The organism is Methylobacterium sp. Leaf108 (assembly GCF_001423265.1).
GTDB lineage: Bacteria > Pseudomonadota > Alphaproteobacteria > Rhizobiales > Beijerinckiaceae > Methylobacterium.
The window spans coordinates 54,310-109,012 of record NZ_LMND01000032.1 but is presented as its reverse complement, the minus strand read 5'-3'; the positions used below and the strand labels follow the sequence as shown (position 1 = coordinate 109,012).

Genomic DNA, 54,703 nt, shown 5'->3' with positions numbered 1-54,703 from the left:
GCACGCACCAGATCGACTAGAGGCCCGGCTTCGTGGAACGGTCGGCAGAACGGTAGCGGTCCTTCCGGCCGGGTATCGGGCGCGGCCGCAAGGTCGGTGGCGTCCGCGTTGGCGAAGAAGCGGCGGTTGCCACAATCGAGGTAGGTCTCGGCCGGCAGGCCTTCGGCCAAGAGGATGTCGTGACTGTCGAGTTCGACATGCCAGTAGGTGACCTCTTCCCGATCCACCTGCGTGACCGTAGTGCCGTTGATGAGCCTGCAAGCCGGGATCAGTACCTCGCCAAGCACGTCAACGGCGATGGCATGGGCGGGCGAGACGTAGAGGTCGCGGGCGGGGCGCCCCTCGCCGAAGGCATGCGCGGCGATGCGCACTGGGAGGAGGTCCGAGCGGCCCTGGCAGGTCACCTTCCGGTGACCAATCCAGCAGATGGGGCGCAGATCACCAGAGGATGTTACGATGAGGTCTGCGATTGCCAAATTCTCGACTGAAATGTTTCCGCGGGAGGTTTTGATCAGCGTTCCAGATACAAAGCAAACACTGTAATCCGTCACCGATGCTTCTGTATTAGTAAATGAGTCGCCAACGTTAAATTCGTCGGGTTGACCGCGATTATAGATTTCTACGTATTCGTCGTTTGATAAAATAATATAAAGGCCGTTTGTATCTAGACCGTTATTGAATCCGGGCCCAGAGCCAACCGTGCTTGGTATGTCTGGGTTGAGGCTTTTGATTGTCAAGCCGTCATACGTGCCAGAGATCGAGAGCACCGGGGTTCCAGTCGAGCCTCCGTCCCCATCGCTTGTAACAGTAAAATCGGCCGTTCCCGTTCCGCCTGGGCGACCCGATGCGAAGCTTAGAGAATATGTGCGAGTAAAATATGCCATATGCGCCTCAACCTCTCTGATTAGTTAAAGGTGCAGCACTGTAATTGCCGCGAATCAGTGGCGGCCAGCATAAATGCGTTTCTTTGCGTTTTGGTCAGATGGACGGGGCAAGCCGCGCCTTTTTCCAATAGTGTTGTGTTTATGCAACTTATGAATAAGAAAGATGACGATCACTAAGGTGATCTTCCCAGGAAATCTTTCCTCGCCCAGAGGCGTCGTTTCATAACGGGTGGAACAGCTTAGCTATTGGGTGAGCGGTGAGAATCGTGGGTGTTGGGAGGGTGCCTGACGCTCACCCCGGACCCACGGACGGATCGCCCAAGCCTTATAGACAGGATCTAAGCATGCGCCGTCGGCAATTCGGCCACCTGTGTCGTGTAACGCGGGCTCCGCATCTCGAACTTCGTCGACCACTTTCGCTTCTCCACCAGCCCGGCCCGCGCCGGCACGACGCTCCCGCGGCCGAAGCGGGCATTGCAGGCGTCCATGGCCGCCATCAGCGGACCACTGCGCTCGCGGTCGAGCTGGCCGATCAGCGCCCGCGGGCTGGCGTCGAGTAGCATCAGGTCGGTGGTGACGACGCCGGCCTTGGAGTAGCGCCAGGGGCGGCCCTCCGGCGCCTCGCGCCAGGTGCGATCGACGCCGTGCCGGGCCGCGGCGATCAGCGCGAGCGTGTCGTTGGTCGCCTCCGGCAGCGTCACGGTGGTGGAGACGGAACGCATCGGGTCGCCGCGGTCGTGGGTGCTGGTGTGGTAGAAGACGGTGACGTGGGACGTGCCGAGGCCGCCGCGCCGGAGCTTCTCGCCGAGGCGGGTCGCGTGCGCCGCCACCGCCTGCTCCAGCACGGCGCGCTCGGTGACGCGGCGGGAGAACGAGCGGGTCACCGCGCAGCCCTTTCGCTGGGCCGGCATCAGTTCGAGCGGCAGGCAGGACAGCCCGCGCAGCTCGTGGATGATGCGCTCGCCCACCACCGTCATCGCCTTGCGCACCGGCCGGGGGTCGAGGTCGCGTAGGTCGGCCACCGAGTCGACGCCCATGGCCTCGAGCTTGGCGAGCGACGCCCGGCCGATGCCCCAGACCTCGCCGACGTGGATGCGGCAGAGCCAGGCCGCGCGCTCTTCCTCGTCGGACAGGTCGCAGACGCCGTCGAGGTCGGGAATGGACTTGGCGATGTGGTTGGCCAGCTTGGCCAGGGTCTTCGTCGGTCCGATCCCGACGCACGTCGGAATGCCGGTCCAAGCCCGGACGGTCGCGCGCAGATCGCGGGCGAACTCGACGCGCCGGTCGGGATGCACGTCGGACAGCTCGAGGAAGCTCTCGTCGATGGAGTAGATCTCCACCGCCGGCGCGAAGTCGCGGTACACCGCGTTCGTCCGGGCGCTCATGTCGCCGTAGAGGGTGTAGTTCGAGGAGAACACGCGCACCCCGTCGCGCCGGCACTGCTCGCGGATCTTGAAGAACGGATCGCCCATCTTGATCCCGAGCGCCTTGGCCTCGGCCGTCCGGGCGATGGCGCAGCCATCGTTGTTGGACAGCACGATCACCGGCACTCGGGCGAGCTTGGGGTCGAATACGCGTTCGCAGGAGCAGTAGAAGCTGTTGCCGTCGATCAGCGCGATGGCGCGGCTCATCGCACCAGCCCAGCGCGCGCGACGTGCCAGCGGATGGTGAAGCGGACCACCCCCCAGATTTCGCCCTCGGCCGCCTCTTGGACCGCAAAAGCCGGGAGATCCGGGTTGTCGAAAGCCAGCCGCGCGACGTTCCCCTCGATGCGCAGACGCTTGATCGACATCTCACCGTCGATCGCCGCCACGACCACGCTGCCGTTGCCGGCCTTCAGGCTGCGGTCCACCACCGCGAGGTCCCGGTCGAAGATGCCGGCAGCCCGCATCGAATCGCCCGAGATGTTCCAGGCGAAGGTGGCCGGCGGGTTGGGGGCGAGCCAGCGTGGCAGCTCCAATGCCCCTTCTAGGAAGTCGTCGGCCGGCGAAGGGAAGCCGGCGCATAGCGCAGGTCCCATGATCGGGATGGGGATAAGCCCGGCCGGGTCGAGGTCCGCGATCCGATATAGGCCCACATCGCGCTCCGATCCGTGGTAGAACGGAAAGAGAACAAACAGGCGGGGCCAGCCGGGTCAAGCGGCCCGCTCGCCTGTGGATAACGGGGACAGCGCGGGGCTGTCAGGAGCGGAGACCGGCCATGACGATCAAGACCACTTTCCTCGTCCAGACGTTCACAATCAAGCGCAAGCGCCTGGTCCCGGGCGACCGCGAGATCTCGCCGACCGAGAGCGGCGCGCTGAAGAAGGCGGAGGCGATGGCGGGCCGGATGCCGGGCACGGCAGCGCTCAAGGTCATGGCCGACGACGAGACCGGCGAACTCGAAGGCGTCACGATCCTGGGCCGCTTCGGCGAGATCCCGGAGGATTTCGCCGAGAGCTTGCAGGGCGGGTAAGGCAAATCAGAACTCGGCGCTGATCAAAACCGCCGCGTCGTAGCCTTTCACCCACGCAGCTCGCGTGCGCCATCATCGTCGGGTCCAGCACCGAGCGCCCGGTGATGCGTCGGATTGAGCAGTCCTCCAGGGATTCCTGCTCAGGAACCGACGATTCGAAAGGTAGGTTTATCAACGTAATTAGCGCGCTGCGAGGAAGCGATGCGAGTTTGGTTCCGCCCACCTGCCTTGGCCTCGTACAGCGCCCTATCAGCGCGTTGGTAGAGGTCCCCGGCATCTGTGATACCTGTGGCTGACCCGATGCTCACCGTGACCTTGCCCGCACCGATCCCGGACGATCCGACCGTCAACGCCGCAACTTGAGCATGCACCTCCTCGGCAACCTTGACCGCTCCAGCCGCGTCGGTGTCGGGTAGCAGGAGAACAAACTCTTCGCCGCCTACCCGGCATACGAGGTCTGATGGTCGGTGCACGCTTGCCAGGAGGCAACGCGCCAAACCCTTCAGCACTTCGTCTCCGACCGCGTGGCCGTAGCGGTCGTTGAAGCGCTTGAAGTGATCGGCATCGACCACGAGAAGAGAAAGCGGCTTGCCAGAACGGCCAGCCTCCAAGGAGGTCCGTTTGTAAACATCCTCGAACTGTCGTCGGTTCGCTAACTCGGTCAATGCGTCCGTTTGCGAAAGACGGGCTAACTCAAGCTGGATTCGAGTACGCTTACGCAACTCATGACCAAACAGGAGCAACAACAAGATAGTCAGTCCCGATAGTATAAGCACAATAGTGCCGATCACGATAGCCTTACCACGCCACTCGGCCTCGATTTCATCAACCGCAAGTGCCACATTTATTATTAATGGAAGCTCGCCGACACGAGTAAATGTGTAGAGTCGTCTAACTCCGTCACGGACTGAGGTCTCGACGAAGGCGCCTGTGCCTACGCGCGCAAAGCCCTCGAAGGTCTTCGAGCCAGCGATATTCACTCCGACGTCCGCTTCCAGGTACGGATGCCGGGTGATGCGCGTGCCATCGCGCAGGTACAGATTTATCGCGCCCTCGCTCCCGAGCCCGATCTGGTCGAAGAGGCGTGCAAAGTAGGAGAACTTCAGGCTTCCCAGGACCAACCCAGCAAAGGAGCCGTCGGCTTTGTTAATCCTACGGCTAAAGTTGACCATACGCTCGCCGGTGAGGCGCGAAATAATGGGCTTTCCGATGTACAATCCAAGGTAAGGATTGGCCTTATGTGCCTGATAGTAGTCACGGTCGACGTAATTGCCCTTGCGTGGCACGGAGGAGGCCGCATCCTCGGCAATATCACCGTTCTCATTGAGGACGAACATGACACCGAGATCGCGAGCAGTAGCTACGCGGTCGAATAAGACGAGTCGGCGCATGTCCGGCTCAAGCTGTGCGAGCCCCGGAGCATTCAAATTCTCTTGTACAGACTGAAGTGTAAGATCGATTATCTCAACATTTCGAGCAATATCGCGTTCGATTACTTGCAAAAGGTTGCGCGATGTTATCTCGGCTTTATTCCAGGCATCGCGACGCATGTCTAGCAGCATGAAAGTCGAGACAAGTAGCATCCCGATCGGCGCAATAATGCTTAGGCCAATCCACGTACGGCCGGACCGAAATACAGGCGGAAACCGTCTTACTAGGTTCACGGAATTTATCCACAGGCGCCTTTTGTTCTTGCTTCAACTGCCACGACAATCCCTAACAGGCCCCTGCTCCGACCAAGACACTACGTCTCATCCTGAGCAGGCCGCAGGAAGCCGCCCGGCACATGCTTAAGATAAGTGCCGTCAGTAGGATCTTTCAGGTCGACGCAGTAGAGATCGAACACGCTTGAAAGATGTGTCCAGAAATCCGGGTCATTGATCAGCGGTTCGGTCACGATCCTTGGCCAATTCAACGAAATCCCGGAAGACTGTGCCGAAAGTCTGCAGGGTGGCTGACGAGCCTGGCTCGAACGAAAAAAGCGCCCGAGGCCGAAGCCCCGGGCGATCAACGTGCGCTGTGGATTGCGGAGATCAGTCGCCCAGCCGTCGGTTCATCAGCGCCTTGAGCATCTGCTCCCTGGTCTCGCGCATCTCGTCGCGCACCGACAGCATCATCTCGTCGATCCGGCGTTCCAGCCGCGTGATCACGTCGCCGGTAACGTAGGTCCGCGCGACCTCGATCTTGAAGGCGTTGAGCTGGTCCTTCACGCTGGAGACCTCGATCTTGACCGCCGCCATGTCGATGGTGAGCGGCGAGACGGCCGCCGTGGTGCCGGCCTTCGATCGGGCCTGGAGCCAGTCGATCCCCTTCACGATCGCCACGACGGCCAGCATGCAGCCGATGAGGCTTGCCCAGGTGATCGGACCAGGTGCGAGAAACGATGTGTCCATGATCCGAGCCCCCATGGGCATGGTGGCGCGCCGGCGGGGCCAGACGCGCGGGGAGCGTTACCGGCCGGCCTTGGGGGCAATCGCGGAGATGCCCTTCTCGACGGTGCGGGCGAGGATGAAGCCGCCGATCCCGATCGAGATCAGGTTCCAGAGGTTGTCCGGAGTCGCGGCCAGGGCGGCGACCACCTCTTTCTGCAGCCCGATCATCGGAGCGATCACGCCGACGTAGGTCACCATGAACAGGCCCCACACGACGACCATCGGCCGGGCGTTGCGGGTGAGCCAGCCCTCGGAGGCCGCGTCGCCCTTCATGACCTCGGCCATCGCCTGGTTCAGGGCCGACTGGTTCTCGAGCACCGCCTTCTGGAAGTCGGCCTGGACCTGCGCACGCTGGCCGGCGTCGGGAATGACCCTCTCCAGGGCGGGGCCGAGGAACTGCATGAGCATCGGAATGAGGGGGATCAGCGCGCCCATGGCTCAGGCTCCCTTCGTCATGTTGGTGCGGATGGTGGAGAGGAAGCGCGACCAGAAACCGGGCGCGGCCGCCGGCGTGGGCGCAGAAGAAAGCCCGCCGGTGGGGGCGGGCTTGGTGGCCGGCGGATTGTCACGAACCGGCGGTTTGGTATCACCCGCTGACACGGGGGCATCAGCGGGTGCAGTCATGCCCAGCGCCCCGGGCATCCGCGCACCGAGTAGCGGCATGCCGCCGGCGACGAGCGCGGCCTCGAACCGCCCGGCATAGCCGGCGATGGTCGCGGCCTTGTCGGTGCCGTTCACCGTGCGGCGGGCCCCTACGTAATCGCAGCGGTCTCCGGCGATATAGTCCTCGAGCGCCTTGCCGGTGAAGTCGCCCTTGATCGAGACGCCGCGCGTCACGCCCTCGACGAGTATGCGGCCCGAGACCGCCGGGTCGAGGGCGAGGTCGGGGTTGCCGGCCAGGTCGATGCCGAGGATTCGGCCCATCCGCAGATAGTTGTCCTCGTGCGTGAGCTGGACGTCGCCGCGGCCGTAGAACGACAGGCCGCGGGCGTTCGGGAGCGCGTAGTTCCGACTGATCCTGCCCTTGGCGTAGAGCGAGGCCACGGCGCGGCGGGCCGCGGCATCTGAGAGCGCGAAGCCTTCGCGGACCGGCTGCATCCGCTTCCCGGTCTCATGGAACGAGGTCGCCAGGATGTAGGCGAGATGCCGACGATCCAAGAGCAGGGCGTAGGCGAGGAAGGCGTCGAGCAGCCGCTCGATGCCGACGACCTGCGCCACCGAGAGCGAGCCGAACAGGGGGCGGATCGCGGCGAAGAACTTGGCGCGGTCGAGACGTGCGAACGCGCCCGGGTCCAACGGGGTCATGGCGGAGATCCTTGCGGGCATGAAAAAACCGCCCGGAGGCGGCGCGGATGGCGAACGGGTCGGGCGTCAGGTCGATCCGATCACACGCTGCGCAGGGTCAGATATTCGTCGAGGTTGGCGAGCATCGGCGCGTTACCGGTTGCGAGAAGGTCGATGTTGTACTTGCCCAGAAGATCGAGCTTGCCCCCGAGCGTGATGACGGAGCCGCCCATCTGGAACAGGTTGATCGACGCCGGAGCCGGCGCGTTGGCCGGCGCGACGCCGATGATGGGTGCCGCGTTGCCGATCCTGATCTTGGGCTTGAGGTCGACGCCCAGCGAGACGATGACGCGAACCCAGGCGCCGGCGGTGATCGGTCCCTGGACGGCGGCGTCGCCGTAGAGGTGACGCATCGTGTTGGTGCCGGTCTGCATCTGCACGCGGTTGGGCGTGCTGATGTACTGACCGCAGACCTGGTTGAACGCGGCGAAGTCGTCGATCCAGACGACCGCCACCCAGGAGTAGACCGCGGCCGGATTGAAGACGTAGCCCGACGCCGTGTAGAACGACGTGTCGGCGCGGACGAAGCGCCCGACGTTGCGCTTGAGCACGTCGTCGTAGACGACCGGTGCGCGCCGCGCCGCCGCCGCCTGGACCATCGGCACGCCACCGACCTTCCAGTTGGCGATCTCCTCGACGCGGCCGTCGGTCAGCTTGAGCGCCGCCGGGTTGTCGAAGCGCCAGAAGCCCACGCATTCGGGGCCCGTGAGAAGGGACTGGAAGTCCTTGATCTGATCGAGGCCATCGGCGTCCTCGAAAGCAAAGGCGATCTCATTGTAGTTCATCTGACGACCCTCAAACGACGAGTGTGGATTTGTAAGCGCACAGCCAAGTATCGACCGTCTCGCCGGCGAAGTAGCTGGAAGGCGGGCCGACGCGCTTGATGTTGCCCCAGGCGCCGGCATGGGTGCCGGGCGGGATGTCGAGGCGGCCGTAGAAGGCGTAGGAGACCTCGACCGTCGCACCGGAGGCCGGCATCGCGACGGGGATGATCCGCACGAGGTTCGCGCTGACGGTGACGCTGGCGATCGGCACGATCACGCCGTTGACCTTGAGCACGAAGCCCTTGTCGGGCGCGGCTTCGATCATGGCGGTGTCGACGGCCAGATCACCGAAGCCCGGCGGCCGGGTCACGGCCAGCGTGAAGCCACCGTTCTCGACCGCGATGGCGCTGATGCGGGCGCAGTCCCAGGCTTCGCCGAGGTCCAACACCTTGCGCTTGACCAGCCCCTCGAGCTCGCCGATCCGCGTGTAGCCGAGCCCGGTGTGATGGATGTTGTCGCGGAACGGGTACGGGTAACGCGGCCCGATCAGGTGGACGCGCGCCGCGTTGGTGACGGCGAACCGGACCTGGTCGAGGTAGGAGAGCTGCGCCTGCCCCTGCCCGATGCTGGCCGCCGTCTGATCGGTGAAGAAGTGCAGCGGCGTGCCGCCGGCGCCGTTGAGCGCGAGCGCGTCGTAGCCGGCGACCATCTCGGTCAGGCTCTGGAAATAGTCCTCGCCGCCGCCATCGACCGCGCCGCCGTGGGTGAAGCTCGTAGCCTCGAAGAACGGCGTCTTGCCGTAGCGGGCCGCCTGGATGCGGGCCGCCGCGTGCATGAGGATGCCCTGGGCCCAGGGGTCGGTGCCGGGCTTGAGCTGCTCCCAGGTGTAGCCGGGATAGCCGTGGCAGTATTCCAGCACCGGCATCTGCCGGGCGTTGTCGCGCCGGCGGAACCGGGCGAGCGCCTGCGCCGCCGCATAGCCGATGTTCGCCCCTCGCGACATGCTTAGGCCAGCGAGGTCGATGATTGCCGAGGTCTGGAACGCCGTGCCGATGGTCTGAATCGGCTCGATCTTCTGAGACGACCCGCCCATCCGACCGAGCGACATGGCCATGCGGGGCTCGCCGATATCGGCGACGGCCGCCGGGATGTCATCGGTGAGGGTCTCGGTGCGCCAGGACTGCCCGTAGCTGATGTGGATCGCCAGCCGCGAGGTCGTGTCGAGCAGGCTCGGCGAACCCGCGTACGCCGGCCGCATCACGTAGGGCATCGTGACGCCATCGGGCGTGGACTTGTAGCGGTAGAACTCCTTGTCCTTGACCACGTCCTGAACGGTGCCGGCGGCACCCAGGGCAATGACGGTGGTCTCCGGGAGGGTGGCCTCGCGCTGCGACGCGACCCAGCTCGGGGGGTCGATGCGGGCCTGCAGGCGCCCGCGATAGTTGATCGCGAGACCGACCCGGCCGTTCTTGTCGACAACCGTCCAGAGATGGCGCAGTCCGTACCGCTCCCAGAGCAGGGACGAGACCAGGAGGTTGGTGCGCGAGAAGGCGATGGCGCCGCGTTTGGTGATGCCGAGGGCGACGCGGCCGGCGCGGTCGCCCCAGACCTCGATGTAGTTCGTCATCGAGAGGCCGCGGACGAAATTCCGGCGGATCGTGACGGCGCCCCGCTTGCTGATACCGAGTGCGATGCGGCCGGCGCGGTCGCCCCAGACCTCGACGTAATCCGACAGGGCCAGGCCCCGGACCAGGTTGCGGCGGATCGCGACGGCGCCGGTCTTGGTGACGCCGAGCGGCACGCGCCCGAGCGAGTCCCGAGCCGCTGCCCACACAAACCCCTGCAGGCCGTTGAAGCGCCCGAGGATCCCCTGCATGTAGCGAGTGATGTCGTCGGTGATCGACTTGGTGAGGAGGACGTCCTTTGTCCGCTCGTCGAGCCCCGGCACCGTCGCCTTCGTCTTCAGGACCCACGCGCCGGCGCCCGAGGCTCCGGTCTTCGCGTAGTATCCGGCGTCCGGACCGAACATCACTTCGCCGACGGCGCCATCGGGGAAGTTGAGCGACGAGCCGAGCCCGCTGCCAACGACGCCGTCAACGTCGACGAGCGTGTCTCGTGTCACTCGGCCGATCGCGACGGCGTTCTGGGCCTGCGTGGCGGACGCGGCGGCGCTGTTGGCCCGCGCGGTCGCATCGCCGGCTTTCGTCGTGGCGATGGCGGCGGCGGCAACCGCGGTCCCGGCCTGCGCCACCGAAGTGGCGGCTTGCGCGGCTGCATCCGCGGCCTTCGTCGTCGCCGTGGCGGCGGCGAGTGTCGCTTCGTCGGACCGCGCCTGCGCCGAGGTCGCAGCGGCGATCGCGGCGGCCGTCTTGTCGAGGGTGACCTCGGCGGCCTCGACGACATCCTGGCGCAGATCGATCAGCCCGGGGATCTCGTCCAGGGTCGATGCGCCGGCCTGGACGCGCCAGGCGACGGTCGACCCATCGGCGAGCGTATCGAGGATGGTGTCGTAGTACCGCCCCTTGATCAGCCGACCGGGCTGGAGCGGCACGCCGCCGGCATCGACCCACGGCAGCGGTCCGAGCCCGTCGACGTTGAGCGTCGCGACAGCGGTGTTGTCGCGGTCGACCTGGATCATGAGGCGGAGGCCACGGCGCAGTTCCGTCAGGCCGCTCCCCGTCTGGACCACGTAGGCGTTAAGGGTGCCCGACGTGACGAGCACACCACTCAGGTCGTCGGCCAGGCGGCGCACGGCCGCCATGACCTCGCGCGTCGTGCCCGGGAATGAGCGCGCGGATGCGCCGTCCAACGCCGCGATGGCGGTCGCGATCGCACCGTTCTGCGCAGGCGTGCGCGACCAGCCGGGGACACCCATCGGCAGTACTCCAGAGTTCGATTGTCGAAGGGGGGTCGGGGCCGCTCAGGCCTTGATCGCGAAGACGACGACGAGGCCGGGGGGCATGTTCGGGTGGGCGGCGTTCTCGCCAGCCGCGGCGACGTTCACGCCGTGCGCGTGGTCGCCGACCGCCGTGATTACATGGGCATGCGTGCCCGATCCGGGGATCCCGTGGGCGTGATCGCCGCCGTTGTTGACCTGTACGCCGTGACCGTGTCCGCCCGAGGCTCCGATCGTGACGTCATGCCCATGGGCGGGGGAGTCGGTGCTCGTCGGGATAAACTGGGAGCCAGCCCCGGCCCTGACGCCGAAGGTGAGATTGGTCCCGTTGCCAAGGGCGAAGTTCACGCCCTCAACCGGGACGGAGTGGGCGTGACTAGTCCCAGGCGCTCCGGTCGTTCCAGTGTGAGGATGCGCGCCATCGGTGGTCGTCGAAGCGGTATGGTCGTGCGTTCCGGCGTTTTGGGTTGCCCCGCCGTGATTGTGCTCGCCGCCGCTTTGTGTTGCGCCGCCGTGGTCGTGCCCGCCGGCTCCGGTGGTAGAGGAGCCGTTGTGATTATGGCTCGGCAGTTGGGCCACGCTCAGAGCGACCGTCTCCGACCCGCCGGCGCTGCCGACCGCGCCGCCGAGGCCGCCTGCCCCACTAAGGCCGGGGCCGAACATCGCCCGGCCGTTGAGGTTCGGGACGTTGAACGTCGTCGTACCGTCGCCGGCGCCGTAGGTCGTGCCGATGACGGCGAACAGGGACGCATACGCGGTGCGAGACAGGGCCGCGCCGTCGCAGATGATCCACCCGAGCGGGATCGCGGCATAAGCCCCGAAGGGCGAGATGCGCCCCGACGGCTCAAAACCGGGCGTGAGAACGAAGTAGGCCTCCGAGTACGGAGAGCGCGCGATCCGATACATGATGTTCGGAGCGAGATCGCCCGGCGCGAGCTCGACGCCGCCCTGGCGCCTGAGGGGCTTGGCCACGCCGTCGATCGAGAGCGTGGCGGGCCCGTCGTTGGGCACGTCGACGCTGAACGCGAGGGTGAAGCCTCGGAGCAGGGAAGCGGCCGTCGCGCCCTGAAACGTGGACATCGCGTAGGCGTTGTTCGCTCCACGAAATGCGACGGAGACGCCGACCGTATCAAGATGCCAGCGCGCCAGAGCTCCCATCATCTCGCGCGCGGAGGCGTTGACGGACCCGGCCGCCTGGCCTTCCTGCCAATTGATCGGTGGCGCGGCCAGGTCGTTCGAGGTTGCGTCGATCGAGAAGTCCCACAGGCCGGTCATGGGCGAGCTCCGGAAGCGCGCAGGCCTCCGGCTCCGATGACGCCAGGGCGTCCGGATCGGGTCGTGCCGACGGCGATGGTGGTGCGGTTAAGGCGTCAGCGCCGGGCGGTCGGCAGCAGGCCGAAGAACTTCGAGGCGTCGAAGGCGGTGCGGCGCGGCGGTGATGCGGTGATGGGTGCTGGTGCGGCCTGTGCCGGCGCCGCCGGGGCACCGACCTGCGTCGCCAGCAGCCCCTTCAGGATGCCAGCATAGTCCGTGTCATCGGGGCGTTCCGGCGCCGGCGCGGCCGCCTCGAGCGCGGGCATCGAGGGCTCGATGGCCGTGTCGGACGCCACCGGCCCCGAAAGGCCGAAGCCCGCCCGCCCGATCCCGCCCTTGGCTGCGTCGGGCATCGCGGCGACGAACTCGCCGCCGAGGAAGGCCGCGGCCTTCGCTCGATGGCCGGACATCTGGTTGTTGACCTTGTCGGCCACGGTGCCGGGCGCGCCACCGTTGTTCGCGTCGCTGGCGTTGTAGCGCCCCACCCGACCGGCGTTCACGGCCGAGTAGAGGTCGATCAACCCCATGCCGGGCTTGAAGCCGGCGTCGACGAGATAATTGCCGGCCGCCTCGACCTGCGCCGCGACCGGCATGTCCTGGGTCACGCCGTATTTCTGGCGCTGCGGCTCGCCCCATTGGATGAGGCCGCGGTGCTCGCCCCACTGCGTCGTCGGCCCCTTTTTCCAGGGATCGAACGTGCCGCCGGTCTCGTAGGAGATCGTCGTGCCGAGATCGAGCGGACTGGCGCCGATCCGGCCGGCCGTCGCGAGGATGGCCGCGCGCATCTCGTCGGTCATCGCGTGCTCCGGACATGCAAAAGGCCGCCCTTGCGGAGCGGCCCTGAAGGTCCCGGCGCACGTCGCGGGACGTTGGTCTTGTGCGGCGGTTCGCCCGTCGGGTCAAGCGGCAGACGGCATAGGCGTGTTTCAGTTTGTAGTCTGCCCCCGCTTAAGCGGCGGTTATCGACACTTTGCGGAAGCTCAGAACGTCAGCTTCGGACTGCCAGGATGGCCGAGACGAATGGCACCGTCGGGTGGACTGGTGACGGACTGCATCTGAATGGCCGCCCGATTAAAGCGGATACCGCCGTCACGCCCCCCTTTCGATACAGCTTCGTCACAGCCGCTCGCACCATACCGCATGCGAGCCAAGGGAGTGGTATTCCTTCATTTGCGATGCGCGTAACCGGAGAACATAAGAATTCCTTCATGACTGAGTGGCGATACATGACAGAGCAGTAATAAAAGAAAAACAAGTTTTGGTTGTAGTGGTGGTTCATTGAGCGAAATGACCGAAGCTTCTACAATTTCTGATCTGTTTGGGGTAAGGTTCAGGACGCGGGCGACGAACCGCATCCTCGCCCTCTGCTTCATCGTTTTGTGTGGGCTTGGCCCTGTCGGTCTGTCGCTCAGCCCGCGGCAAGATGAGCCCGTCGCGATCCTGCGACTGAGACCGATCGAACTGCTGCCCACAGCGGTCGCGAACGCCGATGCTCGGATCGTGTGGATGTCGGCCCGGGGACATCTCCTAATTCTCGACTCCGCCCCGCCGGGCCTCGTGCGTGCGCTCTACCAAGAGGGCGCAACCCTGGTTGTTGCAGCCAACGCAGTGAGTAGCTGCTTGCCCCGCGCTTCCGCCAAACCGTCCATAACCGGGACCCTCCAACTATGACACCGCTCAGCAACCTCTCGGACCTGCGCCGCGCGTTCATGCCCGTACTGCTCGGCAGCCTGTGTCTACTGTATGCTGTTGCCGTTCTTACCGCGTGGGCTGCAGGCGCCAACCTTGTAGGCGTGGCCGTTTTCGGAGGCGCTCTGATCATCATTATTGGAGTGGTTGCACGTGTGAATGGGCCGGCTGCCATCACGCGTCAAATGTCGTCGGCAGCAGCCATGTCCCTCGTCGCCCTAGTGGTGTTCAGTGCCGCGGGCACGGACCTGCAGATCGACATGCACATGCTTTTCTTCGCCGCTCTCGCATTGGTGGCGGGCTGGGGCTGCTGGTCCTCGATCCTGGTGGCGACGGGCGTCGTCGCAGTCCACCACCTCGCGCTGAACGTCCTCTACCCGGCGGCTGTGTTCCCAGGCGGTGCCGACTACACCCGCGTCCTGATCCACGCCGTGATCCTCCTCGTCGAGGCTGGTGCGCTTATGCTGGCGGCCCATCAACTGGTTAAGGCGATGAACGCCTCCGAGGATGCGACGGCGGAAGCCATTCGTAGCGCCAACCTCGCCCGGAAGCTTGCTGCCGAACAGACGGCTGAGAGCGATTTCAAATTGCACAGGGCAGGCGCGCTGGCAGGATTGATGTCGGAGTTCGAGCTCAACGTCTCCGCACTTGTCCAAGGGCTCGCAGGCGCGGCCACCAAGATGGAGGCCACTGCGAACACCATGGCGGCTACGGCTACCGAGACCACACAGCAAACGGTCACCGCCGCGGACTCGGCACTCCAGACCTCCGCCAACGTGCAAACGGTTGCCGCTGCCAGCGAGGAAATGTCCGCATCCGTGCAGGAGATTGTCCAGCAGGTCGGCCGGTCAGCCGCGGTCGCCCAGCAGGGCGCCGATAAGGCGAAGCAAACGGACCTCACAGTCCAGAAATTAGCAATCAGCGCCGAGCGCATAAGCTCAGTCGTATCAGTGATCTCCGATATCGCGTCGCAGACCAATCTGTTGGCGCTCAACGCGACAATCGAGGCGGCGCGGGCCGGAGAGGCTGGACGGGGCTTTGCCATCGTAGCCGCGGAGGTAAAGAACTTGGCTGGTCAAACCACGAAGGCTACGGGCGAGATCGGTGAGCAGATCGCCGAGATCCAAGCTGCGACGCTGCAGGCAGTCTCGGACATCCGAGAAATGGAACGCGTAATCGGTGAGATCTCGAATACGTCCGTCGGGATTGCAGCCGCGATGGAGGAGCAGGGCGCCACGACACAGGAGATCGCGCGGAACGTGGCCCACGCCGCGCAAGGGACAGGCGCGGTCACGTCCGCGATCAGCAATGTGCGTAAAGGGGCAGGTCAGACGAGCGCGGCGGCGACACAGGTGCTTGGCGCGGCCAGGGAGCTTGCCCACCATGCTGAGAACCTGACCCAGGAGGTGTCGCGCTTCCTGGAGGGCGTGAAAGCCGCCTAGACCAAGGCAACTTCGGGTAGGTTGTGCCGCGACCTCGGAGGTTCGGGATTAACGCGAAGTTGCAGGCGAGATTACGGGAAGGACTGCTGCTTCTGAAGCAGACCGCCGGCAAATCTCAAACTGAGACACGACCACTGCGGGAGGTGTCTCGACCGCATCTTTCGCTGGGGCAGATCGCCATGTAGCTTCCGCATATGCACGACCGCTCCACCGTCATCCTCGCTTGGCTCGCCTTCACCGTCGTCATGCTGGTGATCGGATGGGTGCTGAAGCTCGTCGTGCCGCCCGCCCATGATTGGGCTGTGGCCAGCATCGGCCGCACCGGTGCGTGGGCGGTCTTCCTGGCCGTCATCCTGGCCTGCGCCGTGTTCGGCTACTGGCCACGCGACGCCGCCGGCCGCATGCGGCGCCTACCTACGCTCCGTTGACGGCTCGCGGACCGGTCCACCGCCACCGTTCGCCAGGGCGAGCAGGCGCCGGGTGAACAGCTCGGCGTTCTTGCTCCCGGCAGGGGAGCGCGAAAGCGCTCGCAGGTCCGGAAGGGCGCGCGGGTCGAACATCAACCGCGCGATCGCCTCGCCGTTGCCCAACATGCGGACGCGCAGCGCAGCGTCCCCGGCCCCACGCTTCAGGCCGACGATGGCGCCGCCGGCCGCTCCGCCGAACCCGCCGACCGTGGCCCCAGCCGCCGCGCCCGTCGCGACGTCCGAGACGGCCTGACCGATCGGGGTGCTGCCACTCGCGAACTGCTTTTTGATCGCCTCGTTGAAGGCGGTGTCCGACCCCTTCTGCGGGCGATAGCCGGTCGCCTCGAGGGTGGTCATCAGACGGTCGAGCCCGCCCCAGAGGGTGTCGCCCTCCGGTAGGGCCCGGATCGCGGCTTCGAGGTTATGGCGCTGCTGGCTGTTGCCCCGCACCGCCGACGCGAACCCCGCACCACCGTACTGCGCCGCCACGCCCTTCGACTGCTGCGTCGCTTCGTTGAAGACGGATTCGAGGTGGATGCGGGCGAGATCACGTGCGGCCGCCGGTCGGTTGCGGGCCAGGGCCGTCATCGCCGCCGAGACCTCGGCGTGGCTCCCGGGCTTCGGGTTGGGCGTGAAGACGGCCTGTATCGCGGCGTCGACGTCGGGCCGGGCGGCGATTCGCCCGAGCGGGGAGGCCTCCACCTTGGCGAGGGCGTCGCGCGTCCGGACCACGCCGTCGAGCCGGTGATAGACGTCCGGCATGTTCTCCAGGACGTCGGTGCTCTCGCGCAAGAGAGCACTGAGCTTGTCGGCATCCACGTTCCCGCGCCGGTCGGTGGCGGCGTCGAGGATGCGGGTGGCGACGTTGGCCTCGTAGGCCTGCCGCGCGGCCGGGGTGGCGTTGGCCAGGAACTCGCGCGCGGCGCTGGCGCCCTGCAGGTGGCTCGGAACCTGCTCGGTCGGGGTGGCCATGCGGCCGGTGGCCGGATCTTGCTGGACGACGCGGGCGAGCGGAGAGTTGCCCTCGAACGGTTCCAGCGAGCGCGAGTTCGCCGCGAAGTTCGCGTCGGCGGTGGCCACCTCCGGCACCGTCTTGAGCTGCCCATCGAGGGCCGAGCGCGCCGTCTGGAGATCGCGGACCTTGGTGCCGTCACCATCCCGCAGCGCGAGCTTGATGCCGGTGTCCAGGCGCTCGCGGGCGTGCAGCAGCCCTTCGACGGAGAGGTCGGTCTGCCCGTCCGGCCCGTAAAGGTCGCGGCGCGCCCGGGCGAGGGCATTCCTCACGTCGCCCTTGGCGGTGCGCATCTGGGCGCCGATGGCGTCGAGCGCCGCCTGCGGGTTCACCTGGCCGAACCGGACGTCCGGGATCTCCTCGCGGATCGTCGTGCCCTTCACCGTGGGCGGCGGCGCATCGCGCATCGCCATCACGACCTTCTCGTAGACGTCGAGCGAGTCGGCGCGGGGGTCGCGCATCATCTCGCCGAGGACGCGCGAGCGAATGTCGGGGTGGACGGTCTCCGGCCGGATGCCGGCATTGATCAGGTCGCGGTCGAGGAAGCCTTCCGCCGCCTCCGTGCTGCCGCGGTACTCGTCGGCCTGGCGCGTTGCCCGGACCCGCGCGGCCGAGGGCTCCTTGCCGATCTGGTACGACGGCACGCCCCGCTGTTCGTTTGTCAGCTTGCGCAACAGCTCGTCGCGGATGTCCCGGGCCGCGCCGCCATCGATGTCCGGCTTCAGGTAGCCGGCGCCGATCAGCTCCTCGCGCCAGAAATTGTCGATGCTCCTGCCGTCCGCGCGGGCGACATTGCCGACGCCGGGGATGTTCCAGCGCTGGAAGTCGTTGGCGCGTGCCTCGCCGCCGTCGAAGTTGATACCGCCCTTGCGCGCGATGTACCGGGCGAGGCTTTCGACCGGACCGTCCGCGGACGGGGCCGACGCGTTCATGCCGCCGAGGGGGCGAGGCGCGTCGGGGGTGAACTGCGGACGCTCCCAGGCCGTCGGGGTCACGATCGGCTCGCCGGGGCGCTCGACGGCGATGGTGCGCTCGATCCCGATGTTCTCCGGGGCCGCGCGCGCCGCCGCATAATCCGGATCGGCCTGCGCCTTGCGGGCGGCCTCGCGTGCATCTGCGACGCCGCGCATCTCGGGCTGGATCACGCGGCCGGCCTGGTCCGCCGTGAGACGCGGGCCGACCGCCTCACGTGCCTGCGCCAGCGCGATGCCCTCGGGCGTCTGCCTCACGCCAGCGCGCGCCGCGGACTGCAGGTCAATGCCGACGCCGGAGGGCGCCTGGTTCTGCGGTCCGATGCTGTCGAATGCCGAGCGGGCGACGTTGTCCACCGCCGCCGGCCGCGCCGCATAGAACTCGGCCGCGATGCGACCGCCCTCCCCGCCCGAGTTGGCGGCCACGCGCTCGAGCTGCAAGGCGCGAGTGGCCCTGCCGCCAGTCGCGGCGTTCAGGGCCTCGCCCACGGACAGCTCCGCCCCGCCGCCCGGTAGCGCCCTGCCCTGCTCGCGCAGGAACTGCGCCGAGACGAGGTCCTGCTCGGACATGCCGTGCGCCATCTCGCGCACTAGCCCCATGCCGGGGGCCTCGCCGCGCACCGCGGTGATCGCCTTGCCGATTAGGCGACCGGCGACTGGGCCGGCCGCGCCCAGGCCGGCGCCCATACCAGCCCCCCACCCTGTCGCATTGGCATCGGCATCGCTGCGCACCGCCGCGTCGGCACCGCCGAGGACAGCTCCGCTTGCCGTCGACGCTGCGGTGCGGGCGAGCAACGAGCCAGCGCCCGCCCCGAACGCGGCTGGCGCGGCCATGACGAGCGGGATCGTCCCGGCCACGCCGCCGGCGATCTCGCCGCCCGTCGTCGCCCAAGGGTTGGCCTTGGCCGTGGCCTCGCCGAACCGCTCCACCTTGCCCAGCTCATCCGAGAACGTCGTGTCGTTCTTGAGCGCGCGCACGGCGGCGGCCGCACGGTTCACGCCGGCGAGCAGGTACGGCCCGGCGACGGGTACGCCGTTGATGATGCCGCGGCCGATCGCGGCCGTGCCGTCGCCGGGCAACCCTGCCGTCGGCAGATCGCTCACCGTCGCGGGATCGGCGAACGGGTCGTGATCCACGGGCACCAGGCGCGGGCCAGCCGAGGCCGGTGCAGCATCCGCGAACGGGTCGTGATCGACCGGGACGAGCTTCATCAGCGCACCATGAGGAACTTGCCCGGCCGGGCGGGGTCGGGCGAGTACCAGTTGCCGTCCGGAGCCTGCCGAGCGCCCTGCGGCGGCTCTTTCGGGGGAGAGGCCGAGGCAGCAGACTGTGCCGCAGGGAACAATGGGTTGGACTCTGCAAACTGCGCCAGTTCATCGTCAAAGCCAGCGTCGAGCCGCCCGCCATTTCGTGCGGCATAGTCGCGAGACATCTTCGCGATCTGCTGCTGCCGCTGGGCGGCCGAGCGAAAGATGCCGATGAGCTGCCTATTACCCTCAGGGCTTTTCGCTAGGCCGGGACCTACGGTGGTGATGAAGCTCAAGTCGGCATTCGAGACACCGGCACCCAACGATCCACCGAGCTGATCGAGCAGATTTTGGTTTCCGAGAGACGAGAATACTTCAGCACCAGATGCCGCTTTTGCATCCTTGACGCCTAGAGCACCAAGGAATTGATTGGCGCGTTTTACGCTTTCCGCTCCAATGCCGGAGTAAAAATCGGGCGCTGACATTGCCTGTTCCATCAGAGCAAGCGAATTAAGCCTCGCTCCCGCACTTCTTCCGCCGCTCTGATAGTCGACAAATTGCTTTCCGTAGGCTTTTCCAATTTCGACGTCCTGAGCCTTTTCGGGGGCGCCGACGTTGACCTGCGTGTTGCCGCCGCCGATCGCCTCGGGGCCCTTGGCCGTCATCTTTGCCGGCGCGTTGGGGGCGAGGCCGTATTCGAGCCGCTCCGGCGCAGTGACCGGACGAACGGGCACACCAGCCGCGACGATCTTGACGTCGGTCGGGTCGGTCCGGCTGACCGCCGCCTTCGAGCCGTCGGGCAGGTCGGTGAGGGTGTACCGCTCCGCCTCGCTGGGGTCCTTCGCCGGCCCCAGCAGGTTGCCGGCCCCAGGCTTCTCTCCGGGCTTGAGCTCGTAGATGTTGCCGCCGATCGTGACCCGGCTCGCATCCTGTTTCATCTGGTTCAGGACGCTCTGCAGGACCGCCGGGCTCGACATGGCAGCGGTGGCCAGGTTCTCGTCGAGCCCCCTGCCGGTGAGCCAGGCCTTCGTCGCGTTCTGGCCCTGCGCTTCCTTCGCGAGCTTCGCCCGCTCGAGCCCAAGCTTCGTCTTGGCGAGATCCGTGGTCGCCCGCGTGGCGTCCGCGACCTGCGCGTTCTTCAGCCCGGCGGAGAGGCCGGCGCCGAACCCCGGCGTCGACATCAGGCCGGTCCCGATCCCGACGAGGAGGTCGCCGCCGCCGCGATCGGTGAAGCGCTGAAACGCATCCCCGAAGTTGAACCCGCTGTCGGCCGGATCGCCGCCCCCTCCCCCCGGTGCGGTGGAGGGTGTCGGAGTCATGGCCGGGGCTGGCATCGCGCCGGCGGCCGGCGCGCCCAAGCCGAGACCGAGCGGGCGGCGCGGCGGCATCGGCACGCTCATCGGCGCCGGCGGCGCCGTCGCGGCAGGCGCGACCGGGTCCGGCACGGGCTCGGCGCTCGCCACCGGCGCTTCCACGACGGCGCCGGACGTGCCCGCGAACCCTTGCGGCGCGCCCATGGGCATCCGGCCGAACAGGCGCATCAGGTCGTTGGGGTCGACCTGCGGCACCGCGCCGGAGCGGTTCAGGATTCCTGCGCTCATCGGGTGATCCTCAGGCCTACTTCATGAACTTCGACGCGGTCCCCGCGATGGCGAGGCCGCCGCCGAGCAGCTGCTGCAGGAGCGAGGGCTGCGGGATCTTCGTCTGCGACGTGCCGGTCGATGTGCTGCCGGCGCCGGCGACCGGGAGCGCGAGCTGCGCCAGGAGGCCGGCCTGGTTCCAGGGCTCCGCCTGCTGTTCGTTGAACACGTCCTGGTCCGCCGCGATCTCTTTCTGCCGCTCCTCGTCCTCGACGGCGCCGATGCCGGCGAGGGTCTGGCCCGGAGCCATGATGTCGGCCTGGACGCCGGCGATCTGGCCGAGGCCGGTCTGCGCCGCGGCGCGGTCGCCCTGCGCCGTCGAGAGCGCGGTGCCGAACTGCGAAAGGATCTGTCGGTTGTTGTCGCCCTCGAGCCCCGCCAGCGTCGTCGCGCCGGTGAGAGCCGCCGCAGCCGCGCCCGAGGCCAGCCCGGCGCCGGTGACGGCCTGGTTCGCGTTGCCGGTGCGCACGCCGTTGATCTCGCCCAGGAGACCGGAGCGGATGCCGGTCAGCGCATTGCCCGCCGCATCGATGGAGGTGGCCGCGTTGGCGATGCGCGCGCGCTCGGCGTCATAGTCGGAGTAGCGCAGGTCGAGCTCGGCGTTCGAGGCCGCCTCCGCCGTCGCGCCTGCGAACCGGCCCGAGCCGTACCGCCCCGAGGCCGCGAACTTCTGGCCCACCGAAGAGGTCGCCTTGGCCGTAGCCAGGTCGATCATGTCCTGGAGGTAGGGATTCGAACCGCCGAGGAACTTGCCGTCGGCGGTGTCCTGCAGCGAGCGTTCGGTCTGCGTGGTCCTGCCGACGTCGCCTAGCAGCCCCTGGTACCCGGTCTCGTCGAGGGCATAGTCGCCGCCCGTCAGCGCCTTGCCGACCGTGGCGGCCGCGCCGTTGGGGTCGCCCATACGGGCCGCGGCCGAGGCCACGCCGGACGTATCGACGCCCGGGACCTTCATGAGACCTGTGAGGGCGCCCTGCGTCGCGACGGTGGAGCCACCGTTCGAGAGGAGGTTCGACAGGAAGCCCGCGCCTGCCTGTGCCGTGCCGGCGGTGGCGCCTGCGGTGGCCTTCATCGCATCGAGGCCGGCCTTCGTCGTGTCGCCGAGCCCGGCGACGCGATCGCCGCCGTAGACCTGCGAGCCCACCCCGGAGTCGAAGGCCGCGGTTCCACGGTCAACGATCTTCTGCAGCGCCGGAACCGCCGGCGCGTAGGGGTCGGTCTTGGTGTTCGAGGTGGTGGTCTGCGTCTTCGATCCGCCGCCGCTCATGCCGCCACCTCAAGATGCTTCACGTAGTAGGCGTCGACCCGGTAGTCGGGGAGCAGAGCCGCCCAGCCGACACGACCGACGAACTCGACGCGGCTGCAGCCTGCGCGCACGGCGCCGGCCTCGATCTCCCGCATGATCTCTCGCCAGCGACGAACGCCCGTCCCTCCGGCCGCCAGGACGCAACAGGATCGGCCGCCGTCGGCGCGCTCGCGCACCTGCGTTACGCCGGCGCCGATCGGCGCGCCGGTGGCGTCGAGGATCAGCACCAGGAGGGCTTCCTCCCGGTCGACCAGGCCGCGCAGGTCGGCCAGGGAGAGGTCGCAGCCCGGCCGGGCGCAGGCGCGGGCGAGCCATGGGGCCGCGATCGCCCAGGCCGGAGCCAGGTCGACGTGATCGATCGAGCGCAGCTGCATCAGGGTCGCCGGATCTCGTAGCGGAACAGGCGGTCGGTCGCCGGCGAAGCGTCGTGCCCCCAGGTGAACGACCCGCGCGCGGTGGACTTCAGCCAGACGCGGGCGTCGGCCGCGCTCTGGGTCGTCGGGATCGGCGCGACGAGGGCGCCTTCGGTGCACAGCGAGTCGGCGACGGTCGTCTCGGTCACGTCGGAAGCCAGGGCGACGAGGGAGGCGCCGAGTGCGTTGGTGCCGCCGCGGGCGAGGTCGGAGAGGGCCTGGACGACCTTCTCCGGGTTGCTCTCGTTCTTGCCGGGGACGATCATCGCCTGCCCTCCGGCGTCGCATCCGGCTCGACGCCGGTCACGTAGCTCCACGCGGTACCGGCCGGGATGCGGGCCCGGACGCGGTGATACCGGGCCGAGGCGCGGCAGGGCGCGAACCGTTCGACGGTGGGCGCGGTCTCGGGCTTGAACCGGACCGGGTCGGCGGCGCGCAGCGTCTCGCGCACGCCGATCGCGACGCGCCAGTCGTCGGCGTCGGTATCGAGCCGCAATCCGCGCACGAAGGCCCTGTCCGGCCGCGCGATCATGGCGTCGGGCGTTTCGAGGATCGCCTCGAGCGCCGGGCCCTTCAGCAGCGCCAGCCGGTTGTCGGCGGTGACGAGGCCGAACGCGGGCGCGCCGCCGGCATAGGAGGGATCGTCGAGCGAGATCTGGCCCGGATCGTCGAGCGAGCCCGGGATGCTGTCGATCGACGTCGCCGGCGTCGCCGCCACGAGACCGAAGCGGATCGGCAGCTTCAGGAACGACCACCGGTCGAGGAGCCAGTCGTAGAGCAGGACCTCGTCGAGCAGGGTTCGGTCCGTGGTCGGAGCCGACCTGCTGCGATAGGCGAACATCACCCGTGGGCCGGTCACGTCCCGGATCGCGACGACGGAGGCCACCGCGTTCGGGTCGACCCGTTCGGCGAAGAACCGGTTGACTCGCTCGGCGCCGATCGCCGTCGAGCCGCCACCGGCGAAGACGTAGAAGCCATCGCGGTCGAGGAAGAACACCTTGGCGCCGACCTTGGCCAGCGACCAGGGCGCCACCGCGCCGCGGTTCTCCTCGTAGACGTCGAAATCGAAGACCTCGGCCGAACCCGGCACGAAGACCATGCGCCGGATGGTGCGTTCCTGGAACACGATCCCGAACTCGCCGCCGGCAAAGCCCGTGACCGCTCCGCCGTCGGGGAAGGGCTGTATGTCGCCCTCGCGGCCGTTGCTCAGGCCGAGCGGCCATGAATCGATGTTGCCGAGGTCCGACCACTGCACGGCGTTCGGGTCGGAGGCGAGACCGGCCAGCACCAGGAACTCGCCGACCACGCCGCAATGGCGGGCGCGGGGCGGCATGCCGCCGAGATCCGCGAATACCCGCCCGGAATCGACGTCGATCGCCTGCGCCCGCGTGCCGAGGCAGACCGCGACGAGGCGCGAGCCGTAGAGCGCGAACGACCAATAGTCGCCCGGCGGCACGGAGTAGACCGTGCCGGGCTTGGACACGTCGTCCCAGCCCGAGGTGCCGCCGTTGAACTTGTAGAGCTTGGTCTGCGTCGCGGCGAAGTAGATCGGGAACCCGAACGCCGGGCTGTTGACCTGGACGCCGCCCCGGCAGTCGGCCGGGAGCGGCAGCGAGATCGGCAGAGGCGAGAGCACCGGGCCATAGCCGTCGGCGCGCGGCGTCACGTTCGTGGCGACGCTCGAGACCGAGGCGTCCACCGACGCGACGTCGGGCGCGAAGGGAGCGAGCTTGACCAGCGCCGCCATCGGATCAGGTCATGTTCTTGGCGGCGGCCATGTCGGCGGCATCGTTGGCCGCGCGGGCCTGGCGCGTCCCGACCTTCTGAGAATCGGTCTGCCCGAAGATCGCGGCCAGACGCGAGTTCAGCAGGACCGACCACTGCGCCGACCGAACCTCGTCCTTCTGGAAGAGCATCGCCTCCCAGAGCGCGGCGTAGAGGTAGACCTCCGGCGCCTTGGTGATGAGCCAGTTGACCGGGGAGGCCACCGTCAGCGGCGGGATGCGCTCGTAATAGAACACCTCGAGCGACCCGGGCACGGCCGCGGCGATCCGCACCTTGCCCCCGAGCAGGGTGTAGAAGGACGGGACGCCGTTCGGCCGGTGGCGGTGGCGGAACTCGGGGCTATCGGGCTCGCGATAGTTCAGGAAGAGCGGTCGCTGGGTCGACGGAGCGACCGGGTACCAGCGCACCGAGATCCAGTCGATGAAATCGGCCGGCAGGGCGACGCCGCCGCTCGCGTCCAGGACGGTCGGGCCGACCGAGGCGTGCATGTCCACGACCTTGAGGTCGGTGTTGAACCGCCCCTCCGCCTGCTGAACGAACAGCGGCGCGAAAGCCTGAAGATCGTCGCGGGCGAGATAGGCCTCGAGCGCGGCGAGCAGGCTGGGATAGTCGGTGATCGGGGCGAGGTCGGCCATCGGGGTGGGCTCCGGGTCAGACGGTGTAGGCCATGACCTGGCCAGAGGAAGCGATGACGTTGGACCGGCCGCGCAGCGCGTTGCGCTCGTCGGTCACGATGCTCGCCTGCATCGTGGCGAAGGCCGGGTCGCGCAGGGCGTTGAGGGCGAGATGCCACTTGGCGCGCGCCGCGATCAGCCCGGAGGCCTCGTCGACCCAGGCGTTGGTGGCGTCGCGGTCCTGCAGCGGCGGAAGGCGGATGTGCGCGGAAAGGCGGACCGTCCATTCTCCGGACGGGATCGGCCACAGCCGCAGCGAGCGGTCGAAGTAGGAGTACGCGCAGGGGCGCGAGCCCGAGGCCGGATCGTCCCAGGCTTCGACCTGCGCCTCGGCGATGCGCTGGAGGGTGGTGACCTGGTCGCCCTCGAGGAGCACGGCACTGTCGATCGCCATGAGCTCGGGGATCTCGGCCGTGTCGCCGGCCCCGTAGACGTCGACGCCCGGCAGGGTCTGGAACGTCAGGATCCGCTCGTTGAAGAAGAACCGCTCGGTCTCGAAATGGCGGATCGCGCGCTGGACCGCCGTCGCGACCTGCGCCGAGAGGTCGGCGCGCGCGATATCGTCCTCGATCTCGTCGAGGAGGTCGCCGAGCGTCGGCGCGCCTTGGGCGTTCGGCATGGATCGGGGCCCTCGGCTCGTCGTATCGGCAGGGACGAAGGCCCGGAAAGTTTCCGGACCCTCGCTGTCGTGCGACGGATCAGCCGTCGTTATTGGGCACGTAGAGGAAGACGATCGTGGCGACGCCGGCGACCGGGCCGCCGGTGATGTTACCGTAGAGCACGGTGTCGCCGGCGAGGCGGCCCTTGAGGGTCGCGGTATCCGGACGCTTGGCGCCGGCGGCGGTGGCAGCCGAATCCGCGGCGGCGACGAGGTCGGTACCGGCCGGCGTGGTGCCGACGGTCAGGGTGGCGCCGGCCGAGAAGGCGGTCTCGATCAGCACCAGGGTGCTGACGATGAGACTGCCCTCGGGGAGCGAGGCCGTGAAGGCGAAGGCGCCCTCGGCGAAGGTGACGGTCCGGCGGACGGTGTGCGCCATCTGCTCACGGACTTCGCGAGTCGACGGCCGCACGGGGGCGACGTTGGTGGCCATGTCGGGCCCTTTCAGGATCAGGATGAGGAACGGACGAAGCGCGGGACCGGCTCGGCCCCGCGCGGAGGTTCAGGTCAGATCGCGTCAGGCGACCGGGGCGGCGTAGGTCGGCACCACGATCGTGCCGAAGTCGTCGCCGTTGAAGGTCGTCTTCTTCAGGCCCCAGATTGCCCAGGCCGAGACCTCGAGGTTGCGCTTGTGGTCGAGGAGCTCCTCGTTCCAGCGGTAGCGGGTCTCGCCGCCGGCCTTGCCGTAGGCGATGGTCGCGGCCTGGGCACCGAGCAGCACGGCGCGGCGGGTGTTGGGCACCGCGGTCTTGCCGTCGGCGGACACGCCCTGGGTCACGTCCTGCGCCTCGCGGAGCACGACGCCGTTGTACTCGCCGAGCGCGCCCGAGAAGATCGGGGACTTGCTCGATTCCATGCCGGCCATGGCGGCCTTCTGGATGTCGAGCCACTGGCCGGACGCGGTGTTGGTGCGCAGCGAGGTGACCTGCGTCGAATGCAGGTACATCACGTAGACCTTGCGGCCGCCGACCACGATGGGGCGGATCATGATCTTGCCGGTGGAGCCGCCGGTCTTGGCCAGCTCGACGGCCTTGTCGATCAGGTCCAGGGTCATGAAGTCGCCCGTGACCAGCGCCGTGTCGTTGGCGCGGGCGTTGGGGCGGAAGATGCGGCCGGCCGAGGGCGCGGTGACGGCGTTGTTGGCGCTGTACTTCTTCGCGTTGGTCCCGAGCGCGTTCACGGGGGTGAAGCCGCACACGTGGGCGAAGAAGGATTTCGTCTTGCGGGTCTGGAACCAGTCGGCGAGGCCGCCGCGGGCCTGTTCGCGCAGGTTGAACGGCACCCGCTGCTGGTCGATCGTGTTCTCGGACTTGACGCCGACGACGTGCCCGAGCTCGTCGATGGTGACCTTGTCGGAGTTGGTGCCGAGCTGCTCGCCGTTGCCCTCGGCGACATCCGAGGAGCTGAAGCCGTCGCCGACGAGCTGCATGCGCAGGCCGAAGGTGACCTGGTCGCCGTTGCCCTTCTTGGTCTCGGTCTTCTCCTGGATGATCGCGCCGTCGCCCTCGCCGATCAGGGGATCGATATCGATGGATTTGTTGGCTTCGACCGCGAGCTTCTTCGACCACAGCTTGATGGCCATGGCATCGTTGGCGCCATATGCGGTGTAGGACATGGGGTGCCTCTGGGGCTTGGGATTCCGTGGGGAGGGTTCGTGCCGCGTGCGTCGCGGGCGGACGGAAGCCGGGCCCCATGTGCCGTTGGGGACGGTGGTCGGACGGGATCCGTGACGGGGATCGGGCGAGGGCTCTGACGCGGCTGCGCGGATCGCGTGACGGGCGATCAGGCGGACGGACATGCGCGGGTGCGCCATGGACCGCGGGAGGCGGATGGCGTGTCGAGCAGGTCCGGAAGACTGGGATGGGCGCGGACGGGGCCGATCGGCCCGCACGTCTCGCGACGCGTAGTCAATGCAGGAGGTTGGCCCGTCGGGTCAAGGGGGAGCGCGAGCTAGTAGTGATTTAATTCGGAAGCGAACCGCAAGCTGCATAAAGCTTGAAATGTGCCGCTCGGATGACCTGGGGAAAATGGCCCGTCTTCAGACTCTCTTCGGCAGGATCTCTGAGCCGAATTAATCTGCGATAATTATATCGGCAGTGCTCCGGTTACAGGTGCGGATTGCCGGGAGAGCCTCGCGCTTCGGCATGTAATCCAAGGCGGAGCCATCATGGCATCAGACGTCGAGCACCCCCTGCTGCCACTCATCCGCAAGTTGGAGAGCCTTACCACCCTCTCGGACGAGGAGCGGGCTGCCATCGAAAGTCTACCCGTCAAGGTGCAAGCGCTGCGGGCACAATGGGACATCGTGCGCGATGGCGACGCTTCTTCTCATTGCTGCCTCATCCTCGAAGGGTGGCTCTGTCGCTACAAGATCATCAGCGAAGGCAAACGGCAGATCTTCTCGTTCCACATCGCCGGCGATATTCCTGACCTGCAGAGCCTGCACATCCCGGTCATGGACCACAACCTCGCCACGCTGACGGCCGCCACCGTCGCCTTCATCCCGCACGCGGCCATGCACGACCTCACGACCCGCTTTCCAAGCATCGCTGCGAAGTTCTGGCGTGACACCCTCGTGGACGCGGCCATCTTCCGCGAGTGGCTGGTATGCATGGGCCGGCGCTCGGCCTTCGATCACTTGGCGCACCTATTCTGTGAACTGTACTTCAAGCAGGAAGCCATTGGTCTTGCCGATGACTATTGCTGCCCCTTACCGATTACGCAAGTCGATCTCGCCGATGCAACCGGCCTGTCTAACGTACATGTCAATCGCGTACTGATGACAATGCGCGGCATGGGTATGATCACCTTACGAAGCAACACACTGATCATCAAGGCCTGGGATGAGCTTCTCCAGGCTGCAGAATTCGACGCTTCTTATCTACACCTGCGAAAGCGCATTGCGAAATGAGCCTGCATTTCCAGCCGATCCACCTCTCCGACACGGAGCGCCAGATCCTGTTCGTCGACGGCGGTGTCGTTGCGGTATTGGTCCGCCTGTCGGACGCGCATGGAGACGAGGCCGGAAGGTGGTCTCTGGAAGCGGGCTTCGGCCGTGTCGGCGACCCCAACCCACCGACGTTCGAAAGTCTTGACGAAGCACAGGCTTGGATCAAAGGACAGATTGGATAGCGCTGGCGGCGCGTTGGCGTCGTGGACGATCTAGGCCGTGATCATCGGCCCCAACACGGTCTTAGCCTCCCATGAGAGCACGCACGCCGAGTTGGCGGTCGCGTACCGCTCGAACTCGGCCTCGCTCATGCTGGCCAGCATATCGAGGGTAACCTCGCTAGCCGGGGTACCGCCGGCGGCCTAACTGGAAAACTCGGATGGGCGGGGACGGGGCCGACCGGCCCGCACGTCTCGCGACGCGTAGTCAATGCAGGAGGTTCGCCCGTCGGGTCAAGGGAGTCAGGCGCGGCGGCAATGACTTAACTCAAAAGCTGGATGCAATCTATAATTGCTATATATAAAAAGATATTCGGTCGATCGCATTTTAAATTAGGAATATTTCATAAAGCTGCTTTATGACGGCTTTTATCGTCAGCGGTCCCGTCACAGGTGCTGATGCCTGGGAGAGCCGCGCGCTTCCGCCTGCAACACAAGGCGAAGCCATCATGGCGTCGAACATCACTCATCCCCTGTTGCCGCTCATCCGCAAGTTGGAGAGCATCACCACCATCTCGGACGAGGAGCGGGCAGCCATCGAGAGCCTGCCTGTTAGAATGCAGGCGTTTCAGCCACGCCAGGACGTCGTAAGCGAAGGCGACAAGCCCTCACACTGCTGCCTCGTCCTCGAAGGCTGGCTCTGCAGATACAAAATCATCAGCGCAGGCAAGCGCCAGATTTTTTCGTTCCACATTGCCGGCGATATCCCCGACCTGCAGAGCTTGCACATCCCGGTCATGGATCACAGCCTCGCCACGCTCACGGCCGCCACCGTCGCTTTCATCCCGCATGCGGCCATGCACGATCTCACGACCCGCTTTCCCAACATCGCAGCGAAGTTCTGGCGGGACACCCTCGTGGAGGCGGGCATCTTTCGCGAGTGGATACTCTGCATGGGCCGTCGCTCGGCCTTCGATCACTTGGCGCACCTATTTTGCGAGCTGTACTTCAAGCAAGAAGCCGTTGGTCTTGCTGATAGCTATCGCTGTCCCTTGCCGGTCACGCAGCTCGACCTTGGCGATGCGACCGGCCTGTCAAATGTGCACGTCAACCGCGTCATTCAGGAGATGCGCGCTAAAGGCATGATTACCCTGCGCAAAAACACCCTGGTCATCGAGGCCTGGGACGAGCTTCTTCAGGCTGCAGAGTTCGATGCTTCTTATCTGCACCTGCGAAAGCGAATTGCGTTGTGAGCCTGCACATTCTGTCGCCGATCTTGATTGCTTTGCTAGGAGGATTTGGACGTCGCTCAAGCGCCACCCGGGCTTGGTTAGACCCCGTTTCATAACCCGCGTAGCGAGGCTTTGGGCCACATGCGTCGCCCTCTTCGCAGCTCCGACGAATGTGCCCGAGCCGCCGCCCTTCTTGGCCCTCACGCCGGGAGGCAGCGAGTTATGAAACGGGGTCTTATACAGTTCCCGCCTGGATACGGCAAAAAAGAATTATTAAGTGTCTCTAAATTTAAACAAAAGTTCCAGTAGGCATATTTTGCGGTATCGCTACAATTCATTCAGAGAAATTTGAGATTCAGCGCTTAGAAAGCGAGGGCTCGTATAACTTTAGACCACGTAGAGCGGCTCCTTTAAAGAGGCCGATCACATATGAGGGCCGAACAGGCCGGGAACTAGATCCTAATGTTGGCGCTGGTACTCGACGATTCTGAAATGAATAACCTCCTAATGGTTGCGGCCTTGCAGCCACTTGCGGAATGCTGGCCTCGTGATTTTACCTTACCAATGGAAGCGCTCGCGTTCGCAAAAGAGAATGCAGCCGATATTGGGATCGTGATAACCGACTATGAGATGCCGGGCATGAATGGCATCGAGTTCATCCAGGCGGTTCGGTGCATTCCCAGCCTTGCGAACGTTCCTGCTGTCATGGTTACTGCATTTGATCAACGCGGACTACGCCGTGAAGCACTGGAGGCAGGCGCGACGGATTTCCTGGGCAAGCCTGTGGACCCGTTCGAAATTCGTGCTCGGGTTACGAATTTACTTGCTCTTTCCAACGCGCTTAGGGTTCAGCAAGAACATGCCGTTCAACTCGTTCGCGATGTCGCCGCTGCTGTAGCCTTGGTTGAGGAGCGAGAGCGTGAGATTATCTCAACGCTGATGCGTGCAGCGGAGAATCGGGATACAGAGACTGGCGATCATATCGCCAGGGTCTCAGCGTACACCGGGATGATTGCCCAGGCGCTAGGCTTTACCTCTGATGAATGCCGGCTGTTGAGTCTGTCTGCCGCTATGCATGATGTTGGTAAAATCGCTCTTCCAGATGCCATACTACTTAAACCGGGGCCCCTTACGCCTGAGGAGCGCCTGCTTATGGAACAACATGCTGAAAGAGGTAAGCGCATTCTGGGTGGGAGTGCATCACCTGTTATGCAGCTCGCGGCCGAAATTGCTGCAAGCCACCACGAACGGTGGGACGGCAACGGATACCCGTACGGTTTAAAAGGTATTGCTATACCATTGTCCGGGCGGATAGTAGCTGTAGCAGACGTTTTCGATGCACTTACGACCGAGCGACCCTATAAGCAGGCTTGGTTGCCTGAAAGAGCTCACGCACATTTAGTGGCTAACGCAGGGACACATTTTGATCCGACGGTTGTAAATGCTTTCCTGAGCCGCTGGTCTCAAGTGCAGGCTTCACTTCTATTACCGAAGCATAGTTCGCCCGAGTGCGCCGCAGCTTAGGCTCTCCAGTGAACTGCCTATGTAATGATTCCTGGCGAAATGGAACAGCGACTTATTTAGCCGCCACGCCAACGATACCATTTCGCCAAAATACAGTCGACTGTTGGCAGTATTTTTAACGAGAGGCGCTGGCTCATACTGAGCGCCGTTCCTCATCCATTCCTAAGGACCGAGCCAAGAGATCTCTTGCCCGGCTGACCCGGCTTTTCATTGTACCAACCTGACAGCCTACAAGGTTGGCTGCATCTTCGTAAGTCATGCCTTGAGCTGCCACGAGAACAAGGGCCTCACGCTGACGAGGTGGTAGCTTATCTATATAATTCCATACTATCTGCAAATCGACACAGTACTCTTGGTCTGCCAGCGCAGTCATCTGGTTTGCTTTCTCTCCCTCTACGTCCTCGAATTCACGCCTGCGCTTCCGGCATTCGGTATAAAAATGGTTGCGTAGGATCGTGTAAAGCCAGGCTTTAAAGTTGGTGCCAACTTGAAAGCGATGTTGGTTCGCCCAGGCTTTAACCATTGTCTCCTGTACAAGATCGTCAGCTAATGCCGAACTGTTGGCTAGCGACATCGCAAAGGCTCGTAATCCGGAAATCTCGGCCAGCAAATCATTTCGAAATGTTTCAGCACTAAAGTTATCCCGCGAACTCAACACGGATTCGAGCTGCGCTATGAGATCAAGCAGTTGAGTTGGTGGTCGCTCTGCCAAGACATAGTTGTAAAATGTTCGCATCTCAGAACCGAGATGTTCACGGATATTTGAAGGCAGCTCAACCTGGGAGTTTAATGCGCGAAGTGATGCTAGAACTACTGCCTGCAGAGGTGCTGGCATAGTGGAGCTGCTGTCTTCAATCATGTGCCTGTCCTGCTTCCTCCCGCGTCCGCTGAGTTAAGAGCGGCCTGGAGAACAGCGCGGGATCCTAAAACGGACAGATGCTGAACGCGAGCTAACAAACGTTTGCGACGTTCTCAGAAACAAACCTGTAAGCACAGGATGCAAATTCTACGCTGGCGTGTTAAAGCATTAGCAGAACAACTTTTTTGCCGTCGACTGCGTTCAACCGAAGGAAAACCGTATCGCCGCCGTTGGTTGTCTCACTGCTCATGAAGGTAGCCATCGACAGCACGACTGGGCTGGTAAATCCCGACACTCACAGCTCCGAATGACGCCCTTCCGCGCGCCTCAGATATGCTTCAAAGCCTTTAACCTAGGATTTGGCGCGGCTTGGTTTAGCCTCCCATCAGCGCGCGCACCCGCGCCGGGTTGGCGGTCGCGTACTTCTCGAATTCGGCCTCGCTCATGCTGGCCAGCATATCCATGGTGACCTCGCTAGCCGGGGCGCCACCGGCGGCCGAGAGCGACTTCGCCGCGGTCTGGCCGGCCGAGATGCGCGCCATCCTCTCGGCCTGGGTCTCGGCGGGCGCGGCGGGCTTGGCCGGTTCCGCCGCCTTCGGCATGAAGCCGCGCGCCTGGGCGATCTTGTAGATGTGCTCGGCCGGCGACTTGCCCGCCTTGATCGCCGCCTTCACCAGCCCGGCCTCCTCGGCCGCGACCTCGCGCATCGCGGTCGCTTCGTCGACGCCGTAGAGCTTGAGCTCGGCGACGCGCGAGCCGATCAGGTGGTTGTAGGCGTCCGCGAAGGCCGGCTCGGTCGCCATGTAGCGCTGCGCATCGCTGGCGTAGCTCGTCATCGCCGAGGCGTGCTCTTCACGCTCCTGCGCCTGCGCCCGTTCGGCCTTCTGCGCCTCGGTGAGCTGGGTCTGGCTGGTGCGCAGCGCCTCGACCTCGGACTTCAGCTGCTCGTAGGCGCCGAAGATGTCCTCGTTCGGGTCGATCACCTTGGGCGGCTCGGCGGCGGCCGGCGTCGCGGCTGGGCGCTGCATCGCCTCGCTCAGGAGCTTCAGGCGCTCGTCACCGCGCGCGAACTTCTCGCGCAGTTCGGTGAGCGCGGCCTCCGCAGCGGTGGCGCGGGCGGCCTCGGCCTTGCGGCGCTCGCGCTCCTGGTGGAACGCGCCATGGCGTACGAACCGGCCCTTGTTCGCCTCCGCATCGTCGACGTCGGCAGCATCGGGATCTACCACCTCGCCCGGTGCGGCAGGTTCGCCAGCAGGCGCAGCAGCGGCCGGGGCGGCGGAAACGGTGCTCGCCTCGCCCGCGGGGGGCTCGACGCCGCCTGTGCCCGCGTCAACGCCATCGTCGGCGGCATAGGCGTCGAAGGCGGCCTGCTCTTCGGCCGTGAAGGCGTCGCCGCCCGACGAGAGATCGTGGTCGTCCATGCTGTCCTCGTGACGTGAAGGATACGGATGCCGGCGTGCGCCGCCGGCGGGCGGAAGGGGTTCAGGCGGCCGCGCTCATCGGCGGGCCGGCCTGCATCGTCAGCTGCGCGATCGCCGCCTCGACGCCGTCGCGCTCGGCCCCGGCGCCTTCACGGGCGGCCTTGGCGTTCTTCAGGTTGGCGCCGGCGGTCAGGTCCTGGATCTTGGCCATCGCGGTCTGCATCGCGACGCCGGCCTGTGCCTGCGCCTCCGGGCTTGACCCGCCGGCCTGGGAGAGCAGGTCGCGCATCTTGGCGACGAAGCTGTCGGGGAACGGCGAGTAGGGCAGGATCTCGAAGAGGACCTGCGGGGTAATCATGTCCTTGATGACCGGGAAGACGCTGGTGAACGTCGACCAGATCACTTCCTTCTGGTTCGGGCTCGCCGGCGCGTCGTCGATGATGACGTCGTACTCGCCCATGGTGCTGTCGCGCAGCAGCGGCACAACCCGCTTGGCGCCATCGCCGGCGATGCGCACCAGGCGGCCGTCCGAGAGGTAGGTCTGGATGAAGTAGAGCCGGACCCGGCCGATGTGCTTGCGCGCGCGGCGGAGCGCATCGAACAGGGTGGCGAGGATCGTCATCGCGGCCTGCTTGCGCTGGTACTCCAGCACGCCGGCCTGCTCCTGCTGCTTCTGGCCGAGCAGCTCGAGGTTCACGCCCGAGGAATCGCGGATCGACATGATCGCGAACTCCATGAGCTGGTAGTGCCCGGCCGGGAGCTGCGGCAGGGGCTTTTCCTTCATGCGCCCGCCCATCAGGGCGCCGTCGTTGACCCAGGAAATGCCGCCGGGCTTGGCGTAGCTGCGCTCGAACGCGGCTTGGTCCGGAACGGCACCCTTCTCCATCATCATGCCGCCCTTGGCCTGGCGGTTGAGCATGTCGAGGGTCTGCGACAGCCATTTGTTGGCGTACCGCTGCGGGTCCTTCATGGCCCGGATGATGCCGAACCAGGTGCCCTTGTTGTGGTCGCGGTCGCCAGTCAGGCAGGCGTAGGAGAACTGGTCGCCGGCCGGGGCCGGCCCGACTTCGAGGACGGTGGCGCCGATGAAGGCCCGGCGATAGACGCGCTTGGTCACCCGGTACGTCTGCATCGTGATGCCGACCGTCGCGGCGCGGGAGAGCAGGGTCGCGGCCTTGGCCTCGTCCATCTCCGTCGGCTCGCGCGTCGTCGGGTCGATGACCATCACGACGCGCTTGCGCTCCCACCACTGGCATTCGACGATCGTGACCTTGCCCGAGCCGGCATCGCGATCGAGACCGCGATCGGCGCGGGACTCGCCCGGTGCGATCTTGTCGTGGGCGTCGTCGTCGCGGTTCTCGGCCCAGGCCGCGTCGAGCTCGGTCGGTTCTGCGTCGGGGAACAGCCCCTCGGCCTCGACCCGGTCCATCGTCTTGGCCCGGAACAGGCGGCGGCCGTCGGCGAGGTTGCGCTTGCGGGCGCTCGAGTCCCAGATCATCTCGAGGGGGTCGACCCGGTCCTCGACGTAGGCGCCGTCCGGGTTGGTCTCGTAGTCGAGACGCATCTCGACCCAGCCCATCCCGGTGATCGCGCAGTCGACGAAGGCGTCGCTCTCCTCGTCCTCGGCCTGCGCCTCGTCGGCGAGGTAGCGGCCGGCCTCGGTCAGCAGCTCGTTCTTGGCTGCGTCGCCGATCTCGCGGGGCAGATACTGGATGTCCTGGCGGCTGTTGACCTCCGAGCCGGCCACGGCCTTGATCACCGGCAGCATGCGATTGAACGTGATCGGCGGCCGGCCCTGCTCCTTGAGCACGGCCTCGTCCTCGGTCGACCACTGCCGACCGGCGACCATGTCGTAGTCCTCGCGCGCCTCCTTGCGCCAGATCGCCGATGCGTCCCGGTCGATGCGGTACCAGGCCTTCAGCCTGCGGACCAAGGCATCGCGGTCCATGGCCTCGCGCTTGTCGGCGCCGGGCGCGCCGGCATCGTCGTCGATGTCGTTCATGCCGGTTCCGTGATGTGCGAGGGGTAAAGCCGAACGGGGTCGGGCCGAGATGTGCATGGGTGCCGTCAGACGGGTCAGGTCGACCATCCCGACCCGGACGGCTCGTGGCGCTCGCGGCGGCGGCGGGCGTAGACGTCGTTGGGGCCGGACGGCGGCGGGGCGTCCTCGCGCGGCTCGGCGATCCCGACCGCGAAGTAGCGGAAGGCGTCGGCGCCGTGGCTGGCCCAATCGTGGAGCGGGGTCTTCGAGAACCGCTGCGTGTCGGGGTCAACCTCGTAGCGATAGTTCCGCAGCGCCTGCAGGCCGTCGGCACAGCGGTCCTCGTCGAACCAGCAGCGGTCGAAGATCTGGCGCGCCGCATCGATGCCGGCGGCGACCGGCAGCTTCGGTGTGATCCGGACGTTGTGCCCGGCGGCCCACATCTGTTGCTCGATGGTCCGCTCGGAGGCGAGCAACTCGTTCCGGGCGTCGTGCGGGAGCCAGTGCTCCCCGTAGACGTAGCCCGGAGCCTCACCCTCCGGCTCGGAGCGAGCCTTCAGGACGTCGAGATAGTGCGTCAGCGCGTGGCCGCGGTTCTCGTAGTAATCGATCAGCCGGAACTCGAAGCCGACGATCTGGGCGAACCAGATCGAGGTCTTGTCCGCCCGGCCCAGATCCCAGAACGTGTGCACGGGCTTCGACGGGTCGTAATGGACCTTCGTGAAGCGCCCGACCCGCGTTGCCGCCAGGATCTCGTTGGCGTAGATCGCGCCGTCGAGGACCTGCTTGCAGTTGCCACCCCAGACCGTCTCGTAGGCGATCGGGTCGCGTTCCTTCAGGTCGAGTGCTTCCTGACGCAGGACCTCCGGGAACCACGGATTGTCCTCCCATCCGATCTTGACGACCTGCGCGCCAGTCGGCGGGCGCTTCACGAACCGCTGATAGGTCTCGTCGCCCTCGAGCTCGGTGTTGAAGCTGACCCAGATCTCCGAGCCGGGCTTGCGGATCGTCGGGATCAGCACGTCCCAGGACGATTTCGAGACGGTACGGGCCTCCTCGACCCAGCATACGTCGACGCCTTCGGTCGACTTCACCGACGCCACGTTGTGCCGGAGCCCCTTGAAGATGAACTCGGTCCCCGTGGTCCCGTAGATGCGCTTTTCCTGGATCTCGTAGAAGCGCGAGAGCCCGAGGAGGTCGATCTGCTGCGCCAGGAGGGCGTGAGCCGATTCCGCGATCGAGTTCTGGAACTCGCGGGCGCACAGCACGCGGAGTGGACGCTGTGCCCCGAGGATCAGGAGGGCTCGCCCGAAGCCCCAGGACTTGGCGCCGCCGCGGCCGCCGTAGGCAATCTTGTACCGAGCCGGCTCGAACAGGAACGCGAGCTTCTCGGGGAACTCGATCGTCATCAGGGGATGGCGGGCGGCCGGATGAACTTCACGGTCAGACCGACCGGGATCTCGCCGCCCTCGCCGTCGCCGTCGACCGGCTGGCTGGGCTTGCCGTAGCCACGATCGAGGATCGCCGAGGCGGCCGAGACCCTGGCGGCCTCGCTCGTACCGCCGACCGCGATGTCGATCAGGACCTGCAAGGCGGCTTCGGTGTGCTCCCGCGCGGCGTCACGGACGCGTGCGGAGGCCTTCGGGCGGCCGCCGGGGTTGCCGCTCTGGCCGGGCTGGAAAGGCATTGCTTGGGGTCCTGATCTCAGCTGGGCTTGCGCCGCTCGCAGCGGACCATGACGTAGCGGCGATCCTCGCGGCGCACGTCGAGGGCAGAGGCGCCGACGAGCTCACCCGCCTTGATGCATTCCATCGGCAGGGCGGCGGGCTGCATGACGACGTCGAGCGCCGTGTCGCGCGTGCAGTCGGCCGGGCTGATCGTTGACGCACAGACCAGGATTACGGCGAGGAGCTGCATCACGTAGCTCCCTGTTCGACGCCGAAGCACCGGCGGGCCTCGTCGGCCGAGAGCTTCGCGGGGTCCGGTCCCGTGACACCGAGCGAGTCCTCGCCGGCGCTGATCTCGCCGCCCAAGACGTTGACGCGCATCCGTCGCCTGGCCGTTGGACTGGCGACGATCGCCGAGCCCGGGACCGGCCGCAGAACGCTCTCCGGGCAGCGGTAGACCGCTTCGTCATCGTGATCGGTCAAAGCGCGCATCCTGTGAGACCGGGCCAAGAAGGGCGGCGGCTCGGGCACATTCGTCGGAGCTGCGAAGAGGGCGACGCATGGCCCAAAGCCTCGCTACGCGGGTTATGAAACGGGGTCTGAGGCGGAACTCGTCGGTGCGCACCGCACCGCCGCGAAGGAAGGTGATCTGCAGGTCGCGCGGGTCGGCGATGTTTCGGCGGACGCTAGCCAGCGTCGCCAGGACCTGGACCCACTGCACCGCGGTGGGGCGACCATCAGCGACATGGACCGCGAACTCGCGGAGCCAGCGCATGAAGGCGGGGGGCGACATCACAGGAACCCCTTGCCGGCGTTGTCGCGGAACAGCTCGCCGTCCTCGATGTAGCCGAGGGTGGTCTCGAGCTTGGCGTGCCGCATGTGGCCGGCGATGTGCCGGAGGTCGGCGCCGACATCCCCGGCCGTCGTCGCGAATCCGCGCCGGGCCGAGTGTCCGCTGAAGCCCTCCGGATCGAGGCCGACGGCGGCGCACCGTGCCTTGACGATGCGGGCGAACTGGCCGGCCGTAAGACGGTCGTGCGAGAGGCGGCCGCGGTCGGCGCCGCGGAAGATCGGGCCGTCGGCGATGCCCGAGGCGGCGAGCCACGTGGCCAACGCCGCCGGGACCTTGAGCTTGCCGTCGGGCACAGCGACCGTGCGGCCCCTGCCCTGCTGGTCGGTCTTGGACCGTCCGATACGGACGAGCAGCCCCTTGCGATGCGTCTCCACGTCGACGACGTCGAGCGCGACGAGCTCGGAGCGGCGCAGCGCGGCGCCGAAGCACAGCAGGATCAGCGCGCGGTCGCGATGCCCGGCCAGGTCTGGCCTGATCTTTCGCACCACCTTGGCGACGAGATCGGCGGTCAGCGCCTGTTTCTTGACAGGGCGGCGGCCGAGCGTGTTGCGGATGCCGGCCAGGATCGACCGGACCTCCTCGAGCGCCGTCGGGGCGGTGTGGCCGGCGGCGCGGTGGACCGCAGCGATGGCGGCGGCCCGGCGGTCGATCGTCGAGACGGACCGGCCGAGCCCGGCGAGGTGGGTCAGGTAGCGGCCGACCGTACGGCCCGAAGCCGGGAGCGTGTCGGCGCCCTGGTCGGCGCACCAGCCGGTGAAGTCGCGCCAGTCCGCGGCGTAGGCCCGGCGGGTAGCGTCGGATTTCGAGGCCGCGGCAAATCCGGCGGCGGCGGCATCGAGGGCGTCGGCCGAGGTCGAGACGTCCGTCGTCGGACGCACGATAAGGGCGCCCTCCAACATGCCGAAAACCCCGGTTTGGAGGCCCGAGAAGGGCGATTATCGTGCGCCCAGGCTCATCGTAGGCGGAGACCGATCGGGGCCGAACGACGAAGCTCACTCGAAAGCCGCGTTGAGAGTGGTTTCGAGCGAGGATCAGGCCCGCGCGGCGAGCGCCTTCGGCCGGGCTCGGAACGCGACGGTCGCGCGGGTGCCGGGGATCGAGCCGGGCTGGAAGGATGCGGCGACCGAACGGCGCGGAACCGCCTCGCGGGGAAGGTCGGCGCCGGTCAGATCGCGGTAGAGGCGGCGCAACCCAAGACGCAGGTCGCCGATCTCGCCGAGAAACGTCTCGACGGTATGCCGATGGCCCGGAACCCGGAGCCGGTCGGCCTGGCGGAGCAGGTCGTGGACCTGTTCGGCTCGCTCGCGATCCGTCATCGTGGTCCGATCTTGGCAGAAAAGCCCGCGCGCGTCAGCCGCCGCAACGCCTTGGCGATTGAGCAGTTTCGCAGTTGGCTGAAAGCTGGCGGGGACGGCAGGGGTCGAACCTGCGACCTTCTGGTTCGAAGCCAGACACTCTATCCAGCTGAGCTACGTCCCCAGGTCCGGACATGCGAAGGGCCGTCAACCCTTCGGCTGCGGCCCCACGTCTCGCGACGCTGTCTTTCTGCAATGGTTCGCCCGTCGGGTCAAGGAAGGGCTCTCGTTCGCGATGGGTGGAAAGCGACCGCGCCACCTTTGCGGCAGAAAAGCAGCTAACCCTTCCCCGTAGACAGCACATAGGCGACGACGGCGTTGGCATGACCGTGGCCCATCCCATGCTCACTTTTCAGCATCGACACCAGATCCATGTGCTTTGCGGGTAGTCGGTCCCGGACAAGCTGCTGCCATTCGCTAATTGGGCGTCCGTACTTCTTCTCGATCGAAGGAAAGTACGACGTTGGTCCCTTAGTGGGCTCAGTCAACATGGGGCACCTTTCGCGCGAGTTTGACGATGTTAGCCTCGCTGTAAGCAGTGCAGGCTGCAACTTGTTCGCATAAGCCGGTGCGCCAGGACTAGCGGAAGTTCGCTAAGGGTGGAAGCGGACCCTGACCCTTCGGCCTGAAGCGGACGTTCCGCCTAGGAGCCATAGCGGACCATCAGCCTCGACGTTGCAGCCCTGCCTCCCGCGCTGCCTCAATCATCGAGCGGATACGCGCTGCCATCGTGTCGATGGCGAATGGCTTGGTCAGCACCGCCATGCCAGGCGCGAGTTGCCCATTACCGAGAATGGCGTTCTCCGCGTAGCCGGTGATGAACAGCACCTTGAGGTCGGGTCGATGGACCCGCGCGGCGTCAGTCATCTGCCGCCCGTTCATACCGCCGGGGAGCCCGACATCAGTCACGAGGAGGTCTATGCGCACGTCCGATTGCAGCACCTTCAGGCCTGTCGCACTGTCGCCCGCCTCGATTGCCGCGTAGCCAAGGTCTTCAAGGATGTCGGTCACTAACATGCGGACAGTTGGCTCATCGTCCACGACCAGCACCGTCTCGCCCTGCTCGGAACGCGGAAGGTCGGAGGCTCTCATGGAGACGTCATCGTCCGCGACCTCTCCGTAATGGCGAGGCAGGTAGATGCACACCGTGGTGCCTTGTCCAACCTCCGAGTAGATGCGGACCTGCCCACCCGACTGCTGGGCAAAGCCGTAGATCATCGAAAGCCCAAGGCCGGTCCCCTCGCCGATCGGCTTGGTGGTGAAGAACGGCTCGAAGGCTCGCGCGATCACCTCGGGCGACATCCCAACGCCTGTATCGGTGACACACAGCGAGAGGTACTGCCCCTCGGGAATGGCCTGCTTGATGGCCGCTTGCTCATCGAGCCACTTGTTGGCGGTCTCAATGGTGATGCGCCCGCCGTCCGGCAACGCGTCACGAGCATTGATGCACAGGTTCAACAGTGCGTTCTCAAGTTGCGAGGGATCGACCAGAGCCGGCCAGAGCCCGGACGCGCCAACGACCTCGACCTGTATGTTCGGGCCAACTGTACGCTGGATCAACTCCTGCATGCCGGCCGCGAGCCGGTTCACATTTGTCGGTTTTGGATCGAGCGTCTGGCGGCGCGAGAACGCGAGCAGCCGATGCGTCAGGGCAGCCGCGCGCTTCGCCGCCCCCTGAGCCGCCGTCATGTAGCGGTCCACATCGGTAAGGCGGCCCTGCTGTATCCGGGTCTGCATCAGCTCCAGGGAGCCGGAGATGCCTGCGAGCAAGTTGTTGAAGTCGTGGGCCAGCCCACCGGTAAGTTGCCCAACGGCTTCCATCTTCTGCGCTTGACGAAGGGCCTCCTCGGTCCTGCTCAAGGTCTCAGCCTGCTCCTTCTCCGCCGTGATGTGCCGTCCGCTGGCGTAGATCAGTTCAGCCTCGGGGGCAGCAACCCACGAGATCCAACGGAAGCCTCCGTCTTTGTGGCGGTAGCGATTCTCAACGACCGGCAGGTTCTCGACACGCGCAAGCTCTAGCGCACGGTTGGTCAACGCCTCATCTTCCGGAAGCACAAAGTCGAACACCGACCTGCCGTTCACATCTTCAAGTGTCCAGCCGAGGATCGCGGTAAAGGCAGGGTTGACGGCTTGAAACACGCCCGCACCGTTGATGATGACCTGAATGTCTTGTGTGTTACGCCAGAGTCGATCCCGTTCGCGAGATCGTTCAGCCACCTGCCTTTCGAGGTCAAGATTCAGATCCGCGAGATCAGCTTGTGACTGAACGCCTGCTGTCGTTTCCATGCAGCAGCAGAACATTCCTGCTACGCGGCCATCTTCGTCGCGGATTGGTGAGTAGGAGAACGTGAACCATGTGTCTTCATATTGCCCTCGACGCATCATGTGCAAAGGTAGATCTGCTGAGAACGTGGCCTCACCGGCCATGGCACGCTGAATTAGCGGATTGATGTCAGGCCAGATCTCAGACCAAATTACCTCAAATGGACAGCCAAGCGCTGCCGGGTGTTTATTGCCAAGGATTTCTGCGTAGGCATCATTATATATAAATCCGAGCTCCTGGCCCCAAGCGATAAACATCGGGAATGCAGAGTTCAGCATGAGGCTCGCCGTCATACGCAATGGTGCAGGCCAGGCGTCGAGAGGACCTAACGGGGAACGGGACCAATCATGAGCCCGCATCCGCGCGCCCATCTCACCGCCATTTAGGAACGCAGCCTCCCAGCCCACCGAATTAGCCACGGTTCGCCTAGCCATGCGCAGCCGGGCTCCTAATCGCCGCGAGGGTTGACGCTTCGTCCCGCTCCAGCAGGCGAAGCGCGGAGCGCAGAACCTCGCTGATGCTGCGGTAGCGGCCCGAGGCGAGGAAGGCGCGAAGGAGCGCGTCCTGTTCCGGAGTGATCGAGACGGTAACGGTGCGGCGCACGGACATAGGCGAGCCATGCCTGATGAGGTTTGTTCTTACAAGCACGTCACGGATACACAGGCGCAGCTCTGAGTGCTTCTGGTTGTGGGTCTAGGCGCAATGCCGAACGTCCGCTTCCCAAATACCCGGACGTAGGTCATCCTCCATCAAGCTGATGCGAATCGGACCTGCCGAGGGTCCGCAAAAGGTCGGAAGCGGGCCTTAGGCGGTGGGTACCAAGGGTCAGATTTCGACCATTAGATGGCTTCCGCCTCCTACGCCGCTGCCATTGCTGCCGACCTTTTCAGGCGATCACCGACATCGGCAGCCTGGGTCGCGTACTCGTCCCGGATCAGCGTCGCCGCCGGCGCTGTCGCCGTGTGCTGGGCTTCGGTCAGGCCTTCGAGCAGGAACCGGAAGTGCGCCGCGACCTGGGCCACGGCCTTGTCGCCCGACTTGCCGCGCTGGGCCGCGTAGGCCGCGAAAGTGACGCGCTCGGCCAGGATCTGGCGCAGGAACTGGGCCCCCACCGTGCCGATCGCAAGTTCGATGCGGGCCGTGAACTTCCGGACCTTCTGGGCGTCCTCGATCGACAGGATGATCGCCAGCTCGTGCGCGACGGTCTGGTCCCGCGAACCGCCCTCCCCCCAGCCGGCCGATCCGAGGCGGGCGCCAGAGCCGCGCTCGTAGACGACCTGGATCATCCGGCCCACGAGGAGCTGGGCTTGCGTGATGCGGCCCGAGGCGCGCTCGGCCGCCAGGACGTCGGTGCGGCGGTTGATCGGCGCTGAGTGGTAGCAGCCGGGCCGTTCCGCATCCGGGAACAGGCCTTCGCCCATCTCGACCTCGACGTCCCGCGCCAGCAACGGCAGGACGAGGCGTGCCTGCCGGCGTGCGGCCGAGGCGATGCGCTTCTTGGCGGTGCGGGTGGTGCTGGACGACGGATTGGCCGACGCGGTCACGGTGGTGCCCCTGTGCTCAAACTGTCAGCATGGCGTCCGATGCCGACTTTACGGGTGTCAAGTCGCTGTCGCGGGCTGAGATTGCGGCATCCGCGCTGTTCTTGGCGTCGGCGATCCGCTGGCAGGCGCGGCGGCGGCGGTCCTCGAAGGTCGACCGGCGCCATCCCGTCTCGATGCAGAACTGCGCGATCGATCCGCCGACCAAGCCCTTCGTCGCCTTGCACCGCGCCCAGATCAGCAGTGCCCGGCGTTCGTTGGATCTGTCGCCGAGCACGGTGCCTGAGAACGAGACGATGTCGAAGGTGGCGCTCGGCACGTCGGGACCGATCGCCATCAGGGTGTTGCCGCGCGGCGCGTAGATCGCCGTCGTCGGCATGGCCCGGAAGGCCGCCAGCAGCCACAGCTCGACATCCGCGCAGGTCCATCGCCGAGAAGACAAGGGAGGATCGGCGCCACCCTGTCGTGTGCTCATCCGGCTAAACCTCTCCTTCTCTCTCTTAGTGTGAGGGTTTGTATGGTTTTTGGGGTGGTTCTCAGTAGGAATGGAAAAAGATGCAGTTGCGAGTTTCGCGCGTGCGCGTGGAAACGACCCCTGAAACACCCCAAACCCCAGGTCAGGCGGCTGCGATTGGGGGTCACAGCATCGTCTCCTGGACGTCGCGATCGACCTGGACCAGGACGTAGCGATTGCCGCGCTTGGCATCGGCAAGCATCTCCAGGCGCCAGCCGTTGACGACGCGCCCCTTGATCCGCGTGAGCCATCGGCCGAGGCGCTTGGTGGAGATCACGGGGCCGGCGTTGGCCTGCCGCATGAGGATGTCCCGGAAATCGGGGTGCATGTACGCGCCCTCGATGAAGCGCTCGGACGCCACCTCCTCGATCTGGATCGAGGTGTAGGACGCACCGACGACGAGGGCCGCGCGCCAGGCTTCGAACAGCTCGCTGATCACGACGAGCTCGGGGTCCTCGTCGCGCATGATGTCCATGCTCGCGACGGGGTCGGCCTCGCCGAGCCAGATCAGCGCGGACCGCACCGAATCCGACCAGGCCCTATAGCTGCCGATCGGCCCGCACATCGGCGGCGAGCCGGCGGCGCGGTAGGCGCGCACGATGGTGATCGCCGCCGCGATGTAGGCGCCCCGGTCGTCGAGGATCCTGGCGATGGGATCGAAGTCGAACTGGCGCAGCTCGGGACGCTCGACGCGCGGGTCGAGGGTGCACATCACCGCGCGGCGCGTCATGTCGCCGACCATGGTGAGGTTGTTGCCGGTGGCGAAAACCGTCGCCCGGCACTCGATCTCCGGCACCTCGCTTTTGCCAAGGATGCGCACGCGCACCAGCGGCCGTTCGGTCATCTGGCAGAGCATGTCGCCGCCGAGCTCGCCGTTGACGTTGTCGATCGAGATGACCGGCGCGCCGTCGAGGAGCAGGGCCCCGAGGCGCTTCTCGGTTTCCTCCTCGGTTTTGCCCACCGCCATGACCGAGCAGGGCCGGCCGGTCGCGATCGTCGACAGGACGTCGACGAGGAAGCTCTTGCCCGTCCCGGCCGTGCTCGCCCGGATGCCGTGCAGCGGTGCTACGGGCAGAGCGGGCCGGATCACCGCGGTGAGGATGCCCGACAGCGCCACGGCCTGATCGACCGCCTTCACGAAGGGGAAGCCCGCCAGGGGCTCCTTGAGCAGCGTCAGCGCGTCGACGGCGTCCTCGCGGCTCGGCGCCTCCAGGATCTCGGGCATCTCGAGCGTCTCGTCGAGCATCAGGTAGAGACGCGTCGCCGGATCGTAGCCGGCTTTGTCGAGCAGGGTGCCGTCGGGCCGCAGCGTCGGCGTGGTGATAATGCCGGCCACCGGCGGCACGCGCCACTTGCCTTCGCGGGACAGGAGCGTCGCGGCGACCTTCGCCGGCGGGTCGATGTTGCCCCAGGCGCGCCGGCGCTCGTCGTACCGTTGGAACTTCGCGGTCTGCGCCAGGACGTCGGTGAGGGCATCGGCCCCGAGCGGCCGCAGCCGGGCGATGCGAACCAGGCGGCCGCCGCCGGTCGGTACCACGTCGGTGATCGGGCGCACGAGGTTGCCCGCCCGCGAGAAGATCGGCTCGGCCGCGTTGATGAGCACCTGCTCCGCCTCGTCGACGACGCGTGGCAGCTCGCTCGCCACCACCTTAATGATGGGCAGGCCGTGATCCTCGCTCGAGTCCGAGGCGCGGTCGATCTCCTGCCGGCTCCTGCGCCGCTGTTGCCGCTGCTGTCGTTCGGCGTCGTCTAACCGGATGACGTCCGTCATGCCGCCACCGTGCCGATCGCCGAGACGGGAACCACGATGCGGGGCAGACGGACCTCCTCGAGCATCGCCTTGAGCTTCTGGCCCACCTCCACATCCGGCGCCTGGATCGCCGGCACTTCGAGCAGCTGCTGCCGCGCGATCGTCTCGTCGACGATGCAGGCGCCGGTCCGCCATCCTGCCAGCCAGGCGCGCGGGTCGGCCGCGAGCACCAGCGGCTCGTCGCGGCTGGCGCGCCAGATCGCATCGCCGCCGAGCAACCCGACGCACCCCTCGAGCGTGGCGAGGCGGCCCGATCGCGGGTGCCAAGCGATCCAGTCGATGAGCCATCCGCCCTCGATGGCGGGGATCAGATAGGCGGCAACGAGGTCGTCGGGCTCGCCCTGGCAGTCCACGGCCCTGACAAAGCGCCGGCCGCGCAGGAACCGCACGGCCTCGCGGGTGACCGTGAAGCGGGCATCGAACGGCACGGAGAACGGGATCCGGGTCTCGCGCGGATCGGCGAGATAGCCGGCCAGCGCGAAGGGTGAGACATCACCCGCGACGAACCAGTCGAGGTCGACCTGACGCAGGTGGCTCATGACTGGACCACCGTGACGCGCGTCGCCGCCCGGGTCAGGCCGGTGTAGAGCCAGCGGCGGGAGTGCTCGCGGAAGGCGCCGGCCTCGTCGAACAGCACGACGTCGTCCCACTGCGATCCCTGCGCCTTGTGGACGGTCAGGACGTAGCCATAAGTGAACTCGTCGAAGCCGCGGCGATCGTCGGCCTCGAGGCTCGCTTCAGTGCCGGCGAAGAACTCCGGTCGCACCGCGACTCCGAGCGGTTCGGCATCGGCCTCATCTTGCGGCTTCACCGTAAGCCGGATCGCGTCCCGGTCGTGGTCGACGACGTCGCGGACGGTCCAGAGGCCGCCGTTGAGGAGACCGAGCTGCCGGTTGTTCTTGAGGCAGACGAGTCGGTCGCCCTTCTCCGGCCCGCCCGGATCACGCCCCTGGATCGCCCGGACCTTCTCGTTGACGGACTGGCGCGTCGCGTTGCGCCCGACGAGGACCTGGTCGGCCTTGATCACCGCCGACTGGCCGAGCGCGTCGCGTCGGATTACGCGGCTCTCGCCGTAGGCTCCGCACGACAGCCGGCCGCCCTCGCGCACCGTCATCGACATGCGGATGATCGGGTTGTCCGCGGCCTGCCGATGCACCTCGGTCAGCATGAAGTTTGGGTGGCGGCCGGTGAAGTACCCGGCGCCATTGACCGGCGGGAGCTGTGCGGGATCGCCAAGCACCAGCACCTTGGCGCCGAACGACATCAGGTCGGCCCCGAGCTCCGGGCCCACCATCGACACCTCGTCGATCACCACGAGGTCGGCTTCCGCCACCGGGCTGTCGTGGTTTAGCTCGAACGTCGGCGGGCCGCCGCGCCGGCCGCTCCGGACGCGGTAGATCAGGCTGTGGATCGTCGAGGCGTCCGCGCAGCCCTTCGACTGCAGGACGAGGGCCGCCTTGCCGGTGAAGGCGGCGAACAGCACGTCGCCGTCGACGCCGGCGGCCAGGTGCTTGGCGAGCGTCGTCTTGCCCGATCCGGCGTAGCCCCCGAGGTAGAAGGGCGTCGTCTCGTCCGACGTGCGCCAGGCCTCGACGGCCTTCAGCGCCTGGTCCTGCTGCGGACTCCACGTCATCGGCGGGCCCCCATAGTCCGCCCGTTCGAGCGCACGATCCGCGACGGCTCCTCGATGAGATGCACGCGATCGAGATTGGCGAGATGATGGGCGGTGATCGACGCGATCTGCCGGAGGTCTGCCGCCTCGCGCTGACGGTCGGCCGGGTTGGCGTTCGGCAGTTTCGCCAGCGCGGCCGCGGCCTCGTCGGCGCGGCGGATGTAGCCGTCGACCCGGAGGAGCACGGCCTCCAGGTCGGCGAACCGCTCCAGGAACTCGTGCTCGGCCGCGCGCCGGTCTGCGATCCAGTCGGGGGAGGCTTGGCCCATGGCGCTACTCCGCCGCCACGAGCAGCGGCGCGGGCGCCGGCTGGTAGAGGTTCACGAAGTCGGGCCGGGCGAACCGCTGGAAGGCCTCGCCGTAGGGAGGGAAGCTGCAGGCGCGAACCAGGTCGTAGAAGCCTTCGGGCTTCTCGCTGTTCTCGCCGACGGGCCAATCGTGATCGGTAGGCGTGGCGCGCGCCGGCGCCCGGGTGCGCAGCGTGCCGCGCACGGCGAAGATGACGTGCTCTGTCCGGTTCCTAAAGTAGCGGCCGAAGCCGATGTCGGGCTTTGTCCAGGTCAGCACCGTCTTGTGGGCGAAGCCCCACGGCTCGAGGAGGCCGAAGGCGACCTGGAGCGTGTTGTTCGTCGCCCAGAGGTACAGGTGACAGTCGTCCTCGGCCCACTCGCCGACGGGCATGTCCCGGATCTCGTCGAGCGGCATCAGGGCATAGTCGTGCCCGGCCGCGTCCGAGATGTTGTCCTCGCCCCATGGTGGGTCGACGACGAGGGTGCGGAAACGGCCGGCGACCGGCTGCAGTCCGAGGATGCGCTCCTCGTCCCTGGCACGCAGGAGCTTGGTATGCGGGCCGTTAACCTTGCCGGTGCGGTCCATCTCGGCGAGCAGCGGTCCGAATAGTTCGGGCTCGGCCGTGGCGGCGCGGCAGATGTCCCCGATCTTCTCGAGCTGGCGTCCGGAGATCCCGAAGTGCCGGGCGATGCGGTCGCGGGCGTCCGAAGGCCCGGAAACTTTCCGGCCCTTGCCGCCGGCGGACATACGCTTCAGCGCCTCGGCGCGCTCGCTCTCGAGGAGGGCGAGGCCCATGGCGTGAATCTGGCTGGGTCGGAAGACGGGGCCGGACTTCATGCGGCGGTCCACGATTGCGCGTCCCCGAACAGCCCATCGCCGCGACCGACCAGGAACCGGCTTGCAATCGCGGTCTCGGCCGCGCTCGGCGTGATCGTCTTGTGCGGCGCCGGCCCCTGGCCTGGTCGGCGGGCCGGCGGCGGATCGAGGCGGTACCGGCGCCCGCGCGGGCCCGGCTCGGCCACCAGCATCCAGCCGGCGAGGCACCAGGCCACCACGCGCTGCGCAGGCTCGGGGAGGTCGGAGGGGCGGGTGTAGCTGATCATACTGCGATCCCAGGCGCGGCAAGGCCAGGGAAGTGGACGGTCGACGATGCGACGGGCGCCAGCTCCTCGATCTGGATCACCAGCTCGGGCTTGGCGCCGTACCGCTTCTCGATCGCCGCCTTGGCAATCTGCTTGTCGTCCCGCCAGACGACCTCGTTCAGGGCGTCGAGCACCTTCAGCAGATTGTCGGCGTCCGGCATGATCGTCGGCCACAGATCACCCGAGAGGGCTGCGGCACGCCGCTTCTTCGGCCAGCTCACCGGCACGGGAAAGACAGCGACCACGGACACGGCAAGAGGCCCGTCGATCGGGGCGGCCTCGCCCATCACATCCTGCCCTGCGAGCCGAAGCGCACTCTCGTAGGAGCGCGTCCGGCCGGGGGTAAAGGCGTGACCGGTCGCCTTGGCGAAGCGAGGTCGGCCCTTCCCGACCGGGAGGCCCGAAAGGCGGATGATGATGGGCGAGGCCATGACCGTTCAAGCCGCTACGGTTTTGCGGGCAGTGCGACGCTGCCGCTTAGGGGCTGGCTCATCTGCCGGCCCCTCCCCGCCGAACTCGCGATCAACCTCCGCCACCGGCGCGGGTGTACCGTCGCCGGACCCTGCTTCCTCGCCATCTTCGTCGTTCTGCTTGTCGAGCATGCTGGTCTGGTCCGGCTGCGGCCGTGCGATCCACCGCTCGCCAAAGAACTCGCCCGCTTCGGCCAAGACCAGGATCGCGGAGCCAACGCCGTGCTCGGTAACCCGCGTGGTGTTCCCGACGGTGAGCACGGCAGCGGGGGCAGGGAGATGCAGGAGGTTCAGCAGGGAACGCAGGTACAGGGCGCGATCGGGCGGGCTGGGGAGCATCAGCCGATGGCGCATGGAAAGGGACGAGCCGGCCGGGGTCAGATTGCGATGGGTCCGGCCGGCTTGCTCACGCACCGGAGGCTGACGCCTTCCACGAGCGTGATCTCGGGATTTGACGCCGCAACCGCCTGTCGAAACGAGGGGTCGTTGTACGGTCGCGGCGATCGGCCGGCTGAGCCCGGCGCTCATAGCGTCCACGCCCAGCGGCAGAACGCAACGAGGCCGATGAGCATGACGACGAGGCCAACCAGCAGCGCGGATACTCAGCCCGTGATGCATGCCGTCGAGGAGGACAATGGCGAGCAGGCCGGTGACGGCAGCAATAGCAGCCATTACGCGACGCTCACTTCGGAGGGCCCGACCATTCCTGACGCGGGCGACTGGTAGAGATCGGGGCGAAGCTCGTGGCGGGGAACGCCAGACGCAGCTTCGACCTTCAGCACCCTTAAAGGTGGGCACGATTGCCACTGGCTGATTGCCGCGGAGCTGATGCCCAACGACCGGGCAAGAGCAGCATGGCCACCCGCCAACTCGATAGCTTTTTTAAGGGCTGCTTCACTCATGTTCTCATCATAAGCATGGCTTACGATAGCGCACAAGCGAGAATTAACTTGAAAGTTGGTAAGTGACGCTTATTCAGTTTCACATGGCGAACGAGCTAGGCGATGCACTCCGCAAGGCGCGAGAGGCCAAAGGCCTGAAGAAGGTCGGTGTGGCTCGGATGCTGGACATCAGCCCCTCGGCGATCTCGCAGTGGGAATCGGGAACAACTACGCCGTCGCCCGAAAATCTCCTTCGAGTAGCTCACGTATTTGACATCGTCCTCAACGAACCGCCGTTTAAGGAAGCGATAGAGAGGTCCGGCGCTGCTGGTCCGAAGGTTGCCGCAGCAGCTGGACAGACGCTTCGGAACCGCTACGCTTACGGCCTTGACGTTTCTGAGCAGAATGTCCGGCAGGCCGTGTCGGCCCCGCCCATATCGAGCCTTCAAGGTCTAGCCAGGGACGTGCCTGTACGCGGAATCGCGGTCGGAGGAGACGATGCCGATTTCCAGATGAACGGTCAGGAAAACGACTACGCGATCCGCCCGCCGGGCCTCGCCAACGTCAAGGGGCTTTTCGCTCTCGTGGTAAGCAACGACAGCATGTATCCGGCTTGGCGCCCCAACGCTACCTTCTACATCAATCCAAACCGAGCGCCGCAGATCGGCGACGATGTTGTCGTTGAGATGCTGCCTGACGACAGCGGCGAGCCTGGCAAGGCATTTCTGAAGCGCCTTAAGTCACGCACCCCGACAAAAGTCATTGTCGAACAGTTTAACCCGCCGATGGACATAGAGTTCGAGCGTGCGGCCGTGCGACTCCATCGTGTTGTGCCTTGGGAAGAAGCGCTGGGAATTTCATAGAGCCTTTACATTCGCGGCGATGTCGCACCGATAGTAAGGTGTGATCGTGATATTCTTGCTCATAACGCCGCGCTCAGCGCAAGACCGGCATTTAAGCTTCTGCCCAAGCTGCTCCACGGTGTTAATGCCGGTGCCGATCATCTGCACGATGTGCGACTTGGCCAGCCTCCGCTTCCGGCCGCAATTCTCGCAGGCGACGCCTAGAGCCACGAGGTCGTCCATACCGTCGAGCCGCGCGCCAGTCATTCATGTTCACTCTTTGTTCTCAATATGCCTCTGATCGCGGCAATCCCAACGCGAGTCCAGCCCTGGCGAGGTTATCAACAGCGACCTTTTTCTCTCTTTTGGCCACTGACGTAAGCAAAACTTATGGAAAGCGCTTGCTCGAAAAATTAAGTTGTGCTTGCTTATTTCCGTCGCAGCTCGTGATGGAGTCCCGCCAGTGCCTCTCGTCTCTCACCTCATCACCTGCCAAGCGGCGGACGGCCTGTACCACCAGGAGGACCGCGCCGGCCTGAGCTTCGCGCAGGCGGTCCGCAGCGTCGCCGACGGAACACCCTTCCCGCTGGCATCAGTCCATCGCGTCGACTTCGTGTCCGGCACCATCGCCGACGTCACCTGCGCCGCGCTTCATGCTGCCGTCGATTGGTGGCGCGACGCCTACAACGCCGACCTTCCCGGCTGCCTCTGGGCCGCTTGTGAGGCCTACGGCGTGGAGCGGTATGACCCCAAGGACGCGCCGGTCGCCGACTCCAACGCCGAGCACGGGCTTGACGCGTTCGAAATCGGACTGTCGAGGGCCGCGTGATGATCGGCCATGTCGACACGATCACGTCGTTGCGCGCCATTGCGGAGGGACGCCGAGCCCCTGCCAGGAAGTATGCCGCGTTCCAGCGATCCGCCCTGATCCGGGTCATCGGCCATGGATCCCGATCCAAGCCCGTCCTGACCGACACCGGCCGCGCCAAGCTCGCCCAGGCGGAGGCCAGCCGGTGATGACTGACCTCCAGCTCGCCTGCCTCGCTCTCTCAGTCGCGCCACTCACCTTCGGCGCACTCTGGGCCCTCGTCGACGTCGCGAGCCGCATGGTCGGCAGTGCCGACACGCCGGCCGACCCCGTTGAGACGTTCCACACCATCGCCGGGTACGTGGCCCGCCTCGTCGCCCTCGTCCCCGCCATGGTGCTAGCGGCGGCTACCATGCTCTTTGGCTGGAGGGTTAGGCCGTGAGCGTCCTCCTCGCCGCCACCGGCTTCCCCGGCCCCTACGTGGTGCGGTCCTCGTCCGAGGCCGTCATCGTCGACGCGCAGGGCCGCCCGGTCGCCATAGTGCTTCCCGTCTTCGCCGACCCGGCCGTGCGCATGTGGCTCGCCGAGTTCATGGCCGCCGCCGTCAACGCCGCCGCCGGCTTCCCCGCGCCGCCCATCGAGGCACCGCTCGATCCTCGCCATCTCGCCGCCGTCCACGGGACGACACGCGCCTTCGTCCGCCGGGCCTCGCCCGGCCCCCTCTCCGACGCCGCGGAGTGAACACCATGGACATCATCGAGCACACCGAGGGCCGCGTGCCCGGCCCGGGCCTCTACCGGATGCCGGCCAAGGTCTATCACGCCGATCCGGCGCCCGAGCCGAGCCTGTCGTCGTCGATCGCCAAGCTGTTCCTGACGCACAGTCCAGAGCACGCTTGGGCCGAGCACCCGCGTCTGGGCAAGGCCCCCGACGACGAGGTCGACCCGAGCCGGGTCATGGAGGTCGGTTCGGCGGTCCACAAGCTGATCCTCGGCCAGGGGGCGGACCTCGTCATCATCGACGCCGACGATTACCGGACGAAGGACGCCAAGGCCGCCCGGGCCGCCGCCTACGCCGCGGGCAACGCGCCGATCCTGAAGCCGGACATCGACAAGGCCGAGGCCATGGCCGGCCGCTTCGAGACCCGCATGGCGCTCATCCCCGGCTGCGAGGGCTTCGCCCAGGCGCAGGCCGAGGTCGTCGCGGTGGTGCGGGACCGGTCCGGCGCGTGGCTTCGGATCATGATGGACAAGGTCGAGATCGACGACCACGGTGCGGTGATCTGGGACGTGAAGAGCGGCAACGTCTCGGCCGCCCCGCAGGGCCTTGGCCGGCGCGTCGAGCAGATGGGCATGGAGGTACAAGCCGCCTTCTACGTGCGGGCCTTGGAGACGCTGCTCCCGCGCCTGGCCGGCCGCGTGCGGTTCCGGTGGGCCTTCATCGAAAACGACGTTCCGCACGGCCTGTCGGTGGCCGAGGCCGACGCGGTCGGCATGGGTATCGGCGCCCGCAAGGTCGACGTCGCGATCCAGACCTGGAACGGCTGCCTCGAGACGAAGGTCTGGCCCGGCTACCCGGCCGAGATCATCCGCGTCGAATACCCGGAGTGGGCGGCCAACCGCTGGACCGAACGCGAGGTCTCCGACCCGCAGCTCGCCAGCATGAATTACGACCCCGCCACCAGCCCCCACCGTCCCTATGGCTATGGAGATGCGGCGTGACCTTCGCCTTTGCACCGGCCGTCCGCGATCGCGTCGGCCTCCTCATCGGTCTCGCTGGCCCGACCGGCAGCGGCAAGACCTTGTCTGCCCTCAAGATCGCGCGCGGGCTCGCTGGCGGCGACGACAGCAAGATTGCCTTCGTCGACACCGAGGGCGGTCGCGGCAAGCACTACGCGCCGGCACCGAGCGAGAAGCCTTCCGAGACCGTCTTCGGCTTTCAGCACTGCGACCTGCGCCCGCCGTTCACGCCCGAGGCCTACCGCGACGCGATCGCGGCCGCGGATGCCGCCGGCTTCGAGGTGATCCTGGTCGACAGCTTCTCCCACGTCTGGGACGGCGACGGCGGCCTGCAGGAGATGCACGACGTCATCGTCGACGAGTCGGTGGTGAAGTCCCGCGCGGCCGCCGAGGAGAAGGGATGGCGGTTCGACGAGGCCGTGACGCGCGACAAGGCGTCGATCGGCGCGTGGAAGGAGCCCAAGACTCGGCACAAGCGCCTGGTGTCCCGCCTGATCCAATGCCGGGCGCATCTCGTGATCTGCATGCGCGCCGACGAGAAAATGCGCATGGAGACGGTCGGGGAGGAAGGCCGGAACGGCAAGACCTTCAAGAAGACCGTCATCACCGCCGCCAAGGATCTGCCGCTCGCTGAGCGGTGGGTGCCCATCGTCGAGAAGCGGTTCCCCTACGAGCTGACGACGTCGTTCGTCCTGGCGCCGACTAACCCTGGCGTGCCGATCCCGATCAAGTTGCAAGACCAGCATCGGTCGGCCGTGCCTTTGGACAGGCGGATCGATGAGGGCGTCGGCCGAGCCCTGGCAACGTGGGCGAAGGGCGGCGCAGCGCCGATGACCGCCCGCGAACGCCTCTACGTGGCCGCGCGTGAGGCGGCAGACCAAGGAGCCGTGGCCCTCGCCGACTTCCGCCGCGGCCTCGATGACCGAGCCGATACGGCACTGTTCCCGATCCTGGACGAGTTGACGCGTCGGGCATCCGACTTCGACGCCGCCAACGACAGCTTCCCCGGCGATCGCAGCGAGGCCGCCTGACACAGTGCACCGCCGCCATTCTCACCCCACGAGGAGCGACCCCATGACCGCGAGAGCCACCACTGACGACGATCGCACCGTCGGCACGCGCATCATGAAACTGCGCAAGGCCAAGGGCATCAGCCGATCGGCCTTGGGCGCCGCCATCAGCGTGACGTTCCAGCAGGTCCTGAAATACGAGAAGGGCCTGAACCGCGTCGGTGCCGGCCGCCTACACGAGATCGCCAAGCACCTTGAAGTGCCGGTGTC

Annotated in this window: 62 protein-coding genes and 1 tRNA gene (2 of these 63 running past the window's edge); 16 read left to right on the top strand and 47 right to left on the bottom strand. The window is 66.4% G+C overall.

The features are described from left to right. From ASF39_RS16645 to umuD, 3 genes are all read right to left on the bottom strand, one after another. Window positions 1–767, bottom strand: the 5' portion of a protein-coding gene (locus ASF39_RS16645) for a Hint domain-containing protein (protein ID WP_162240606.1). 493 nt of this gene lie to the left of the window's left edge; the window shows 767 of its 1,260 coding nt (coding positions 1–767); the start codon lies at window positions 765–767; its stop codon lies beyond the left edge, outside the window. A gap of 455 nt (window positions 768–1,222) precedes the next feature. Beyond that, window positions 1,223–2,515, bottom strand: a complete 1,293-nt coding sequence (locus tag ASF39_RS16640) for a Y-family DNA polymerase (protein ID WP_055888748.1) — start codon at window positions 2,513–2,515, stop codon at window positions 1,223–1,225. Then, complete coding sequence (umuD, locus tag ASF39_RS16635) at window positions 2,512–2,904, bottom strand: translesion error-prone DNA polymerase V autoproteolytic subunit (RefSeq protein WP_082494644.1); 393 nt, start codon at window positions 2,902–2,904, stop codon at window positions 2,512–2,514. The genes ASF39_RS16640 and umuD overlap by 4 nt, the downstream gene beginning before the upstream one ends. A 179-nt stretch (window positions 2,905–3,083) precedes the next feature. Between umuD and ASF39_RS16630 the strand changes: the two genes are divergently transcribed. After that, window positions 3,084–3,338, top strand: a complete 255-nt coding sequence (locus ASF39_RS16630; protein WP_055888744.1) for a hypothetical protein — start codon at window positions 3,084–3,086, stop codon at window positions 3,336–3,338. A 140-nt stretch (window positions 3,339–3,478) separates the two neighbouring features. Here the strand turns inward: ASF39_RS16630 and ASF39_RS20795 are convergent, their stop codons facing one another. From ASF39_RS20795 to ASF39_RS16595, 9 genes are all read right to left on the bottom strand, one after another. Then, complete coding sequence (locus ASF39_RS20795; protein WP_244472444.1) at window positions 3,479–4,900, bottom strand: sensor domain-containing diguanylate cyclase; 1,422 nt, start codon at window positions 4,898–4,900, stop codon at window positions 3,479–3,481. Window positions 4,901–5,082: 182 nt separating this feature from the next. Then, entirely contained in the window at window positions 5,083–5,235 is a 153-nt protein-coding gene (locus ASF39_RS21510) for a hypothetical protein (RefSeq protein WP_156387802.1), read from the bottom strand. A 136-nt stretch (window positions 5,236–5,371) separates the two neighbouring features. Beyond that, complete coding sequence (locus ASF39_RS16625; protein ID WP_055888742.1) at window positions 5,372–5,731, bottom strand: hypothetical protein; 360 nt, start codon at window positions 5,729–5,731, stop codon at window positions 5,372–5,374. Between the two features lie 57 nt (window positions 5,732–5,788). Continuing rightward, window positions 5,789–6,205 carry a 3TM-type holin gene (locus ASF39_RS16620; RefSeq protein WP_055888740.1) on the bottom strand — a complete coding sequence of 139 codons (417 nt, stop codon included), beginning with the start codon at window positions 6,203–6,205 and terminating at the stop codon, window positions 5,789–5,791. Window positions 6,206–6,208: 3 nt separating this feature from the next. After that, the gene (locus tag ASF39_RS16615; protein ID WP_055888738.1) at window positions 6,209–7,075 is read right to left on the bottom strand and encodes a glycoside hydrolase family 19 protein; all 867 of its coding nucleotides are present in this window, start codon (window positions 7,073–7,075) and stop codon (window positions 6,209–6,211) included. A gap of 80 nt (window positions 7,076–7,155) precedes the next feature. After that, a complete protein-coding gene (locus ASF39_RS16610; RefSeq protein WP_055888736.1) occupies window positions 7,156–7,899 on the bottom strand; it encodes a hypothetical protein in 744 nt (247 codons plus the stop codon). Window positions 7,900–7,909: 10 nt separating this feature from the next. Next, window positions 7,910–10,753 (bottom strand): hypothetical protein, encoded by a 2,844-nt coding sequence (locus ASF39_RS16605; RefSeq protein ID WP_055888733.1) that lies wholly within the window; start codon window positions 10,751–10,753, stop codon window positions 7,910–7,912. 45 nt (window positions 10,754–10,798) lie between these two features. Further along, the gene (locus ASF39_RS16600; protein WP_055888731.1) at window positions 10,799–12,049 is read right to left on the bottom strand and encodes a tail fiber protein; all 1,251 of its coding nucleotides are present in this window, start codon (window positions 12,047–12,049) and stop codon (window positions 10,799–10,801) included. Window positions 12,050–12,144: 95 nt separating this feature from the next. After that, window positions 12,145–12,885, bottom strand: a complete 741-nt coding sequence (locus ASF39_RS16595; RefSeq protein ID WP_056285895.1) for a hypothetical protein — start codon at window positions 12,883–12,885, stop codon at window positions 12,145–12,147. Window positions 12,886–13,755: 870 nt separating this feature from the next. Here ASF39_RS16595 and ASF39_RS16590 point away from each other — a divergent pair. Next, window positions 13,756–15,219, top strand: coding sequence for a methyl-accepting chemotaxis protein (locus ASF39_RS16590; protein ID WP_082494630.1), 1,464 nt, complete (start codon window positions 13,756–13,758; stop codon window positions 15,217–15,219). A 194-nt stretch (window positions 15,220–15,413) separates the two neighbouring features. Beyond that, window positions 15,414–15,647 (top strand): hypothetical protein, encoded by a 234-nt coding sequence (locus ASF39_RS16585; RefSeq protein ID WP_055888726.1) that lies wholly within the window; start codon window positions 15,414–15,416, stop codon window positions 15,645–15,647. On the opposite strand, the gene ASF39_RS16580 is transcribed toward ASF39_RS16585, so the two are convergent. The 10 genes from ASF39_RS16580 to ASF39_RS16535 all read right to left on the bottom strand — a co-directional run bounded on the left by ASF39_RS16580 (window position 15,630) and on the right by ASF39_RS16535 (window position 27,005). Beyond that, window positions 15,630–18,881 (bottom strand): hypothetical protein, encoded by a 3,252-nt coding sequence (locus tag ASF39_RS16580; RefSeq protein ID WP_055888724.1) that lies wholly within the window; start codon window positions 18,879–18,881, stop codon window positions 15,630–15,632. The two genes, ASF39_RS16585 and ASF39_RS16580, sit on opposite strands and share 18 nt — an antisense overlap. Continuing rightward, window positions 18,881–20,518, bottom strand: a complete 1,638-nt coding sequence (locus tag ASF39_RS16575) for a hypothetical protein (protein ID WP_055888716.1) — start codon at window positions 20,516–20,518, stop codon at window positions 18,881–18,883. Before ASF39_RS16575 ends, ASF39_RS16580 begins: the two co-directional genes overlap by 1 nt. A 16-nt stretch (window positions 20,519–20,534) precedes the next feature. Beyond that, window positions 20,535–21,821: a hypothetical protein gene (locus ASF39_RS16570; protein ID WP_055888714.1), complete on the bottom strand. Its 1,287-nt coding sequence runs from the start codon at window positions 21,819–21,821 to the stop codon at window positions 20,535–20,537. Then, a complete protein-coding gene (locus tag ASF39_RS16565; protein WP_055888712.1) occupies window positions 21,818–22,234 on the bottom strand; it encodes a hypothetical protein in 417 nt (138 codons plus the stop codon). Before ASF39_RS16565 ends, ASF39_RS16570 begins: the two co-directional genes overlap by 4 nt. Continuing rightward, window positions 22,234–22,539, bottom strand: coding sequence for a hypothetical protein (locus ASF39_RS16560; RefSeq protein WP_055888710.1), 306 nt, complete (start codon window positions 22,537–22,539; stop codon window positions 22,234–22,236). Before ASF39_RS16560 ends, ASF39_RS16565 begins: the two co-directional genes overlap by 1 nt. Then, a complete protein-coding gene (locus ASF39_RS16555) occupies window positions 22,536–24,020 on the bottom strand; it encodes a hypothetical protein (protein WP_055888708.1) in 1,485 nt (494 codons plus the stop codon). Before ASF39_RS16555 ends, ASF39_RS16560 begins: the two co-directional genes overlap by 4 nt. A 4-nt stretch (window positions 24,021–24,024) precedes the next feature. Continuing rightward, window positions 24,025–24,693, bottom strand: coding sequence for a hypothetical protein (locus ASF39_RS16550; protein ID WP_055888706.1), 669 nt, complete (start codon window positions 24,691–24,693; stop codon window positions 24,025–24,027). A 16-nt stretch (window positions 24,694–24,709) separates the two neighbouring features. After that, a complete protein-coding gene (locus tag ASF39_RS16545; RefSeq protein ID WP_056285892.1) occupies window positions 24,710–25,351 on the bottom strand; it encodes a hypothetical protein in 642 nt (213 codons plus the stop codon). A gap of 79 nt (window positions 25,352–25,430) precedes the next feature. After that, entirely contained in the window at window positions 25,431–25,823 is a 393-nt protein-coding gene (locus ASF39_RS16540; protein ID WP_055888700.1) for a hypothetical protein, read from the bottom strand. A gap of 84 nt (window positions 25,824–25,907) precedes the next feature. Further along, complete coding sequence (locus ASF39_RS16535; RefSeq protein WP_056285888.1) at window positions 25,908–27,005, bottom strand: N4-gp56 family major capsid protein; 1,098 nt, start codon at window positions 27,003–27,005, stop codon at window positions 25,908–25,910. Between the two features lie 552 nt (window positions 27,006–27,557). Here ASF39_RS16535 and ASF39_RS16530 point away from each other — a divergent pair. The 4 genes from ASF39_RS16530 to ASF39_RS20790 all read left to right on the top strand — a co-directional run bounded on the left by ASF39_RS16530 (window position 27,558) and on the right by ASF39_RS20790 (window position 31,254). Further along, entirely contained in the window at window positions 27,558–28,301 is a 744-nt protein-coding gene (locus tag ASF39_RS16530; protein WP_055888696.1) for a Crp/Fnr family transcriptional regulator, read from the top strand. Continuing rightward, window positions 28,298–28,522: a hypothetical protein gene (locus tag ASF39_RS16525; protein ID WP_055888694.1), complete on the top strand. Its 225-nt coding sequence runs from the start codon at window positions 28,298–28,300 to the stop codon at window positions 28,520–28,522. The genes ASF39_RS16530 and ASF39_RS16525 overlap by 4 nt, the downstream gene beginning before the upstream one ends. 395 nt (window positions 28,523–28,917) lie before the next feature. Then, the gene (locus ASF39_RS16520) at window positions 28,918–29,751 is read left to right on the top strand and encodes a Crp/Fnr family transcriptional regulator (RefSeq protein ID WP_244472443.1); all 834 of its coding nucleotides are present in this window, start codon (window positions 28,918–28,920) and stop codon (window positions 29,749–29,751) included. 441 nt (window positions 29,752–30,192) lie between these two features. Beyond that, on the top strand, window positions 30,193–31,254 hold the full coding sequence (locus ASF39_RS20790) for an HD domain-containing phosphohydrolase (RefSeq protein ID WP_082494629.1): 1,062 nt from the start codon (window positions 30,193–30,195) through the stop codon (window positions 31,252–31,254). Between the two features lie 133 nt (window positions 31,255–31,387). Here ASF39_RS20790 and ASF39_RS20785 read toward each other — a convergent pair whose 3' ends face one another. The 23 genes from ASF39_RS20785 to ASF39_RS16415 form a co-directional block, all read right to left on the bottom strand. Continuing rightward, entirely contained in the window at window positions 31,388–32,113 is a 726-nt protein-coding gene (locus ASF39_RS20785) for a sigma-70 family RNA polymerase sigma factor (RefSeq protein WP_082494628.1), read from the bottom strand. Window positions 32,114–32,487: 374 nt separating this feature from the next. Further along, window positions 32,488–33,534: a hypothetical protein gene (locus ASF39_RS16515; protein WP_055888690.1), complete on the bottom strand. Its 1,047-nt coding sequence runs from the start codon at window positions 33,532–33,534 to the stop codon at window positions 32,488–32,490. Between the two features lie 61 nt (window positions 33,535–33,595). Then, complete coding sequence (locus tag ASF39_RS16510; RefSeq protein ID WP_056285885.1) at window positions 33,596–35,536, bottom strand: portal protein; 1,941 nt, start codon at window positions 35,534–35,536, stop codon at window positions 33,596–33,598. 74 nt (window positions 35,537–35,610) lie between these two features. Then, a complete protein-coding gene (locus ASF39_RS16505; protein ID WP_055888686.1) occupies window positions 35,611–36,924 on the bottom strand; it encodes a PBSX family phage terminase large subunit in 1,314 nt (437 codons plus the stop codon). Then, window positions 36,924–37,202, bottom strand: a complete 279-nt coding sequence (locus ASF39_RS16500) for a DUF5681 domain-containing protein (protein ID WP_055888684.1) — start codon at window positions 37,200–37,202, stop codon at window positions 36,924–36,926. Before ASF39_RS16500 ends, ASF39_RS16505 begins: the two co-directional genes overlap by 1 nt. 17 nt (window positions 37,203–37,219) lie before the next feature. Further along, complete coding sequence (locus ASF39_RS16495) at window positions 37,220–37,432, bottom strand: hypothetical protein (RefSeq protein ID WP_055888682.1); 213 nt, start codon at window positions 37,430–37,432, stop codon at window positions 37,220–37,222. Next, the gene (locus ASF39_RS21505; protein ID WP_156387800.1) at window positions 37,432–37,665 is read right to left on the bottom strand and encodes a hypothetical protein; all 234 of its coding nucleotides are present in this window, start codon (window positions 37,663–37,665) and stop codon (window positions 37,432–37,434) included. Before ASF39_RS21505 ends, ASF39_RS16495 begins: the two co-directional genes overlap by 1 nt. A 309-nt stretch (window positions 37,666–37,974) precedes the next feature. Beyond that, window positions 37,975–38,913 carry a site-specific integrase gene (locus ASF39_RS16485; RefSeq protein ID WP_156387799.1) on the bottom strand — a complete coding sequence of 313 codons (939 nt, stop codon included), beginning with the start codon at window positions 38,911–38,913 and terminating at the stop codon, window positions 37,975–37,977. 153 nt (window positions 38,914–39,066) lie between these two features. Continuing rightward, entirely contained in the window at window positions 39,067–39,351 is a 285-nt protein-coding gene (locus ASF39_RS16480; protein WP_055888675.1) for a hypothetical protein, read from the bottom strand. An 86-nt stretch (window positions 39,352–39,437) separates the two neighbouring features. Next, window positions 39,438–39,514 (bottom strand) — tRNA-Arg (locus ASF39_RS16475). A gap of 154 nt (window positions 39,515–39,668) precedes the next feature. Next, window positions 39,669–39,881: a DUF4287 domain-containing protein gene (locus ASF39_RS20780; RefSeq protein ID WP_082494627.1), complete on the bottom strand. Its 213-nt coding sequence runs from the start codon at window positions 39,879–39,881 to the stop codon at window positions 39,669–39,671. 172 nt (window positions 39,882–40,053) lie between these two features. Then, the gene (locus ASF39_RS16470; RefSeq protein WP_082494643.1) at window positions 40,054–42,084 is read right to left on the bottom strand and encodes a PAS domain-containing sensor histidine kinase; all 2,031 of its coding nucleotides are present in this window, start codon (window positions 42,082–42,084) and stop codon (window positions 40,054–40,056) included. Window positions 42,085–42,139: 55 nt separating this feature from the next. Then, entirely contained in the window at window positions 42,140–42,322 is a 183-nt protein-coding gene (locus ASF39_RS16465; protein ID WP_055888674.1) for a type II toxin-antitoxin system ParD family antitoxin, read from the bottom strand. 248 nt (window positions 42,323–42,570) lie between these two features. Continuing rightward, complete coding sequence (locus tag ASF39_RS21935) at window positions 42,571–43,257, bottom strand: hypothetical protein (RefSeq protein ID WP_055888672.1); 687 nt, start codon at window positions 43,255–43,257, stop codon at window positions 42,571–42,573. A gap of 16 nt (window positions 43,258–43,273) precedes the next feature. Further along, window positions 43,274–43,633, bottom strand: coding sequence for a hypothetical protein (locus ASF39_RS16455; protein WP_055888670.1), 360 nt, complete (start codon window positions 43,631–43,633; stop codon window positions 43,274–43,276). A 259-nt stretch (window positions 43,634–43,892) separates the two neighbouring features. Then, window positions 43,893–45,539, bottom strand: coding sequence for a hypothetical protein (locus tag ASF39_RS16450; RefSeq protein ID WP_055888668.1), 1,647 nt, complete (start codon window positions 45,537–45,539; stop codon window positions 43,893–43,895). Then, window positions 45,536–46,117, bottom strand: a complete 582-nt coding sequence (locus ASF39_RS16445) for a hypothetical protein (RefSeq protein ID WP_056285879.1) — start codon at window positions 46,115–46,117, stop codon at window positions 45,536–45,538. The genes ASF39_RS16450 and ASF39_RS16445 overlap by 4 nt, the downstream gene beginning before the upstream one ends. Next, window positions 46,114–47,211 carry an AAA family ATPase gene (locus tag ASF39_RS16440; RefSeq protein ID WP_056285872.1) on the bottom strand — a complete coding sequence of 366 codons (1,098 nt, stop codon included), beginning with the start codon at window positions 47,209–47,211 and terminating at the stop codon, window positions 46,114–46,116. Before ASF39_RS16440 ends, ASF39_RS16445 begins: the two co-directional genes overlap by 4 nt. Further along, window positions 47,208–47,519: a hypothetical protein gene (locus ASF39_RS16435; protein ID WP_055888657.1), complete on the bottom strand. Its 312-nt coding sequence runs from the start codon at window positions 47,517–47,519 to the stop codon at window positions 47,208–47,210. Before ASF39_RS16435 ends, ASF39_RS16440 begins: the two co-directional genes overlap by 4 nt. Before the next feature lie 4 nt (window positions 47,520–47,523). Continuing rightward, window positions 47,524–48,378 carry an MT-A70 family methyltransferase gene (locus ASF39_RS16430; protein WP_244472442.1) on the bottom strand — a complete coding sequence of 285 codons (855 nt, stop codon included), beginning with the start codon at window positions 48,376–48,378 and terminating at the stop codon, window positions 47,524–47,526. Continuing rightward, complete coding sequence (locus tag ASF39_RS16425) at window positions 48,375–48,644, bottom strand: hypothetical protein (protein WP_055888655.1); 270 nt, start codon at window positions 48,642–48,644, stop codon at window positions 48,375–48,377. The genes ASF39_RS16430 and ASF39_RS16425 overlap by 4 nt, the downstream gene beginning before the upstream one ends. Beyond that, a complete protein-coding gene (locus ASF39_RS16420; protein WP_082494626.1) occupies window positions 48,641–49,114 on the bottom strand; it encodes a RusA family crossover junction endodeoxyribonuclease in 474 nt (157 codons plus the stop codon). Before ASF39_RS16420 ends, ASF39_RS16425 begins: the two co-directional genes overlap by 4 nt. Window positions 49,115–49,120: 6 nt before the next feature. Continuing rightward, complete coding sequence (locus tag ASF39_RS16415; protein ID WP_156387798.1) at window positions 49,121–49,567, bottom strand: hypothetical protein; 447 nt, start codon at window positions 49,565–49,567, stop codon at window positions 49,121–49,123. Window positions 49,568–49,717: 150 nt separating this feature from the next. Between ASF39_RS16415 and ASF39_RS21690 the strand changes: the two genes are divergently transcribed. After that, window positions 49,718–49,879, top strand: coding sequence for a hypothetical protein (locus tag ASF39_RS21690; protein WP_162240605.1), 162 nt, complete (start codon window positions 49,718–49,720; stop codon window positions 49,877–49,879). Here ASF39_RS21690 and ASF39_RS20770 read toward each other — a convergent pair. Then, window positions 49,825–50,055 carry a Cro/CI family transcriptional regulator gene (locus tag ASF39_RS20770; protein WP_082494625.1) on the bottom strand — a complete coding sequence of 77 codons (231 nt, stop codon included), beginning with the start codon at window positions 50,053–50,055 and terminating at the stop codon, window positions 49,825–49,827. The two genes, ASF39_RS21690 and ASF39_RS20770, sit on opposite strands and share 55 nt — an antisense overlap. Window positions 50,056–50,138: 83 nt before the next feature. Here ASF39_RS20770 and ASF39_RS20765 point away from each other — a divergent pair, with 83 nt between their 5' ends. Then, entirely contained in the window at window positions 50,139–50,897 is a 759-nt protein-coding gene (locus ASF39_RS20765) for an XRE family transcriptional regulator (RefSeq protein ID WP_210168680.1), read from the top strand. On the opposite strand, the gene ASF39_RS16410 is transcribed toward ASF39_RS20765, so the two are convergent. Further along, window positions 50,892–51,143: a hypothetical protein gene (locus ASF39_RS16410; RefSeq protein ID WP_055888649.1), complete on the bottom strand. Its 252-nt coding sequence runs from the start codon at window positions 51,141–51,143 to the stop codon at window positions 50,892–50,894. The genes ASF39_RS20765 and ASF39_RS16410 overlap by 6 nt on opposite strands. Before the next feature lie 196 nt (window positions 51,144–51,339). Between ASF39_RS16410 and ASF39_RS16405 the strand changes: the two genes are divergently transcribed. The 7 genes in view from ASF39_RS16405 to ASF39_RS16375 are tightly spaced (at most 43 nt apart) and all read left to right on the top strand, a layout consistent with a single transcriptional unit that may run on beyond the window. After that, window positions 51,340–51,705 carry a hypothetical protein gene (locus ASF39_RS16405; protein WP_055888647.1) on the top strand — a complete coding sequence of 122 codons (366 nt, stop codon included), beginning with the start codon at window positions 51,340–51,342 and terminating at the stop codon, window positions 51,703–51,705. Next, complete coding sequence (locus ASF39_RS16400) at window positions 51,705–51,893, top strand: hypothetical protein (protein ID WP_055888645.1); 189 nt, start codon at window positions 51,705–51,707, stop codon at window positions 51,891–51,893. Before ASF39_RS16405 ends, ASF39_RS16400 begins: the two co-directional genes overlap by 1 nt. Further along, window positions 51,893–52,126 (top strand): hypothetical protein, encoded by a 234-nt coding sequence (locus tag ASF39_RS16395; protein WP_055888643.1) that lies wholly within the window; start codon window positions 51,893–51,895, stop codon window positions 52,124–52,126. The genes ASF39_RS16400 and ASF39_RS16395 overlap by 1 nt, the downstream gene beginning before the upstream one ends. After that, window positions 52,123–52,425 (top strand): hypothetical protein, encoded by a 303-nt coding sequence (locus tag ASF39_RS16390; protein ID WP_055888641.1) that lies wholly within the window; start codon window positions 52,123–52,125, stop codon window positions 52,423–52,425. The genes ASF39_RS16395 and ASF39_RS16390 overlap by 4 nt, the downstream gene beginning before the upstream one ends. Before the next feature lie 5 nt (window positions 52,426–52,430). Next, entirely contained in the window at window positions 52,431–53,405 is a 975-nt protein-coding gene (locus ASF39_RS16385) for a PD-(D/E)XK nuclease-like domain-containing protein (protein WP_055888974.1), read from the top strand. After that, window positions 53,291–54,454, top strand: coding sequence for an AAA family ATPase (locus ASF39_RS16380; RefSeq protein WP_082494623.1), 1,164 nt, complete (start codon window positions 53,291–53,293; stop codon window positions 54,452–54,454). Before ASF39_RS16385 ends, ASF39_RS16380 begins: the two co-directional genes overlap by 115 nt. Window positions 54,455–54,497: 43 nt before the next feature. Further along, window positions 54,498–54,703, top strand: the 5' portion of a protein-coding gene (locus ASF39_RS16375; RefSeq protein WP_055888638.1) for a helix-turn-helix transcriptional regulator. It continues 187 nt past the right edge of the window; 206 of the gene's 393 nt are visible here — the first part of the coding sequence; it begins with the start codon at window positions 54,498–54,500; its stop codon lies beyond the right edge, outside the window.

Coding starts and splice junctions, on each gene's coding strand:
- ASF39_RS16640 (WP_055888748.1), bottom strand. CDS start 2,515: ATGAGCCGCGCCATCGCGCTGATCGACGGCAACAGCTTCTACTGCTCC.
- umuD (WP_082494644.1), bottom strand. CDS start 2,904: ATGGGACCTGCGCTATGCGCCGGCTTCCCTTCGCCGGCCGACGACTTC.
- ASF39_RS16630 (WP_055888744.1), top strand. CDS start 3,084: ATGACGATCAAGACCACTTTCCTCGTCCAGACGTTCACAATCAAGCGC.
- ASF39_RS20795 (WP_244472444.1), bottom strand. CDS start 4,900: ATGCTGCTAGACATGCGTCGCGATGCCTGGAATAAAGCCGAGATAACA.
- ASF39_RS16625 (WP_055888742.1), bottom strand. CDS start 5,731: ATGGACACATCGTTTCTCGCACCTGGTCCGATCACCTGGGCAAGCCTC.
- ASF39_RS16620 (WP_055888740.1), bottom strand. CDS start 6,205: ATGGGCGCGCTGATCCCCCTCATTCCGATGCTCATGCAGTTCCTCGGC.
- ASF39_RS16615 (WP_055888738.1), bottom strand. CDS start 7,075: ATGACCCCGTTGGACCCGGGCGCGTTCGCACGTCTCGACCGCGCCAAG.
- ASF39_RS16610 (WP_055888736.1), bottom strand. CDS start 7,899: ATGAACTACAATGAGATCGCCTTTGCTTTCGAGGACGCCGATGGCCTC.
- ASF39_RS16605 (WP_055888733.1), bottom strand. CDS start 10,753: ATGGGTGTCCCCGGCTGGTCGCGCACGCCTGCGCAGAACGGTGCGATC.
- ASF39_RS16600 (WP_055888731.1), bottom strand. CDS start 12,049: ATGACCGGCCTGTGGGACTTCTCGATCGACGCAACCTCGAACGACCTG.
- ASF39_RS16595 (WP_056285895.1), bottom strand. CDS start 12,885: ATGACCGACGAGATGCGCGCGGCCATCCTCGCGACGGCCGGCCGGATC.
- ASF39_RS16590 (WP_082494630.1), top strand. CDS start 13,756: ATGACACCGCTCAGCAACCTCTCGGACCTGCGCCGCGCGTTCATGCCC.
- ASF39_RS16585 (WP_055888726.1), top strand. CDS start 15,414: ATGCACGACCGCTCCACCGTCATCCTCGCTTGGCTCGCCTTCACCGTC.
- ASF39_RS16580 (WP_055888724.1), bottom strand. CDS start 18,881: ATGAAGCTCGTCCCGGTCGATCACGACCCGTTCGCGGATGCTGCACCG.
- ASF39_RS16575 (WP_055888716.1), bottom strand. CDS start 20,518: ATGAGCGCAGGAATCCTGAACCGCTCCGGCGCGGTGCCGCAGGTCGAC.
- ASF39_RS16570 (WP_055888714.1), bottom strand. CDS start 21,821: ATGAGCGGCGGCGGATCGAAGACGCAGACCACCACCTCGAACACCAAG.
- ASF39_RS16565 (WP_055888712.1), bottom strand. CDS start 22,234: ATGCAGCTGCGCTCGATCGATCACGTCGACCTGGCTCCGGCCTGGGCG.
- ASF39_RS16560 (WP_055888710.1), bottom strand. CDS start 22,539: ATGATCGTCCCCGGCAAGAACGAGAGCAACCCGGAGAAGGTCGTCCAG.
- ASF39_RS16555 (WP_055888708.1), bottom strand. CDS start 24,020: ATGGCGGCGCTGGTCAAGCTCGCTCCCTTCGCGCCCGACGTCGCGTCG.
- ASF39_RS16550 (WP_055888706.1), bottom strand. CDS start 24,693: ATGGCCGACCTCGCCCCGATCACCGACTATCCCAGCCTGCTCGCCGCG.
- ASF39_RS16545 (WP_056285892.1), bottom strand. CDS start 25,351: ATGCCGAACGCCCAAGGCGCGCCGACGCTCGGCGACCTCCTCGACGAG.
- ASF39_RS16540 (WP_055888700.1), bottom strand. CDS start 25,823: ATGGCCACCAACGTCGCCCCCGTGCGGCCGTCGACTCGCGAAGTCCGT.
- ASF39_RS16535 (WP_056285888.1), bottom strand. CDS start 27,005: ATGTCCTACACCGCATATGGCGCCAACGATGCCATGGCCATCAAGCTG.
- ASF39_RS16530 (WP_055888696.1), top strand. CDS start 27,558: ATGGCATCAGACGTCGAGCACCCCCTGCTGCCACTCATCCGCAAGTTG.
- ASF39_RS16525 (WP_055888694.1), top strand. CDS start 28,298: ATGAGCCTGCATTTCCAGCCGATCCACCTCTCCGACACGGAGCGCCAG.
- ASF39_RS16520 (WP_244472443.1), top strand. CDS start 28,918: ATGACGGCTTTTATCGTCAGCGGTCCCGTCACAGGTGCTGATGCCTGG.
- ASF39_RS20790 (WP_082494629.1), top strand. CDS start 30,193: ATGTTGGCGCTGGTACTCGACGATTCTGAAATGAATAACCTCCTAATG.
- ASF39_RS20785 (WP_082494628.1), bottom strand. CDS start 32,113: ATGATTGAAGACAGCAGCTCCACTATGCCAGCACCTCTGCAGGCAGTA.
- ASF39_RS16515 (WP_055888690.1), bottom strand. CDS start 33,534: ATGGACGACCACGATCTCTCGTCGGGCGGCGACGCCTTCACGGCCGAA.
- ASF39_RS16510 (WP_056285885.1), bottom strand. CDS start 35,536: ATGAACGACATCGACGACGATGCCGGCGCGCCCGGCGCCGACAAGCGC.
- ASF39_RS16505 (WP_055888686.1), bottom strand. CDS start 36,924: ATGACGATCGAGTTCCCCGAGAAGCTCGCGTTCCTGTTCGAGCCGGCT.
- ASF39_RS16500 (WP_055888684.1), bottom strand. CDS start 37,202: ATGCCTTTCCAGCCCGGCCAGAGCGGCAACCCCGGCGGCCGCCCGAAG.
- ASF39_RS16495 (WP_055888682.1), bottom strand. CDS start 37,432: ATGCAGCTCCTCGCCGTAATCCTGGTCTGTGCGTCAACGATCAGCCCG.
- ASF39_RS16480 (WP_055888675.1), bottom strand. CDS start 39,351: ATGACGGATCGCGAGCGAGCCGAACAGGTCCACGACCTGCTCCGCCAG.
- ASF39_RS20780 (WP_082494627.1), bottom strand. CDS start 39,881: ATGTTGACTGAGCCCACTAAGGGACCAACGTCGTACTTTCCTTCGATC.
- ASF39_RS16470 (WP_082494643.1), bottom strand. CDS start 42,084: ATGGGCGCGCGGATGCGGGCTCATGATTGGTCCCGTTCCCCGTTAGGT.
- ASF39_RS16465 (WP_055888674.1), bottom strand. CDS start 42,322: ATGTCCGTGCGCCGCACCGTTACCGTCTCGATCACTCCGGAACAGGAC.
- ASF39_RS16455 (WP_055888670.1), bottom strand. CDS start 43,633: ATGCCGACGACGGCGATCTACGCGCCGCGCGGCAACACCCTGATGGCG.
- ASF39_RS16450 (WP_055888668.1), bottom strand. CDS start 45,539: ATGACGGACGTCATCCGGTTAGACGACGCCGAACGACAGCAGCGGCAA.
- ASF39_RS16445 (WP_056285879.1), bottom strand. CDS start 46,117: ATGAGCCACCTGCGTCAGGTCGACCTCGACTGGTTCGTCGCGGGTGAT.
- ASF39_RS16440 (WP_056285872.1), bottom strand. CDS start 47,211: ATGACGTGGAGTCCGCAGCAGGACCAGGCGCTGAAGGCCGTCGAGGCC.
- ASF39_RS16435 (WP_055888657.1), bottom strand. CDS start 47,519: ATGGGCCAAGCCTCCCCCGACTGGATCGCAGACCGGCGCGCGGCCGAG.
- ASF39_RS16430 (WP_244472442.1), bottom strand. CDS start 48,378: ATGAAGTCCGGCCCCGTCTTCCGACCCAGCCAGATTCACGCCATGGGC.
- ASF39_RS16425 (WP_055888655.1), bottom strand. CDS start 48,644: ATGATCAGCTACACCCGCCCCTCCGACCTCCCCGAGCCTGCGCAGCGC.
- ASF39_RS16420 (WP_082494626.1), bottom strand. CDS start 49,114: ATGGCCTCGCCCATCATCATCCGCCTTTCGGGCCTCCCGGTCGGGAAG.
- ASF39_RS21690 (WP_162240605.1), top strand. CDS start 49,718: ATGAGCATGACGACGAGGCCAACCAGCAGCGCGGATACTCAGCCCGTG.
- ASF39_RS20770 (WP_082494625.1), bottom strand. CDS start 50,055: ATGAGTGAAGCAGCCCTTAAAAAAGCTATCGAGTTGGCGGGTGGCCAT.
- ASF39_RS20765 (WP_210168680.1), top strand. CDS start 50,139: ATGGCGAACGAGCTAGGCGATGCACTCCGCAAGGCGCGAGAGGCCAAA.
- ASF39_RS16410 (WP_055888649.1), bottom strand. CDS start 51,143: ATGACTGGCGCGCGGCTCGACGGTATGGACGACCTCGTGGCTCTAGGC.
- ASF39_RS16400 (WP_055888645.1), top strand. CDS start 51,705: ATGATCGGCCATGTCGACACGATCACGTCGTTGCGCGCCATTGCGGAG.
- ASF39_RS16395 (WP_055888643.1), top strand. CDS start 51,893: ATGACTGACCTCCAGCTCGCCTGCCTCGCTCTCTCAGTCGCGCCACTC.
- ASF39_RS16385 (WP_055888974.1), top strand. CDS start 52,431: ATGGACATCATCGAGCACACCGAGGGCCGCGTGCCCGGCCCGGGCCTC.